At 60.4% G+C, this 57,173-nt stretch carries 52 protein-coding genes (2 of these 52 only partly in view); 30 read left to right on the top strand and 22 right to left on the bottom strand.

The window, feature by feature from the left end; translation table 11 throughout:
• The 3 genes from FS804_RS06630 to ubiA all read left to right on the top strand — a co-directional run.
• Nucleotides 1-162: the 3' end of a cyclopropane-fatty-acyl-phospholipid synthase family protein gene (locus FS804_RS06630; RefSeq protein ID WP_144575741.1), read on the top strand. Its footprint begins 1,095 nt before the window's first position; 162 of the gene's 1,257 nt are visible here — the last part of the coding sequence; its start codon lies off the left edge, out of view; the stop codon is at nt 160-162.
• Nucleotides 163-397: 235 nt separating this feature from the next.
• A complete protein-coding gene (locus FS804_RS06625; protein ID WP_063947806.1) occupies nt 398-1,198 on the top strand; it encodes a MipA/OmpV family protein in 801 nt (266 codons plus the stop codon).
• Between the two features lie 120 nt (nt 1,199-1,318).
• On the top strand, nt 1,319-2,272 hold the full coding sequence (gene ubiA, locus FS804_RS06620) for a 4-hydroxybenzoate octaprenyltransferase (protein ID WP_144575739.1): 954 nt from the start codon (nt 1,319-1,321) through the stop codon (nt 2,270-2,272).
• A 77-nt stretch (nt 2,273-2,349) separates the two neighbouring features.
• Here the strand turns inward: ubiA and FS804_RS06615 are convergent, their stop codons facing one another.
• A complete protein-coding gene (locus FS804_RS06615; protein ID WP_063947678.1) occupies nt 2,350-2,916 on the bottom strand; it encodes a DUF6101 family protein in 567 nt (188 codons plus the stop codon).
• A gap of 366 nt (nt 2,917-3,282) precedes the next feature.
• Here FS804_RS06615 and FS804_RS06610 point away from each other — a divergent pair, with 366 nt between their 5' ends.
• Nucleotides 3,283-5,721 (top strand): DUF1217 domain-containing protein, encoded by a 2,439-nt coding sequence (locus tag FS804_RS06610; RefSeq protein WP_144575737.1) that lies wholly within the window; start codon nt 3,283-3,285, stop codon nt 5,719-5,721.
• Between the two features lie 39 nt (nt 5,722-5,760).
• On the opposite strand, the gene FS804_RS06605 is transcribed toward FS804_RS06610, so the two are convergent.
• Nucleotides 5,761-6,711 (bottom strand): LysR substrate-binding domain-containing protein, encoded by a 951-nt coding sequence (locus FS804_RS06605; protein ID WP_144575735.1) that lies wholly within the window; start codon nt 6,709-6,711, stop codon nt 5,761-5,763.
• Between the two features lie 202 nt (nt 6,712-6,913).
• Between FS804_RS06605 and FS804_RS06600 the strand changes: the two genes are divergently transcribed.
• Nucleotides 6,914-7,207, top strand: coding sequence for a DUF1127 domain-containing protein (locus FS804_RS06600; RefSeq protein ID WP_144575733.1), 294 nt, complete (start codon nt 6,914-6,916; stop codon nt 7,205-7,207).
• A gap of 171 nt (nt 7,208-7,378) precedes the next feature.
• On the opposite strand, the gene FS804_RS06595 is transcribed toward FS804_RS06600, so the two are convergent.
• The 7 genes from FS804_RS06595 to FS804_RS06565 form a co-directional block, all read right to left on the bottom strand.
• Nucleotides 7,379-8,752 (bottom strand): glutamate--cysteine ligase, encoded by a 1,374-nt coding sequence (locus FS804_RS06595; protein ID WP_144575731.1) that lies wholly within the window; start codon nt 8,750-8,752, stop codon nt 7,379-7,381.
• A 118-nt stretch (nt 8,753-8,870) separates the two neighbouring features.
• Nucleotides 8,871-9,608, bottom strand: coding sequence for a 16S rRNA (uracil(1498)-N(3))-methyltransferase (locus FS804_RS06590; RefSeq protein ID WP_186376679.1), 738 nt, complete (start codon nt 9,606-9,608; stop codon nt 8,871-8,873).
• A gap of 14 nt (nt 9,609-9,622) precedes the next feature.
• The gene (locus tag FS804_RS06585; protein WP_144575729.1) at nt 9,623-11,131 is read right to left on the bottom strand and encodes an inorganic phosphate transporter; all 1,509 of its coding nucleotides are present in this window, start codon (nt 11,129-11,131) and stop codon (nt 9,623-9,625) included.
• A gap of 160 nt (nt 11,132-11,291) precedes the next feature.
• Nucleotides 11,292-11,732 (bottom strand): NUDIX hydrolase, encoded by a 441-nt coding sequence (locus FS804_RS06580; protein ID WP_063947685.1) that lies wholly within the window; start codon nt 11,730-11,732, stop codon nt 11,292-11,294.
• A 293-nt stretch (nt 11,733-12,025) separates the two neighbouring features.
• Nucleotides 12,026-12,772 carry an HAD-IIB family hydrolase gene (locus FS804_RS06575; RefSeq protein ID WP_144575727.1) on the bottom strand — a complete coding sequence of 249 codons (747 nt, stop codon included), beginning with the start codon at nt 12,770-12,772 and terminating at the stop codon, nt 12,026-12,028.
• Nucleotides 12,769-14,115, bottom strand: a complete 1,347-nt coding sequence (locus tag FS804_RS06570) for a glycosyltransferase family 1 protein (RefSeq protein ID WP_186376678.1) — start codon at nt 14,113-14,115, stop codon at nt 12,769-12,771. Before FS804_RS06570 ends, FS804_RS06575 begins: the two co-directional genes overlap by 4 nt.
• 103 nt (nt 14,116-14,218) lie before the next feature.
• Nucleotides 14,219-14,992 carry a FadR/GntR family transcriptional regulator gene (locus FS804_RS06565; protein ID WP_144575723.1) on the bottom strand — a complete coding sequence of 258 codons (774 nt, stop codon included), beginning with the start codon at nt 14,990-14,992 and terminating at the stop codon, nt 14,219-14,221.
• A gap of 289 nt (nt 14,993-15,281) precedes the next feature.
• Here FS804_RS06565 and FS804_RS06560 point away from each other — a divergent pair, with 289 nt between their 5' ends.
• A complete protein-coding gene (locus FS804_RS06560) occupies nt 15,282-16,556 on the top strand; it encodes a DUF3422 family protein (protein ID WP_144575721.1) in 1,275 nt (424 codons plus the stop codon).
• Between the two features lie 7 nt (nt 16,557-16,563).
• Here the strand turns inward: FS804_RS06560 and FS804_RS06555 are convergent, their stop codons facing one another.
• The gene (locus FS804_RS06555) at nt 16,564-17,463 is read right to left on the bottom strand and encodes a LysR family transcriptional regulator (protein WP_144575719.1); all 900 of its coding nucleotides are present in this window, start codon (nt 17,461-17,463) and stop codon (nt 16,564-16,566) included.
• Between the two features lie 105 nt (nt 17,464-17,568).
• On the opposite strand from FS804_RS06555, the gene FS804_RS06550 reads away from it, so the two are divergent.
• The 3 genes from FS804_RS06550 (at nt 17,569) to glcF (ending at nt 21,760) form a co-directional block, all read left to right on the top strand.
• Nucleotides 17,569-19,002, top strand: a complete 1,434-nt coding sequence (locus FS804_RS06550; RefSeq protein ID WP_144575717.1) for an FAD-linked oxidase C-terminal domain-containing protein — start codon at nt 17,569-17,571, stop codon at nt 19,000-19,002.
• Nucleotides 19,003-19,237: 235 nt separating this feature from the next.
• On the top strand, nt 19,238-20,452 hold the full coding sequence (locus FS804_RS06540; RefSeq protein WP_144575715.1) for an FAD-binding protein: 1,215 nt from the start codon (nt 19,238-19,240) through the stop codon (nt 20,450-20,452).
• Between the two features lie 3 nt (nt 20,453-20,455).
• On the top strand, nt 20,456-21,760 hold the full coding sequence (gene glcF / locus FS804_RS06535; protein ID WP_144575713.1) for a glycolate oxidase subunit GlcF: 1,305 nt from the start codon (nt 20,456-20,458) through the stop codon (nt 21,758-21,760).
• A gap of 263 nt (nt 21,761-22,023) precedes the next feature.
• Here the strand turns inward: glcF and FS804_RS06530 are convergent, their stop codons facing one another.
• Nucleotides 22,024-22,800 (bottom strand): L,D-transpeptidase, encoded by a 777-nt coding sequence (locus FS804_RS06530; protein WP_063947691.1) that lies wholly within the window; start codon nt 22,798-22,800, stop codon nt 22,024-22,026.
• Nucleotides 22,801-23,034: 234 nt separating this feature from the next.
• Between FS804_RS06530 and FS804_RS06525 the strand changes: the two genes are divergently transcribed.
• Together FS804_RS06525 and FS804_RS06520 are read left to right on the top strand one after the other, a co-directional pair.
• Nucleotides 23,035-23,664, top strand: coding sequence for a DNA-3-methyladenine glycosylase I (locus FS804_RS06525; protein WP_144575711.1), 630 nt, complete (start codon nt 23,035-23,037; stop codon nt 23,662-23,664).
• Nucleotides 23,661-24,104, top strand: coding sequence for a hypothetical protein (locus FS804_RS06520; protein WP_144575709.1), 444 nt, complete (start codon nt 23,661-23,663; stop codon nt 24,102-24,104). Before FS804_RS06525 ends, FS804_RS06520 begins: the two co-directional genes overlap by 4 nt.
• Nucleotides 24,105-24,118: 14 nt before the next feature.
• Here the strand turns inward: FS804_RS06520 and FS804_RS06515 are convergent, their stop codons facing one another.
• Nucleotides 24,119-25,162 carry a YeiH family protein gene (locus FS804_RS06515; RefSeq protein ID WP_144575707.1) on the bottom strand — a complete coding sequence of 348 codons (1,044 nt, stop codon included), beginning with the start codon at nt 25,160-25,162 and terminating at the stop codon, nt 24,119-24,121.
• Nucleotides 25,163-25,243: 81 nt separating this feature from the next.
• Between FS804_RS06515 and FS804_RS06510 the strand changes: the two genes are divergently transcribed.
• Nucleotides 25,244-26,161, top strand: a complete 918-nt coding sequence (locus FS804_RS06510) for a LysR family transcriptional regulator (RefSeq protein ID WP_144575705.1) — start codon at nt 25,244-25,246, stop codon at nt 26,159-26,161.
• 25 nt (nt 26,162-26,186) lie between these two features.
• Here FS804_RS06510 and FS804_RS06505 read toward each other — a convergent pair whose 3' ends face one another.
• Genes FS804_RS06505 through FS804_RS06495 form a run of 3 tightly spaced genes read right to left on the bottom strand, consistent with a single transcriptional unit; the run spans nt 26,187 to nt 27,438 of the window.
• A complete protein-coding gene (locus tag FS804_RS06505; protein WP_063947696.1) occupies nt 26,187-26,951 on the bottom strand; it encodes a hypothetical protein in 765 nt (254 codons plus the stop codon).
• A gap of 6 nt (nt 26,952-26,957) precedes the next feature.
• Entirely contained in the window at nt 26,958-27,227 is a 270-nt protein-coding gene (locus FS804_RS06500; protein ID WP_144575703.1) for a type II toxin-antitoxin system RelE/ParE family toxin, read from the bottom strand.
• Entirely contained in the window at nt 27,211-27,438 is a 228-nt protein-coding gene (locus FS804_RS06495; RefSeq protein ID WP_063947698.1) for a DUF6290 family protein, read from the bottom strand. Before FS804_RS06495 ends, FS804_RS06500 begins: the two co-directional genes overlap by 17 nt.
• Nucleotides 27,439-27,673: 235 nt before the next feature.
• Here FS804_RS06495 and hisS point away from each other — a divergent pair, with 235 nt between their 5' ends.
• The 4 genes from hisS to hisG are packed head-to-tail and all read left to right on the top strand — an operon-like array spanning nt 27,674 to nt 31,400.
• A complete protein-coding gene (gene hisS, locus FS804_RS06490; protein WP_144575701.1) occupies nt 27,674-29,197 on the top strand; it encodes a histidine--tRNA ligase in 1,524 nt (507 codons plus the stop codon).
• A 4-nt stretch (nt 29,198-29,201) separates the two neighbouring features.
• The gene (locus FS804_RS06485; RefSeq protein ID WP_144575699.1) at nt 29,202-29,570 is read left to right on the top strand and encodes a VOC family protein; all 369 of its coding nucleotides are present in this window, start codon (nt 29,202-29,204) and stop codon (nt 29,568-29,570) included.
• 16 nt (nt 29,571-29,586) lie between these two features.
• A complete protein-coding gene (locus FS804_RS06480) occupies nt 29,587-30,711 on the top strand; it encodes an ATP phosphoribosyltransferase regulatory subunit (RefSeq protein WP_144575698.1) in 1,125 nt (374 codons plus the stop codon).
• Entirely contained in the window at nt 30,708-31,400 is a 693-nt protein-coding gene (hisG, locus tag FS804_RS06475; protein ID WP_063947702.1) for an ATP phosphoribosyltransferase, read from the top strand. The genes FS804_RS06480 and hisG overlap by 4 nt, the downstream gene beginning before the upstream one ends.
• A 62-nt stretch (nt 31,401-31,462) precedes the next feature.
• On the opposite strand, the gene FS804_RS06470 is transcribed toward hisG, so the two are convergent.
• From FS804_RS06470 to groES, 3 genes are all read right to left on the bottom strand, one after another.
• Nucleotides 31,463-31,909, bottom strand: a complete 447-nt coding sequence (locus FS804_RS06470) for a DoxX family protein (protein ID WP_063947703.1) — start codon at nt 31,907-31,909, stop codon at nt 31,463-31,465.
• A 519-nt stretch (nt 31,910-32,428) separates the two neighbouring features.
• A complete protein-coding gene (groL, locus tag FS804_RS06465) occupies nt 32,429-34,063 on the bottom strand; it encodes a chaperonin GroEL (RefSeq protein ID WP_063947704.1) in 1,635 nt (544 codons plus the stop codon).
• 73 nt (nt 34,064-34,136) lie between these two features.
• Complete coding sequence (gene groES, locus FS804_RS06460) at nt 34,137-34,433, bottom strand: co-chaperone GroES (RefSeq protein ID WP_063947705.1); 297 nt, start codon at nt 34,431-34,433, stop codon at nt 34,137-34,139.
• Between the two features lie 368 nt (nt 34,434-34,801).
• Here groES and FS804_RS06455 point away from each other — a divergent pair, with 368 nt between their 5' ends.
• The 4 genes from FS804_RS06455 (at nt 34,802) to FS804_RS06440 (ending at nt 40,653) form a co-directional block, all read left to right on the top strand.
• Nucleotides 34,802-35,650 carry a TIGR01459 family HAD-type hydrolase gene (locus FS804_RS06455; protein ID WP_144575696.1) on the top strand — a complete coding sequence of 283 codons (849 nt, stop codon included), beginning with the start codon at nt 34,802-34,804 and terminating at the stop codon, nt 35,648-35,650.
• A gap of 47 nt (nt 35,651-35,697) precedes the next feature.
• Nucleotides 35,698-36,678, top strand: a complete 981-nt coding sequence (locus FS804_RS06450) for a bifunctional riboflavin kinase/FAD synthetase (RefSeq protein ID WP_144575694.1) — start codon at nt 35,698-35,700, stop codon at nt 36,676-36,678.
• A gap of 287 nt (nt 36,679-36,965) precedes the next feature.
• Complete coding sequence (gene ileS, locus FS804_RS06445; protein WP_144575692.1) at nt 36,966-39,869, top strand: isoleucine--tRNA ligase; 2,904 nt, start codon at nt 36,966-36,968, stop codon at nt 39,867-39,869.
• A 142-nt stretch (nt 39,870-40,011) separates the two neighbouring features.
• Nucleotides 40,012-40,653 (top strand): hypothetical protein, encoded by a 642-nt coding sequence (locus FS804_RS06440; protein WP_063947710.1) that lies wholly within the window; start codon nt 40,012-40,014, stop codon nt 40,651-40,653.
• A 44-nt stretch (nt 40,654-40,697) separates the two neighbouring features.
• Here the strand turns inward: FS804_RS06440 and FS804_RS06435 are convergent, their stop codons facing one another.
• Nucleotides 40,698-41,156 (bottom strand): nucleoside deaminase, encoded by a 459-nt coding sequence (locus tag FS804_RS06435; RefSeq protein ID WP_063947711.1) that lies wholly within the window; start codon nt 41,154-41,156, stop codon nt 40,698-40,700.
• 71 nt (nt 41,157-41,227) lie between these two features.
• Here FS804_RS06435 and FS804_RS06430 point away from each other — a divergent pair, with 71 nt between their 5' ends.
• From FS804_RS06430 to FS804_RS06420, 3 genes are all read left to right on the top strand, one after another.
• Complete coding sequence (locus FS804_RS06430) at nt 41,228-43,159, top strand: pseudouridine synthase (RefSeq protein WP_144575690.1); 1,932 nt, start codon at nt 41,228-41,230, stop codon at nt 43,157-43,159.
• Nucleotides 43,140-43,697 carry a 16S rRNA (guanine(966)-N(2))-methyltransferase RsmD gene (rsmD, locus tag FS804_RS06425; protein ID WP_144575688.1) on the top strand — a complete coding sequence of 186 codons (558 nt, stop codon included), beginning with the start codon at nt 43,140-43,142 and terminating at the stop codon, nt 43,695-43,697. The genes FS804_RS06430 and rsmD overlap by 20 nt, the downstream gene beginning before the upstream one ends.
• Nucleotides 43,698-43,782: 85 nt before the next feature.
• A complete protein-coding gene (locus tag FS804_RS06420; protein WP_144575686.1) occupies nt 43,783-44,709 on the top strand; it encodes a patatin-like phospholipase family protein in 927 nt (308 codons plus the stop codon).
• Nucleotides 44,710-44,908: 199 nt separating this feature from the next.
• Here the strand turns inward: FS804_RS06420 and FS804_RS06415 are convergent, their stop codons facing one another.
• Complete coding sequence (locus tag FS804_RS06415; protein ID WP_144575684.1) at nt 44,909-46,738, bottom strand: monovalent cation:proton antiporter-2 (CPA2) family protein; 1,830 nt, start codon at nt 46,736-46,738, stop codon at nt 44,909-44,911.
• A gap of 116 nt (nt 46,739-46,854) precedes the next feature.
• On the opposite strand from FS804_RS06415, the gene FS804_RS06410 reads away from it, so the two are divergent.
• From FS804_RS06410 to lpxK, 6 genes are all read left to right on the top strand, one after another.
• Nucleotides 46,855-48,201 (top strand): TldD/PmbA family protein, encoded by a 1,347-nt coding sequence (locus FS804_RS06410; protein ID WP_144575682.1) that lies wholly within the window; start codon nt 46,855-46,857, stop codon nt 48,199-48,201.
• Between the two features lie 93 nt (nt 48,202-48,294).
• Nucleotides 48,295-49,101 (top strand): 3'(2'),5'-bisphosphate nucleotidase CysQ, encoded by an 807-nt coding sequence (locus FS804_RS06405; protein ID WP_063947716.1) that lies wholly within the window; start codon nt 48,295-48,297, stop codon nt 49,099-49,101.
• Nucleotides 49,102-49,162: 61 nt separating this feature from the next.
• Nucleotides 49,163-49,402 carry a DUF4170 domain-containing protein gene (locus FS804_RS06400; protein WP_006313175.1) on the top strand — a complete coding sequence of 80 codons (240 nt, stop codon included), beginning with the start codon at nt 49,163-49,165 and terminating at the stop codon, nt 49,400-49,402.
• A 214-nt stretch (nt 49,403-49,616) separates the two neighbouring features.
• On the top strand, nt 49,617-50,939 hold the full coding sequence (gene waaA / locus FS804_RS06395) for a lipid IV(A) 3-deoxy-D-manno-octulosonic acid transferase (RefSeq protein ID WP_063947717.1): 1,323 nt from the start codon (nt 49,617-49,619) through the stop codon (nt 50,937-50,939).
• The gene (locus tag FS804_RS06390) at nt 50,933-51,670 is read left to right on the top strand and encodes an HAD family hydrolase (protein ID WP_144575680.1); all 738 of its coding nucleotides are present in this window, start codon (nt 50,933-50,935) and stop codon (nt 51,668-51,670) included. The genes waaA and FS804_RS06390 overlap by 7 nt, the downstream gene beginning before the upstream one ends.
• Nucleotides 51,671-51,904: 234 nt before the next feature.
• Entirely contained in the window at nt 51,905-52,951 is a 1,047-nt protein-coding gene (lpxK, locus tag FS804_RS06385; RefSeq protein WP_144575678.1) for a tetraacyldisaccharide 4'-kinase, read from the top strand.
• A 202-nt stretch (nt 52,952-53,153) separates the two neighbouring features.
• Here lpxK and FS804_RS06380 read toward each other — a convergent pair whose 3' ends face one another.
• A complete protein-coding gene (locus tag FS804_RS06380; protein ID WP_144575676.1) occupies nt 53,154-53,375 on the bottom strand; it encodes a DUF2093 domain-containing protein in 222 nt (73 codons plus the stop codon).
• Between the two features lie 149 nt (nt 53,376-53,524).
• A complete protein-coding gene (gene mutL / locus FS804_RS06375; protein WP_144575674.1) occupies nt 53,525-55,354 on the bottom strand; it encodes a DNA mismatch repair endonuclease MutL in 1,830 nt (609 codons plus the stop codon).
• A gap of 390 nt (nt 55,355-55,744) precedes the next feature.
• Here mutL and FS804_RS06370 point away from each other — a divergent pair, with 390 nt between their 5' ends.
• On the top strand, nt 55,745-57,173 hold the 5' portion of the coding sequence (locus tag FS804_RS06370; RefSeq protein WP_186376736.1) for a response regulator. 191 nt of this gene lie beyond the right edge of the window; the window shows 1,429 of its 1,620 coding nt (coding positions 1-1,429); its start codon is at nt 55,745-55,747; the stop codon falls past the right edge of the window.

Raw genomic sequence — 57,173 nt, 5'->3', positions numbered from 1 at the left:
TCGGAAATGGCCTTCACGCACGAGAACTTCCACATCTTCCAGATCCAGATCGCCAAGGACCGCGATGCCGTACCGCATAATCGCGACTACATCGCGCAGACCGAGGCGAAACTGCTGGAGTTTGAAAAGACCCGCGCGCCGCTGGAAAAGGTGACGTTCTAGAGGCTGGGTATTCTCAATCGTCATGCCGGACCCGATCCGGCATTCAGCCAGTCCAAGTCCTTGGGCTGAAAAGAGTCTTCTGCCGCGCCGACGCGCGTCGGCCGGATGTCGGCTCAAGGCCGGAATGACGGAAGAGGTAATCGCCAGCTTTCTTCCAGGGCTGGTTAATCGAATGGAAAGACAATCCCTCTATTTCTACGGACACCTGTCTGTATTGCGTTTCTGGGGTTCTTTCATGTTCAAGCCATCAGCGGCCGTTGCCGCCTGTGTCGTATCGCTTCTAGCCGTGAGCAATGCCCATGCGGATGGCTGGTTTTCGGGCGACTGGTATCTGAAACTCGGCGGCGCCGGTTTTAGCGCGCCGAAGTACCAAGGCGATAACAAGAACGAATTCCGCTTCGCACCGATCATTTCCATGGGCCGTCAGGGGCAGGGCGCGCGGTTCACCTCGCGCAACGACAGCGCCTCGATTTCGCTTCTGGACAATGGCCCGATCAGCATGGGTCTCGCCGGCAAGCTGGTTTCCCCGCGTGACGAAGGCGATTCCGCCGATCTGAAGGGCATGACGCGTATCAAGCGCGGCGGCGAGCTTGGCGGTTTTGCCGAAGCCTACCCGACCGACTGGTTGCGCATTCGCGGCGAAGCGCGTCAAGGCATCCGCAGCCACAGCGGTGTGGTCGCCGATCTCAATGTCGACGTCTTTACCGATATCGCGCCCGGCATTCAGGTGTCGGCCGGTCCGCGTGCCACGTGGGTCAGCAGCAAATATAACGAGCGCTATTATGGCGTCAGCGCAGCACAGACGGCGGCCGGCGCGCCATCGCCATACAGCCCGGGCGGCGGCCTGCATTCCGCTGGCGTCGGCGCAGCCATCACCTGGAAGGTCACCGACAATGCCGAAGTCGGCTCGTTTGCCGAATATCGCCGTTTGACGGGTGATGCCGCCGACAGTTCGCTGGTGCGCGAGCGCGGTTCCAAGAACCAGTTCATCGTCGGCGTTCAGGCGAGCTACAAGTTCAATTTCTCGCTACCCTGAGTGAACAGCCGATAAGCGCATGAAAAGCGCCGTTGCGAAACCGCAGCGGGGCTTTTTTGCATGCGCGGCGGGGTGCTGAAATCCATTCCGCTTTTTTCCCCGATGCTGTAGAACCAACCCATGGTTCACCACAGCGATTTGTCAGACCGCGTTTCCGACGCGCCATCCAACAACTGGGTCTATCGGATATTGCCGAGGGCTCTCTGGCCCTATGCGCAATTGGCGCGGTGGGACCGCCCCATCGGCTGGCAATTGCTGATGTGGCCGTGTTTCTGGTCGGCGGCCCTGGCCGCCAATGCAGCATTGGCGACGGGCGGCTTTTCCTGGGGTGTGCTGATCTGGCACCTGGTTCTGTTTTTCGTGGGATCGGTGGCGATGCGCGGTGCCGGCTGCACCTATAATGATCTCGCCGACCACAAGATCGACATGGCCGTGGCGCGCACACGCTCGCGGCCTCTGCCTTCCGGCCGCGTGAGCCGCGGACAGGCCAAGCTCTTTATCGTGCTGCAGGCGCTTGCCGGGCTTGTTGTGCTTCTACAGTTCAACAGCTTCGCAATCGCGACGGGCATTTTTTCCCTGGTGTTCGTGGCGGTCTATCCTTTTGCCAAGCGCTTCACGCATTGGCCGCAGTTTTTCCTCGGCCTTGCCTTCTCATGGGGGGCGCTGATGGGCTGGGCCGGGCAATTCGCTTCACTCGCCTGGCCGCCTGTCCTGCTTTATGTCGGCGCGATCGCCTGGACGATCGGTTATGATACAATCTACGCCCATCAGGACAAGGAAGACGACACGGCCGTGGGCATCGGTTCGACTGCGCTCTTGTTCGGAGAAAACACACATCGCTGGCTGGTTTTGCTTTATGGCACAGCCCTTGTCATGATGGTCCTGTCGTTCTGGACGGCGGGCGTTAACATCATAGCCTATGGTGGCCTTGTCGCTGCCGCCCTCATGCTGTTCCGGCAGGTCTGGGTGCTCGATATCGATGACGTCGACCAATGCCTCAGGCTGTTCAAATCCAACAACAGGGTTGGGATTCTGATTTTCGCCGGTCTCATATTGCCGCTCCTGCTGGCGTAAGCGGCGGGAATCTTGAGCATGAAAAAAGCCCGGCTGCGTTTTCCGCGCCGGGCTTTTGTGTTCTTGATCGGTCAAGATCAGTTACGGGCGATGATTTCCTTGCCCTCGATTTTCATGCTCATGCCGAGCGATCCCGTGGAGCGACGCACGAGGAAGCGCGGGCGACGATCCGCGAAATAGGAGTGGCGGCGGCGTGGGCGGCTGTTCTTGGTGCGCACCTTGCCGAGATGTTCTTCCAGCGGACGGGCAACGCCATCGGCTTCCACCATCAGCATGGGAATGCGATAGGCTTCGGACCAGCTGCGCCAATCGGCGGCGATATCGCAGAGATCGTGGGCCACGAGAAGGGGAACGCAGAGATCCGGATCGTCATGGTGCAGTTCCAGCGTCACGGTAACCTGTCCATCGCCATGGTCGATGGCACGGGCGGCAACCCCCTTGAAAGCGCGGGCAGGCAGGGCGAAGGACAGAGGCAGGCCGGAAGAGGACAGAACCTTTCTCAGAACGGCACCGCGTTCATCGAGAGTGACGGCGACATCGGGCGCGCCATTGCCTTTTCCATAGGTGACCTGTTGCGGAAAACGTGCCGGGTCTAACCTGAGTGTGGCAACGGCCCAATCGGGCTTCAGAACGGTCTTGGTCATGTTTAATCTACCCTTGTTTTACCTGAGAGCCGGTTTCCGGTCTTCTCATCGGGACTTTTCGTCCTCTGATGTCAGGAGATTATCCGCCGCATGTTCGAGACTGCTTAAAAATCGCGGTTAAGAAAACTTTGCGTTCCCAGATGGTTAGCAAAACCCACCGTGGCATGGTTTCACTTCGGTAAAGCCAATTGGGACAATGCGATTTTTATCGCTGCCAAAAATGTGCTCTTTCAAGCTACGGGCAAGGCGCGTCATGCATAGTCATGCCAAGGCTTGCCGTGCGCCCGCTTGGGCGCGCAAGCGGTGATTTTCAAAACCGGAGCTTGGCGTCCCAGAAAGGATGCGCAGTGCTCCAGGGGGCTTCGGATGGTATCGACTTTTCTCAGCTACGACCTGATCAACCGCGATATGAAGGCGAGCATTTCGCGCGTGTCGCAGCAGGGGCTCGTGGAGCGCCAGACGAAATATTACAAGGAGAACATCGGCAATGTGAAAAGCGTCGATGAGTTCCTGAATAACTACCAGCTTTATTCCTATGCCATGGATGCCTTCGGTCTTGGTGAGATGACCTATGCAAAGGCCTTCATGAAAAAGGTGCTCGACAGCGATCTCAACGATCAGAACAGCTTCGCCAACAAGCTGACCGATGAGCGTTACCGCAAATTTGCCGCCGCCTTCAATTTCACCTCGTCGACGAAGACCGTGCAGACGGAAGCGCAACTCGACAAGATGATCGGCCTTTATGATGCCTCGATCACCAATCTGAACGATAGTCTCGCCGAAGAGACGCGGTATTACAAGGCGATCATCGGCACGGTCACCAATGTCGATCAGTTGCTGCGCAACGACCGCACGCGCGCCTACATCTTCCAGGTTTTCGGCGTCGATGAGAAGACTTATTCCTACGCCCACATCAAGGGCTTGATGACGAGCGATGTTTCCGATCCGGACAGCTACATCAACCAGAAATACGGTGCGGCTTATAATGAGGCGGTCGAAAAACTGACGACGAAGGGCAATATCGAACTGCATGCGCAGGTCACGGACCGGATCGCCGTGATCGACGCCCAGCTTGCCGGCTCAGGCCTCACCGCCGATGAGCGTTCCAAGCTGGAAGCCGAAAAGGCGACCCGGCAGGATCAGTTGACACAGCTGGAAGCGGTGCTGCCACCAAAAGATGAGTGGGAGGCAAAGCTCGCGGCCATTAAGGCAGAACAGACGACGCTGTCGAACACCGTCAACCAATATAACAAGATGGCGCAGCTGGCCAAAGCTTTCGAATTCAAGAATGACGGCACGGTTGTCGCCGGCGGGGCAATGACGGCCGACAATCTGAAAGCCGTCACGGACTCCTATATCGGCAGCGCCCCGCGCGTGACGCCGACCGTCGCGACGCTGAACCGGGATTATTTTGAATCGAAGATCGGCTCGATCACGACCGTTGACGAACTCATGTCGGATGCACGGTTGCTCAATTACATCAGAACAGCCTTCGACCTCAATGGCCCAACGATCGTGCCAGCAACGATCAAAAACATCCTCACCACCGATCTTAGCGATCCCAACAATTACATCGCTACGGTGGGGAGGAACGACAAGCGTTACCTGGCACTCAAAAATGCGTTCAATTTCCTGCCCGACGGGACGCTTGCGGCCGGCACGACGCCGCAGACCACGGCGCAGACCGCGACCACGACCAGCGGTTACATGACCTATTACAACGATGCCGACGAAGCAGCCGACGCGAAAGCGCTTTCACTCTTCAAGAGCAGCATCGGCAAGGTAACCAGCGTCAAGGATTTCCTCGGAACCAACGCCGTCTATAATTATGCGCTGAAGGCTGTCGGGCTGGACCCGGCGAGTGTCAATATTTCCGATATTCGCAGGGTTCTCACCAGCGACCTTCAGGACAAAAACAGCTTCGTCTACACGCTGAAGGACGATCGCTATGTGAAGCTTGCCGAACTTTTCAATTTCACGAAGGACGGCGCGATTGGTTCACCCACGCTGGCACAGTCGGAAATCGAATTGCAGACGATGTCGGCCGATTACATCAAGAAGAAGTCTGCTTTCGGCACCGAGAAGGATAAGGAAGCCGCAAAGGCTGAGGCAAAATACTTCGCAAGCGAGATGCAGAAGGTCAAGACGCTGAGTGAATTCCTGGCCAACGACCGGCTGACGAAGTTCGCAATGGAATCGCTCGGCATCGACCCCAAGAGCGTCACGAAGGACCAGTTGCAGAAAATATTCACGTCCAAGCTCGACGACAATAACAGCTACGTGAACAAAGACATGGATCCGGTCTTCCGCCGCCTCGTCACGGCGTTCAATTTCGATACGGACGGCAAGCTTTTGCGTGAAGACCGAAGCGTGATCCAGACCCGGCGCGGCCTCTACGAAACGCTGGACAATTATCTGACACAGACGCTGGAGACGCAGGCGGGCGAAGAAAATGCGGGCGTGCGTCTGGCGCTGTATTTCAAGCGTATGGCAGCTGGCACGACATCCTACTATTCGATCCTGGCCGATACGGCGATCCAGAATTTCATCAAGACCACCTTCGGCATCCCCGACGAACTCGGCAACGCGAGCGTCGACACCCAGGTGGGGATGATGAAAAAGTACTTCGACATCAAGGATTTTCAGGATCCGGAGAAGGTCAAGAAGCTGATCGCCCGTTTCACCATCATGTATGATAACCAGCAGAACGTGACGGACCCGATCATGACGCTGTTTAACGGCAGCGGCTCGGCAGGCATCAGCGGCGATACGCTGCTTGCCGTCGCGACGCTACGGGCACGATAGGCTGACACGAAGGCCGGGAAAGTCCGGCCTTCGCCACCCTTACCACCCCGGCAACATATGCCCGGCGCGCAGGCGCGGCATTTTTGGAAATGTCTTCACGTCACTGTCCATTTCGTCCACGACGGTCGTCGGCGAGATGTTGTCGAGGCAGGCGGTGATGTGGTCGGTGATCGCATTTACCAGCGAGGGTGATAGGCCCGGCCGTTTCATCAGACCGATTTGCACCGGCGGAAGGGGCGGAAATCCATCGGCAGCCGTCAGGACTTTCATGCCGGTGCGCAGTGCCGATTCCGGCAGAACCGAGACGGCCATGCCGGCGAGCACAGCGGCGGCGACGACGGTCGATGACCAGCTGGTAAACAGCACCTGATAATCCCGCCCGTCAGCGTCGAGCGCCGAGCAGGCAAGCTGGCGCCAGTGGCAATCCCGTCGCCCGACAGCGAGCGGCACGGGCGCATCATCCTTCAGCGGATGATTGGCGGAGCCGACCCAGCAGAGCGGCTCGGTGCGCACCACATCGGAGGAGCGTGCGCGCGGATTATGAGTGACAAGGGCGATATCCAGTTCGCCGCGCGCCATTTTTTCCGCAAGGCTGACCGACGGTTCACAGACGATATAAAGCTCGACATTCGGATGGGTCTTGGCGAAACGGCCGATGATCTCGGGCATGTAACGGTCGGCATAGTCATCGGGCGTGCCGATGCGCAGCGTGCCTTCCAGCCTGTTATCATCGAAAGCGGCTATTGCCTCGTTGTTGAGGCGGATGATGCGGCGGGCGTAGTTCATCAGCTTTTCACCCTCCGCCGTCAGGCGGTTACCACGCCCATCCTTGGCGAACAGCTGTTTGCCGATGCGCTCTTCCAGCCGCCGCATCTGCATGGAGACGGCCGATTGCGTCTTGAAAACGCGGTCCGCAGCCTTGGTGAAACTACCGGTGTCAACGATCGCGACAAAGGTATGCAGCTGGTCTATGTCGAGAGGTGCGGACATGGAAGTTCATCCATCAGAATGATTGATGCCTCACATTAGAAACATTCGTTGGACTGATCAATAGTCCTGCGACATTTTGACACCAAGCAAATCAGTATCAACCCGGGCCGGCCTGGCGTCAGCCCCCCAACTCAAGGCAGCTTCTCGCGCGTGGTGCGTCGGGGGCGGTGCCGCATCGTGCCGTTACGAAAGGATATGTATCATGCGCACGGCAGAACGGAGAATGGAACTGGAACTCGTAACCGCACGGCCGGGAGACGTTTGGCGTCGCGCCGCTGTGTTCGGTGTTTCCGGCGTTAAAACCGTCGCCAAGCGCATCTACAACCGTATCGTGGCGAATGGTCTCACGGACCTTGATGACCGTCTTCTTGCCGATATCGGGCTTGTGCGGTCGGATGTCAGCGATGCTCTCAATACCGGCCTGTTGGAAGATCCGACAACCCATCTCACCCGGGCCGCGCGCGACCGCGCCGTCACGCGTTTCAAGACGCTTTGAAATTCCGCCTCCGGCAGACCTCCAGCTGCCGGACCCGGCCTCCAGCCGCAAGGTTTTCCCCGCAGGGTGATTTGCCAATAGCCCTGCCTTTGCCCGGTGTCAGGCCCCTCGGCCGCACCGGGCTTTTTTATCGCCTGGCCTGAACTGACTGCCCGTTTTTCCGGCAAAACCTCAATATTGATACTCTTCGAACACCGGCAGCACCGAACCGCCCCAGCGGCCGTGATAAAGCGCCAGCAGGTCTTCGGCGAGCGTGGTCTTCTTGGCCAGAACCTCGTCGAGCGAAGACAGGAACACGGTCTCGTCCTGGCCTTCGCCATTCAGCCGTTTGCGGTTTTTCAGGCCGGTGCGGGAAATGTCGAGAACCTCGCGGGCGATACCAAGAAGCGACTTGCCGGCAATCTCTGCATTGAGCCCCTTGGCCGGTACGGCGTTGCGAAGCGCGATCACCTCGTCGAAACTCCAATCGGCGGTCAGCGCATCGGCAGCGTCCAGCGCTTGCCTGTCATAGAGAAGGCCGACCCAGAAAGCGGGCAGGGCGCAGATGCGCCTCCACGGCCCACCGTCGGCACCGCGCATCTCAAGGAAACGCTTCAGGCGCACATCGGGGAACAGCGTCGAGAGATGGTTCGTCCAGTCACCCATGGTCGGTTCCCATGCGGGGATTTCGCCCTTCAGCGCACCGTTCATGAACTGGCGGAAGGTGACATGGGTGCAATCGTGATATTTGCCGTCGCGCACGATGAAATACATCGGCACGTCGAGCGCCCATTCGACATAATCCTTGAAGCCGAAATCGTCGTTGAAGGTGAAGGGCAGCACGCCCGAGCGGCGATTGTCGGTATCGCGCCAGATATCGCCGCGCCAGGAGAGAAGACCGTTCGGCTTGCCCTCGGTGAAGGGCGAGGAGGCGAAGAGCGCCGTCGCCAGCGACTGCAGCTTCATCGAAACCCGCATCTTCTGGCGCATGTCGGCTTCGGATGAGAAGTCGAGATTAACCTGGATGGTACAGGTGCGGTACATCATGTCGAGACCCTTGGTCCCGACCTTGGGCATGTAGCGCGTCATGATCGCGTAGCGCGATTTCGGCATGCGCGGCGTCTCGTCATAGGTCCACAGCGGGCTGCCGCCGATGCCGAGGAAACGAATGCCCATCGGCTCTGCCACTTCACGCAACGTCGCAAGATGCTGGTTGGATTCCTTGCAGGTCTGGTGCAGGTTTTCGAGCGGTGCGCCCGATAGTTCGAACTGGCCGCCCGGTTCGATGGAGATGGCGCCCATGCCGTGCTGTTCGCCAAGGCCGATGATGTTTTCACCGTCCATGATCGGCTCCCAGCCGAGCTTTTCCTGCATGCCCTTCAAAAGGGCTGAAATGCTGGCCTCGCCGAAATAGGGAACCGGGCTGTTATCCTCGCGGAAAAAGGCGAATTTTTCGTGCTCGGTGCCGATGCGGAAATCGGCTTCAGCTTTGTTACCGCCCGCCAGATAATCTGTAAGCTCCGTCACGGAGGAGAGGGGGGTCTGGTCGGTCGTGTCGCGTGCCATGGCTTACCTTGTTATGACGTCTCTGTTGCGGCGAGGCATATGATTGGCAGATAGGGCCGGATCATATCCGCTGGCAAATGAATTTCTTTTAAAGATGCATGAAGCGCAATGGCTTCCCTCAGTTCCAGTCCCCGATGCAGGCCTGAATGACGGCAAGGGCGGCGACGGCGGCGGTATCGGCGCGCAGAATGCGTGGCCCGAGCGGTATAGGGGTCACAAAGGCAAGGCTGCGCAGAAGCGCGCGTTCCTCCTCGGAAAAGCCGCCTTCCGGCCCAACCAGCAGCGCAAGTTTACGTTCCTTCACGGCTTGCAGGACCGGTAGCGGATTTTGCCCCGCATCCCCTTCGTCGCAATAGATGATGCGCCGGTCCTCCGGCCAGGTCTCCAGCATCTCTTTCAGCTTCACCGGCTCTGCCACTTCGGGAAGAGACAGGATGCCGCATTGTTCGGCGGCCTCGATGGCATTGGCGCGCAGCTTCTCTGTGCTGTGGATTTTGCCCTGAACGTGCTGCGTCATCACCGGTTGCAGCACGCCCGCTCCCATTTCGACCGCCTTCTGGATGAGATAGTCCATCCGGCCGACCTTGAGCGGAGCAAAGAGATAGTGCAGGTCAGGCGCCTCTGGCTGCCGACGTGTCTGTTCGACAGGAATGAGCACGATCTTCTTGCGGCTGGGGAAGGAAAGCCGGGCCTTCCACTCGCCATCGCGGCCGTTGAACAAGAGGATTTCCGCGCCATCGGCCAGGCGCAGAACATTGGCGAGATAGTTGAATTGCTCGGCTGTCGCTTCCTGCCCGACCCCTTCGGCAAGAGTGTTTTCGATATAGAGACGTTGCATCCGGAAATTGGCGCGCATGGGATTTTCTGTATTCAGAGGAAGAGGAAGGACATGAGCCAATAGAGCAGCGCCGCAAGCGTTGCACTTGCCGGCACAGTGACCAGCCAGGCAGCAATGATCGTCATGAAGTGCGAGCGGCGGACAAGATAGCGCCGGCGCACTTCGGATGGATTGTCCGCATATTTATGAGCCCGGCGGGTTGGCTGGCTGGCTCCCGTCTGGACCAGCTCCTGCCGCCGCCGTGACGATTGCGTGTACCACTCGCGGAAGAAGCCGACACCGAACACCGCGCCGATCGCCGTATGGGTGGTACTGACAGGCAGGCCGAAGCGCGATGCAACGAGGACGGTCAGCGCGGTCGCAACCGAAACACAGAAAGCGCGCATCGGATTGAGCTTGGTGATCTGCTCGCCGACGAGGCGGATGAGACGTGGGCCATAAAGAAGAATACCGCAGGATAGCCCGAAGGCGCCGACCAGCATCACCCACAGTGGTGCGCGGGCCGATGTGCTGACAGCTTCATCATGCAGCGCCCGCACGATGGCGACCACGGGGCCGATGGCGTTCGAGACGTCGTTTGCGCCATGTGCGAAAGACATGAGCGCGGCGGCGAGAACCAGCGGCCACTGGAACAATATCCTGAGCGACTGGTTGCGGTTTTCCAGTCCCTGCGACTGCTTGCGGATGATCGGCACGCAGAGCCGCCAGGCAAGAATGCCTGTCACCAGTCCTATGAGGCTTGCGTGACCAAGGGACACATGCGTAAGCTGCCGCAATCCGACCCAGATAAGGTAGGCCATGAAAACACCTGCCATCAGGCCGATGAGAACGGGAACCCACAGCCGCGCCGAGCCAATCTTGTCCTCGCGGTAGATGATGAATTCCTTGATGAAGGCAAGGATGGCAATTGCGATCACGGCACTGATAAAGGGGGCGAGCACCCAGGCAAACGCGATGCTGGCCAGTGAATACCACTCGACCGCCTTTGCGCCATAGGCTGCCATGCCGGCGCCTGCAACGCCGCCGACGACCGTGTGGGTGGTCGAGATTGGTGCTCTGGTCCAGGTCGAAATGTTAACGAGCAGACCGGCGGCGAGAAGCGCCGATAGCATGGCCCAGGAAAAGGCGGTCCTGTCGGGGATGGTCCCGACATTGATGATGCCGCTTGAAATGGTCTCGACGACGTTGCCGCCCGTGATCAACGCGCCGGCAATCTCGCAGATAGCGGCAACGATGAGGGCGACGGCAAGCGGCATGGCCTTGGCGCCGACCGCAGGGCCGACATTGTTCGTCACATCGTTCGCACCGATGTTGATCGCCATATAAGCGCCGATGGCCGCAGCAACGATGATGATGATCGAACCGGCTGTGCCCGTCACGAAAGCGCCGGCAAAGAGCGCCGCAAGAACGACAAACATGAAGCCTGCGCCAATGCCGGCAAGCTGCTGTGTGACATGCAGCGTCGCCTCTTCGACACGGGTCAGCTTGTCGAGATCCTTGTCGAGCGTCGGCTTCATGTTCGATGGCGGCTTCGTTGCCATTCACACCTCGTTTGCCAGCATTCCCTTTCGTCCGGCAGCGTCGCAGGTTGAAGGCAATTTACAGAAAGACTGTTACATCTCGCACATCTTTCCAAAAGGAAAGACGGTAAGTGCGATGTCGGAGATCAAACTCCATCATGGCACTGCTTCGCTCGAAACGCTATTTCGAATGCGCCATCCGTTTGTCGAAAGCGAGCATGAGTGCTTTCAGTTCCGGCTCGTTCACCCGTTTGCCAGCTTCCCGGGGGCTGACCCATTCCAGCCGTCGGGATTCCTTTTCGGGAAAGCTGTCCTGCATCTCGGAAACCTTGAGCAGATGCACCTGAACCCTGCACGGCACGTTGATGCCGCTGTTCAGCTTTTTCTCGTAGCCGTAATAGCCGAAGGGGGCCTTCTCGACCGTGCCCTTGACGCCGGCTTCCTCATAGGCTTCCTGCTCGGCCACCGCATGCGCCTTCTTGTGGGCCATCGGCCATCCCTTGGGAATGACCCACCGCCCGGTGTCGCGACTGGTCAGCAGCAGGACTTCGGGCTCCGCATTGGTCTCGGACAATCGATAACATAGCGCCGCATATTGCTGTCGCGGCGGTCTGCGCAACATCAAGCCAACGTCTGTCGCCAATCGATTCAAGATTTTCAACCCGAATAGGTCCTCTCTGTCGTGCGGTGATAACAGATAATATAGGGAGGCCTTAGATTCGGCCAATCCCCTTTCCCCATAACCCACTGCTGTCTTCATGCTAATGGAGCTTTTTGGCAGATTGTCAGGGTCAATTGGCGAACAAAGTTTCGACCGGGTGGTTCCCGGTCGATCAATCGGAGCAGTAAGGTGCTTCTGGCCCACATTCATGCCACGCGACTGCAACCCTGTGATGACGCTTTGCAGGCGTTGTTTCAGGCGGGGTTGAGGCCCCAGTGCCTCAGGCCCTCGATCACGCCGTCTGCTTCTGTCGCGGCAGCGCGGAAAAATCTGTCGTCGTGATCGGCGAGGGAAGCGAGTTCCGGCAGGGCATTGCCGACAATCACGCCGCGCACGGTCGGCAAGTCGAACATCGCCTTGTCGTTGCCCGTATCGCCCGCAACGACCGCTTCATCGACGCCGATTCCGAGTTGCCCGCACAGCCAGGCAAGGGCAGCGCCCTTGTCGGCCGCTTTCGGGAGAATATCGAGGTCGCGTCCGCTGGAATAGACAATGCGGGCGTCGATCTCGGCCTCCGCGAGTGCCGTCTCGATCTCACTCAGGGCCGTTTCATCGGCGTCATGCAGGAACCAGCTGGATTTCAAGCCATGCTGGTAGCGCTCTTCCTGCATCGTCACGCCCGGAATTACAGCTATCACCTCAGCTATTCGGCCAGGATCGAACCCGTTGCCGAGAGACCTGGTGTAGGCAGTTTCAAGCGCTTCGTGTTGTCTTGCATGCAGCATCGTGCCGACGCCGCCGATGATGTAATCGGGCTGCGGCAGCGGCACCTCTTCCAGAAGGGCACGCTGGTCGTCGACCAATCGTCCGCTGTTGAAGACAAGAAGCGGACGATCGTCTTGGGGCAGCGCGTGCCAGAAGTCGCGGAACCGCCGCGTGGCGTCGTTATCGCCAACGACGGTTCCGTCCAGATCGGTGGAGAAAAGGCGAACCTGTTTCAATCGCCGTCATTCCATGGTTCGGCCCAGTCCGCTTCTTCCAGAACCGGCATCATCGTTCTGCCTTCCACGACGGCCAGAAGCTGCTGGGCAATTCCCGTCCAGGTGAACAGGCTGCGTGCCTTATGCGCCCCCATGCGGGAAAGACGCCCGTAAAGCCGCTCGTGCTTGAACGGCTTCATCATGGTGATGCCGAGATCTTCCTTGTCGAAAGGATCGGCAAACAGCGCATGACGACCATAACTGACAGCGCGGAACAGCCCGCCATGGATAGTCACGACGGTCGGCGTACCACTCGCCATCGCCTCGATGGCCGTCATGCCGAAAGGCTCGTAGCGGCTGGAAAGCACGAACAGATCGGCGGCGCGATAGATATCCGGCAAATCCTCATCGGCGACATAACCTGAAAAGGCCACCTTATCTTCCAGCCCGAGCGATTTTACCCGCTCCTTCAGCTGATTGAGGATCGTGGTTTCCTGCTCATCCATATTCTCACCGCCGACGGCGAGGTGCAAGCGGGCTTCCGGCTCGCGTTCGGCCAGAACCGAAAAACCGTCGATCAGTAGATCGTAGCCTTTGTTGGTGGCCAGTCGCCCAAGCGCCAGCACCACCTTGCCCTCGAAGCCGAAACGCTGGCGGATCATCTGGCGTGTCGCATCCGAAACCGGGAAGAAACGGTTGTCGTCATATCCCGGTGGGATCATGTGGATATGCTTGCGCTTCTGGCCGTAATCCTCGATCAGCACGTCGAGCTGCACCGGCGTGGTAGCGATGACCATGTCGCAGCTGCGGTAGATGATGAGTTCGTGCTGGATCCGCTCCTTGAAGTTGAACTCGAGTTCGAACGTATCGGACTTCTCGGGATAGTCCGTTTCCATCTGGCGTTTTTTCCAGATCCCCAGCGAATGCGGCGTATGCAGATGCGGGATTTTCAGCGCTTCCGAAAGCCGCTGACCGGCAACGCCGGCGTCCCAGTAGTGGCTGTTGATGAAGGAGTAGTTGAGGTCGTTTTTCTTGATGAAACGCAGTGCGTTTTCACACCATTCCATCAGGTGGCGGTGCAGATATTCCTTGGGAATGAAGTCACGTCCGCCGCAGGGGATGCGCACCACACGGACGCGCTCATCAACCTCGTCGAATTCCGGCTGGTCTTCGAAGCGGCGGGTATAAAGATCGACGGTGTAACCGAGTTGGCCGAGTTTGCGTGCAAGCTCAAGCACATAAACCACCTGCCCCCCGGTATCAGCCGCGCCCAGTGGCGGATGCGCGGCGACATAGCCATGCGTCGATATGAGAGCTATCCGCGGATAGCGTTCAGTTTCGCTCGTGGTTGTCATGGGTCCCATCTTGGTAAATTTTTCCAATTAACCCGGTAAAAAGTCCAAAGGGCACAAAAGGTTCCATCAAAAACGGAACAAAATGGATCGCGCGTTTCGCCGTGAAGCGGTTTCAGCCGCTGCGCTGCTGCTGTCGGAGGCGGGAAATCCGGTCCCATTCGCGGGCCTGATGGGCCTTCGCCGTCGTTTCCACAATGAAGTCGATATGCCCTTCCGCCGCCATCCTTGCCGCGACCGGATCAGCCGCGGCGATGGCATCATGAATGGCGACATGTTGCCGTAAAACCTCGTCATGCGCACCGGCGATGGAAAAGATGAGGTGACGGTTGTAGAAAATGTCGTCGCTGAGGAGCCGGTAGCAGGAGCGCAACGTATGCATCAGCACGATGTTATGCGCGGCTTCCCCAACCGCATTATGGAACTCGACGTCGCCGGAGAGCTCGTCGTCAAAGCGACCCTCCTCATGGGCTTCGCGCATCCTGTTAACAATCGCGGCAAGGTTGCGCCTGTCCGGTTCTGTTGCCCGCTGTGCGGCAAGTTCGGCGGCCATGCCTTCGATGGTGCGTCGGTATTCGAGAAAATCCCGCGTCGCCCGGCTATGGCGGGTGATCAGCGCACTCAATGGATCGGAGAATACCGGGCCAACGATATCGGCCACATAGGTGCCGCCGCCATGCCGACTCACAAGAAGGCCCCGGCTTTCGAGTTCCTTTAACGCTTCCCGCAGGATGGGCCGCGAGACGTCGAGGCGTTGCGCCAGTTCGCGCTCGCCGGGCAGTCGGTCGCCATCGCGCAAAATCCCGTCGAGGATCAGTTCTTCGACACGTAAGATCACCTCCTGCGATGTGCGGCTGTGCTCGATGCGCGCAAAAAGCATTTCGTCCATCGCAGAAGTCCCCGGCGAAATCCGCCCGTGTTTGATATCGTGTAAGGTATCAGGCAAATCTCGCACTGGTCAAATATTCTGTCCAGTTCTGTCTCGCGCTGTATCAATGCCTGCGGCAACACAGCATCTGCCTTTTTGAACTGGCTTTTGTTAAAGCGGTCGCCGACTGGGTCATGGCGGCGGATTTTTCCGTCAGGTGGATCAAAACAGTGACATCGGTGCCGATCGTGGTGTTGTCATCACAATCGATGCCTTAGACATCAGCCATAAAAGCGGGGACGGTATCGCAATGGCAAAGGGTAGATTTGCATTCGCAAGCGCGCCGGAACGGTCGCTGGCATTGGGCGAGGTGCATGCGCGGCCGACGGTGCTGCTTGCCCCGTCGCGCATCATCATCCAGCTTGCCTTCATGATGGATGGCGGCTCGTCCGTGCACCATTCGGTTATCGCGGAAATGTCGCGCAGCCGCGGTGTTGCCCCGCCGGAACGCGATGCGCGTCACCACGCCATGCCGTGGGGGCAGGGAACATTGCGCTGGGAGCGACATACCGAATTCTCGACCTGGTTCTGGGACGGTCCAGCGCCGGAAAAGTTCGGCGGCGAGATTGCCGGCGATCCTTTCGGCGACGGCTTTTCGCCGCCCGGTTCGCTGATCTCGGGCGTGCGGCTGGAAATTCGCCCGGAGAATGGTTCTACCTCGCAGGCGGAAGCAATCTTCGAGCCCACCAGCCTCTGTCATAGCGACGTGCGCGACGGTCAGGCGGCGATCCTCACCGATTTCCGCCAGGATCGCGACGGGCTGACGCAGATATTGGTGATCGACCGAGGCCTCAGCGATTACAGCCGCGGCGCGCTGGTGCAGCGCCTGCTCGACATCGAGACCTATCGCACGCTCGCCATGCTCGGACTGCCGATGGCGCAGACGCTGTCGCCGGAAATCCGCCGTATCGAAGATGGCTTGACCGGCATCACCCAGCGCATGAAGAGCGACGCCCGCGACGAGGCTGATGCATTGCTGGCCGAAATGACCCGGCTGGCTGCGGAACTGGAGGCCAATGCAGCGCTCAGCCTTTACCGTTTCGGCGCCAGTCGCGCCTATGACGGCATCGTGCGCGAACGCATCCGGGCGCTCGCGGAAACGCCGGTGCAGGGCCATGAAACCATGGGCAGCTTTCTGGAACGGCGCATGGCGCCAGCCATGCGCACCTGCCAGTCGGTGGAAGAAAGACAGGCCAACCTGTCGCGCAAGCTCTATCGCGCCACGGCTCTGGTTCGAAGCTGGATCGATGTGGAACTGGAACGGCAGAACACCGTGCTGCTCAATACCATGAACAAGCGCGCCGCCATGCAGCTTCGCCTGCAACAGACGGTGGAAGGTCTGTCCGTCGCCGCGATCTCCTATTATGTCGTCGGGCTCATCGGCTATCTTACCAAGGCGATCAGCCATGACGTGCTGCCGGTCGATCCCGCCGTCGTCACCGGTATTTCCGTTCCCTTCGCGGTGCTGGGCGTCTGGTGGGTCGTGCGCCGCATCCGCCGCTCCCATGCCGAGGGCGGCCATTAGGACGGTATCAACCCTGCTCCCAATAGGGTGAAGGCCCGTAGAGTCCGGCGAGATAATCGATGAACAGCCGCACCTTTGCCGGCAGAAACTGCCGGCTGGGGTAGACCGCAGACAGCGTCACGTTGCGCGAGCCCTCATATTCAGGCAGAACCTGCACCAGCTTTCCGCTGCGCAACTCATGGCCGATATCCCATGTCGAACGCAGCGCGATGCCAAGCCCTGATATAACGGCTTCGCGGATCACCTCGCTCGAATTGGTGACCAGCATGCCCTCCGGGCGAATGCTGAGCGCGCCGCCCGGCCCCTCCAGCCGCCAGACGTCGTTATTATGCGCGGGCAGGCAGCGGTGTTTCTTCAGATCCTCGATTGTCAGGGGCATGCCGTGCGCGGCAACATAATCAGCCGAGGCACAGAGCACACGTCGCACTGGCGCCAGCCTGCGAGCGACAAGGCTCGAGGAATTGAGATCGGCAATGCGGATCGCCAGATCGTAACCGCCTTCGATGATATCGATGAACTCGTCGCTGAGCACCAGATTGACCGAGAGATCAGGATGCCGCTCCATGAAGCCCTTCAAATGTGGCGCGATATGCATGCGCCCGAAGGAGGTAGGGGCGGAAACCTTCAGCGTGCCGTTGACGGTATTGGCCCGGCCGGACACAAAATCCTCGGCCTCTTCAAGGCCTTCGAGAACAGCCAGCACCCGCTCGTAAAAGCCTTGTCCCGCTTCAGTCAGAGAGATTTGTCGGGTGGTGCGCTGGAACAGTCGGGCGCCGAGCTTTTCCTCCAGCCGTTTAACGCGTTTGGAAATGACGGCGGGCGAATAGCCCAGTTCCTTGGCGGCGAGCGACATGCTGCCGGAGGCGGCGACGCTTGCGAAGACTTCCAGGTCACCCAGATTTGTCATAGTTGCCCCCGATTGTTTCCAGAATAGAAAAAATCCATACCATTTGATTGCGCGGCCTCAAAGTGGTAAAGAAACAATACCAGTTATCGGCACGGAGGAGCGGCGGTGACGCAGCCTATTAAGTTTCTGGAGCCGCGCGCTCAGGTCGTCGCGCAACGCGACCGCATCATTGCCGACCTCAAGGCCATCCTGCTAGACGACTGTCTTGTGCATGAGGCCCGCGAACTCGTGCCTTTCGAAACCGATGCTTTCGTTTCCTATCGCCGTCTGCCGCTCGCCGTCGCTTTGCCGAGAACGACGGAGGAGGTGGCGGCGGTCATGACATATTGCTATCGCTCGGGCATTCCGGTGGTGCCGCGCGGCGCCGGCACCTCGCTTTCCGGCGGCGCAATCCCGCAAGAAGACGCCGTGGTGATCGGGCTTTCAAAGATGAGCGCGATCCTTGAGCTTGATTTTTATAACCGCACGGCGCGGATGCAGGCGGGCGTCACCAATCTCTCCATCTCCGATGCCGCCGGCGCGGAGGGGTTCTTTTATGCACCCGACCCCAGCTCGCAGCTTGCCTGCACCATCGGCGGCAATATCGGCATGAATTCCGGTGGCGCGCATTGCCTGAAATACGGTGTCACCACCAATAATCTGCTTGGCGTCAAGATGGTGCTGGTGGATGGCACGGTGCTGGAGCTGGGCGGCAAGCATCTGGATGCTGCAGGTTACGACCTGCTCGCGCTTGTCTGCGGCTCGGAAGGCCAGCTCGGTATCGTGACGGAGGCGACGGTGCGCCTTATCGCCAAGCCGGAGGGCGCACGCCCGGTGCTGTTTGGCTTCGAAACCTCCGAGGAAGCGGGCTCCTGCGTTGCGGATATCATTGGTGCAGGCATCATCCCTGTTGCCATCGAGTTCATGGACAAACCGGCGATCGAAATCTGCGAGGCCTTCGCCAAGGCAGGCTACCCGCTTGACGTCGGCGCGCTTCTGATCGTCGAAGTCGAAGGCTCCGAGGCGGAAATGGACGCCATGCTCTCCGATATCGTCACTATCGCCAGAAAACACGGCGTGAAGACGGTGAAGGAGTGCCAGTCGGCCATGGAGGCGGCGGCGATCTGGAAAGGCCGGAAATCCGCTTTCGGAGCAACGGGCCGCATTGCGGATTACATCTGCATGGACGGAACGGTGCCGCTTTCCCAGCTTTCTTACGTCTTGAAAAAGACGAGTGAAATCACCGATCGCCTCGGCCTGCGCGTCGCCAATGTCTTCCATGCCGGGGACGGCAACATGCACCCGCTGATCCTGTTCAACGCCAACGACCCTGACGATGCGGCCCGTGCGGAAGAAGCAGGCAACGAGATTTTGAAGCTCTGCGTCGATGCGGGCGGCTGTCTCACCGGTGAGCATGGTGTCGGCATCGAAAAACGGGATTTGATGCGCCACCAATATGGCGAGACCGATCTTGCCCAACAGATGGCTGTGCGCGCGGCTTTTGACGAGGGCTGGCTGATGAACCCATCCAAGGTGTTTCCGCTGGAGGGGAGGGGATGATGGGTGTGAGTTTTGTGACGATGGTGGGTGTGGCTTACCGCCCTCTGCCCTGTCGGGCATCTCCCCCACAAGGAGGGAAATCGGCAAGATGCGCTCGCGTCGCTCTATCTCGACCGCAGAGAAACGCGCGGCGTCGCCGCGAGTCGATCTCCCCACCTGTGGGGGAGATGCCCGGCAGGGCAGAGGGGGGTATCGCTTGCGCAAACCTCGCTATCTCTTGCTCGGAGCGCACCCCATGCTGACCCCCTATGCAGAAACCCAGGTCGCGGACATCGTCCGCGATCATGCCGTCCGCAAGACCCCGCTGAAAATTTTCGGCGGCAACACTCGCTCCGGTTTCGGCAATACGGTGGCGGCGGAGACCGCGCTGACCTCCCGTGCTATGAACGGTATCGTTTCCTATGTACCAGCCGAAATGGTCATGACCGTCAGGGCCGGCACCCCGCTCGCAACGGTCGAAGCGGCCCTGGCGGAAAACCGCCAGATGATGGCCTTCGAGCCGATGGACCATCGCCCGATCATGGGCACCCATGGCGAACCGACCATCGGCGGCGTCTTCGCCGCCAATGTTTCCGGTCCGCGCCGGTATGTGGCGGGCGCGGCGCGCGACAGCCTTTTGGGCGTCCGTTTCGTCAATGGTAACGGCGAGATCATCAAGGCCGGCGGCCGGGTGATGAAGAATGTCACCGGTCTCGATCTGTCGAAGTTTCTCGCGGGCTCTTTCGGCACGCTGGGTTTCCTCATCGAAGTCACGTTCCGCATATTGCCGAAACCGCCCGTCGAAAAAACCGTTGTCGTATCCGGTCTTGATGACGAGGCGGCGACACGCATCATGGCGGCGGCAATGGCCATGAGCGTCGAGGTCTCCGGTGCCGCGCATCTGCCTGAAAGCGTGCGTTCCCGCTTTATCGATGGCGCCTTGCCGGAAGGGCCGGCTACCATTCTGCGTCTGGAAGGCCTTGCCGCTTCGGTGGAGGCCCGCACGGCGAAACTCCTGTCGGTCATGGATCGTGTCGGACCCTGGGCGCTGCTGGAGGGCGAGGAAAGCGGCCTTTTGTGGCGGCAGGTCCGGGACGTCGCGCCCTATGCCGGTCAAGCCGCCAAGCCGCTGTGGAAAGTCTCGGTAGCGCCTTCGATGGGTCACCAGCTTGTTGCTGCGCTGCGCCTGGAGGCGGGCATCGACGCCTTCTATGACTGGCAGGGCGGCCTGGTCTGGATGCAGATGGAGGCGGATCCCGAAGCCGATCTGCTGCGCGGCGCCATCCGTGCGCTCGGCGGCGGCCATGCCACGCTGGTTAGGGCGAGCGATGCTGTGCGCGCCAAAGTCGCGGCCTTCGAACCGCGCCCGGCGGCGGAGGCGCTGCTTTCCGCGCGTATCAAGGAGAAGCTCGATCCCGTGAGCATCTTCAATCCCGGCAAGATGGCCGTGACGACGGAAAGGGCCGTCTGAACCATGCAAACATCCTTCACGCCTGAGCAACTGGCCGATCCGCATGTGGCGGAATCCGAAAAAATCCTGCGCAAATGTGTGCATTGCGGCTTCTGCACCGCCACCTGTCCCACCTATGTCACGCTTGGCAACGAGCTGGACAGCCCGCGCGGCCGCATCTACCTCATCAAGGACATGCTGGAAAACAGCCGTCCGGCTGACCGGGAGGTCGTCACCCATATCGACCGCTGTCTTTCCTGCCTTGCCTGCACCACCACCTGTCCCTCCGGCGTGGACTACATGCATCTGATCGATCATGCCCGCACCCATATCGAACAGACATACAAGCGCCCCTTTTGGGATCGGTTGATCCGGAATCTGCTGGTTGCCATCCTGCCGCACCCCACCCGTTTCCGCCTTGCCCTGCATCTCGCTCGCATGGCGCGGCCTTTTGCCGGATTGTTCGCCAAAGCACCGGCGCTAAAGCCTCTGCAATCCATGCTCGCCCTTGCACCTGCCTCCATTCCGGCGACTTCCGCATCCGCAAGCCCGGGCGTGAGACCAGCCGACGGTGAAAAGCGCGGGCGCGTCGCCATACTCACCGGTTGCGCCCAGCCCGTGCTCGACCCCGGCATCAACGAGGCGACCCTGCGCCTGCTCGCGCGGCTTGGTGTTGAGGTCGTAGTGCCGAAGGGTGAGGGCTGCTGCGGCTCGCTGGTGCACCACATGGGCCGGGAGGAGCAGGCGCTGGCTTCGGCGCGGCGCAATGTGGATGTCTGGACACGGGAGATGGAGCATGGCGGCTTGGACGCCATCATCATCACCGCTTCCGGCTGCGGCACCACCATCAAGGATTACGGCCACATGCTGCGGCTCGATCCGGCCTATGCCGAAAAGGCCGCACGAGTCTCCGCGCTTGCGAAGGACGTTACCGAATACCTCGCCTCGCTTGATCTGCCCCAAAGGCAGAACCAGGGCCTGACGATCGCCTATCACTCCGCCTGTTCCATGCAGCATGGCCAGAAAATCACGATGGCGCCGAAGCAATTGCTGAAGGCTGCGGGTTTCACCGTGCGTGATCCGGCGGAAGGGCACCTGTGCTGCGGCTCGGCTGGAACTTACAACATCCTGCAGCCGGAGATTTCGGCAAAGCTGAAGGCGCGCAAGGTGAAAAATATTGAGGCCACGCGGGCGGATGTCATCGCGACAGGGAATATCGGCTGCATCACGCAGATCGGAACCGGCACGGATATGCCCATCTTGCACACGGTAGAGCTGCTGGACTGGGCCTATGGCGGTCCGAAGCCGGCGAGGCTTTCGGCCCTTTAGCCCTGCGTTTCCCTTTGTCTCTTCTGCGAGCCGGGCTTCGCTATCTACTGGAAAACTTTGGCCTAAAACGAAAAACGGGCGGTCAGTTGACCACCCGTTTCAAGGCCGTTCCATCATCCCTTAAGAGAGGTCCGGCGCCTGGCGTCCCCCGCCAAGTCTCGCAAAATCAATCTAGTAGCGATTGTATCGCTCCGGGACGACAATTCAAGCGTGACGCGCTGCCATGGCGGCTGCAGGCAGGCATATTAACGCCACCGTTGCCATCATATCACTATGACGGTGGTTCCGACGTTCACGCGCTCGTAAAGATCGGTGACATCCTCATTGCGCATGCGGATGCAACCGGAAGAATTGTTGCTGCCGATTGTCCAGGGCTGGTTTGTGCCGTGGATGCGGTAAAGCGTCGAGCCGAGATACATGGCGCGCGCGCCCATCGGGTTGGCCGGGCCGCCCTCCATGAACGCCGGCAGGTAATGGCCCTTGGCGGCCTCGCGGGTGATCATTTCCTTCGGCGGTGTCCAGCTCGGCCATTCCGCCTTGCGGGTCACCTTGTGTGTTCCGGCCCATTCGAAACCGGGCTTGCCGACGCCGACGCCGTAACGCCGAGCCTTGCCATCGGCAAGCACGAGATAAAGGAAGCGGTTCGGCGTATCGATGACAATGGTGCCGGGCTTTTGTGTGGTCTGGTAGGTCACGATCTGCGGCAGGAATTGCGGCGCGATCTGGGTGCGCACCGGTGCATTGGGACGGACCGCTGCATTCTGCACCCGCGCCGGGCGTTGTGATGTGACGCCGGAACTGGGGCGCTGCGGCATGGCCGTTTGACGCTGCTGGAAGAACGGCTGGCGTGCGGCAGGTGCGCGCGGATAGACGACGGGGCGAACGTTGCCGCGGCCACCGAGCTGAGTGACCCAGGGCGCGGAGAGGTCCGGGCTGACGACGACCGGCGGACGCTCGCGATACCGTTCATTGGCGATCGCCGCCGGTACGGCGAGGGTGGAAACGAGGCTCAGCGCCAGAAAAACGGACTTCATCGTCATCGGGTGGACTCTCTCTGCGGGATTTCGCAACTATGCACCTGCGGGAATTCTCCCGCTTTGCCGGACACGTTCGCACCTTGACGCCAGCGAATCGTAAATGGCTGTTCATTAAAAAGCGCTTGATTAAAGAAAGCTGATTCTAGGGTTAGCAGGCGGTTTTGAAACGTGGTGAATGAGTGGTAAGTGAGCTCGTTGCGCGCCTGCGGACGGTGGTGAAAAAGGGTGGTTTCAGGAATGGTTGAAGCGGGACTTGAAACGGGGGCTGACGGCCTTGTCCGGTGCTTCTGGCAACAGGGGCTGGACGATTACAGCCGTTATCACGACGAGGAATGGGGCTATCCCGTCACCGATGATCGCCGCCTGTTCGAGAAGATTTGCCTCGAAGGGTTTCAATCCGGCCTTTCCTGGCTGACGGTCCTGCGCAAGCGCGAGGCCTTTCGTCGTGCCTTCGCCAATTTCGAGTTCGAAAAAGTGGCGGAGTTCAAGGAGGCCGATATCGAGCGTTGCCTTGCTGACAAGGGCATCATCCGCCATCGCGGCAAGATCGTTTCGACCATCAACAATGCCCGCCGCGCCGTGCTATTGCGCGATGAGTTCGGCTCGCTCGCCCGATATTTCTGGGGCTTCGAACCCTCCGCCGCAGAAAGGCCGCAAAGGCTGGACTATGCGACGTTAAGGGCCAACCCCACCAGCGCCGCATCCATCCGTCTTTCCAAGGATCTGAAAAAGCGGGGCTGGACCTTCGTCGGCCCGACAACCGTCTATGCATTCATGCAGGCCATGGGTATGGTCAACGATCATATCGAAGGCTGTCATTGCCGCCAGCCGATAGAGGTCATGCGGCGGGAGTTTGTACGTCCATGAAGGTAACCGCCCTTCTCCTGGCGCTCACGATGTCTGTCGCCGTGCTGCCACATCCATCCTTTGCCGAAGCACGCAATGTCGACGGCATCTGGCTCGACGATGGCGAAAGGCTGAAAGAAGTGGCGCTGCCGCCTGCCGGACCGCTGAAGCTCGATGGCTGGACCCGGCGCGGACGCGGCGATGTCTATCGCCTGAAGGTGAAGGCGGGTGAGACGGTGAAGATCGAGCTTGCCGCCTCCAGCGAATTCGTTCTGATGGCGATATTCGATTTTTCGACGCCGGATGAGGATGCGATCTTCTTCAGCGATTCCCAGGGCAAGATTGCGACTTTGACGCCGAAAGCTGACACGGAGTGGCTCATCCGCCCGACGCTCATTCTGGGTTCGCCGCGCCGCGGGCTGGGGGCGCATTACACTCTAACGGTCAGCGCGGGGAAATAACGGTCGACCTCAAGTCAGGCCGTCTGGGTCAACACGATCAGACCGAAGCTCAGAATTCCCAGCAGCAGCAGCGACAGGCTTGCCGCGATGATGACCTTGCCGCCGGCATGGCGCAGGCTACGAATATCGACCGACAGACCCAGAGCTGCCATCGACATGATGGTGAGGATGTTGGAGACCGAGGCGATAGGAGAGAGCAGGACCCCGGGGATAAGGCCGAAGGAGCGGGCCATGATCATCAGAATGAAACCGACGATGAACCACGGAACCATCTGCTGAAGCTTGAGGCCTCCCGTGTCCGACCGGCCGTGGATAACGGAAAGGGCGGCAATCACAGGTCCCAGCATCAGCACGCGGATGAGCTTGACGATGGTGCCCGTCTGCACGGCCACGGCTCCAAGCGGTGCGGTCGCGGCCAGCACCTGCGGCACGGCATAAACCGTGAGCCCGGCGAAAATGCCGTATTGGGTGGCATCAAGCCCGAGCAGCTGTGGCAGGAACGGCATCAAAAGCACGGCGACGACACCGAGAACGGCAGTGAAGGCGATCGAGGCGGCGACGTCTTCTGGTTTCGCGCCGATGGCGGGCGCCGCAGCTGCTATGGCGGAATTGCCGCAGATGGAATTACCGCAGGCAATCAGCGTCGCGAGCCTGGGCGGCAGGCCCAGCATCCGCCCGGCGGCATAGCTGACGACAAGCGACAGCGCCACGATCAGCGCAATGCCGCCAATCAGCAGACCGCCGGCGCCCTTGAGGATGGAGAGGCTGAGAGACGCGCCAAGAAGCGCCACCGCGATTTCAAGCAGTGTCTTTGCGCTGAATTTAATGCCGGCCGAAGCGACTGAAGGCAGCGACACCAGTGAACGCACAAGCGTGCCGATCAGAATGGCAAGCACCAGATCGCCAAGCCATGCGTGGCCCGCAAGCTGCACCTGAAAGCGCTCTGCCAGAATGGCGGCACAGCTGACCGCTCCGCAGATGACAATTCCCGGCAAAAGCGGGGTTAGCCAGCGAAGCGAAAATTGGACGGGATGGGCGAGGGTGCGATGGTGTGCCATGGGCAAACCATGCCGCAGCTGCCTGTTTTATTCCATCAAATAATATGGCATATATCGTTCGATAAAATCGAATGAATGACGATGACCTTTGAACAACTCCGCATCTTCATCGCTGTTGCCGAACGCGAGCATCTGACAAGGGCCGCCGAAGCCATCGGTTTGACAGCCTCCGCCGTCAGCTCCGCCATCAAAAATCTTGAAGCCTTTTATAATGTCGAGTTGTTCCACCGCGTCGGCCGCAATATCGAGCTGACCGAAAGTGGCCGTGCGTTTCTAGGCGAAGCCAGGGCCACGCTGGCGCGTGTGCGCAATGCCGAATTGATCCTCTCGGAAATGGGCGGGCTGACGCGGGGCGAAATCACCGTCTGCGCCAGCCAGACCATCGCGAGCTACTGGCTGCCGCCGATCCTGATGCAGTTCAAAAAACTCTATCCCGGCGTCACGGTCCGGCTGGATATCGGCAATACCAGGACGGTAACGCAGGCCGTGCTGGAGGGGCTGGCGGAGGTCGGTTTCATCGAAGGGAAGATCGACGAGCCCGCTCTGATGGTGCAGCCCGTTGTGTCGGACAAACTGCTGGTCGTCACCGGTTCGGCCCATCCCTTTGCCGACGGTCGGTATCTCACCGCGCTGGACATGCTCCATGGCACGTCATGGGTGTTGCGTGAGCAGGGCTCCGGCACGCGCTCCGCCTTTGAGGCGGCGGTGCGGCAGATGGGGGTGGACCCCGCGGAGTTGTCCGTCATGCTGGAATTGCCATCCAATGAGGCGGTGGTGATGGCGGCGCGTTCCGGCGGTGCGGCAACCGCCGTCTCGTCCTCCGTCGCATCCCTGTTCCTGCGGCAGGGACTGCTGGTCCGCTCAGGTATCGATCTACCCGCCCGCAATTTCGCTTTGTTGCGCCACAAGGAACGCCACACCAGCCGGGCGGCGATGGAATTGGAGCGCCTCAGCCGGGCGGCGTCGGAGGACTACAAGGCCGGTCTTGCGGGGTTGTAGAACGCAGAGGCAAGGCGGGTGACGATCATGTCATTTCCCGCGCAATGACATGATGCACGATGCGATAATCCCGACTTTCCTCCCCGAAGGGCGCGAGCGGCCAGTCCCACGCGACAGCAGGTGCGTTAATCTCGACGCCATGCATCAAATCTTCGTGCTGCTGAACGCTTTCATCCTTGCCGATGACGTCGAAGGCCGTGTCCGTCACCAGACAGACCTTGCAGGGCAGACCGGCCAGCGCATCGAGATGCGTGTGAATGAGCCTTGGCATGAGATCATCAGGCGCGTTCGTAAATGTCTCCCGCTCCAGCCGGTGCCGCGCACCGGTGCCGATCTGCGACAGCAGGTTGGCCGAGACGACAAAATCGAGATAGGGCACGCGCCGCAGGAAATCGAGCGGTTCCGCCGGTCGTCCGGCCATGAGATCATCGAATCCGGAGAGATCGCGATTGGCGATTCGGACGTTTTTCTTGGCATTGAAACGTAGCTTCGCCTGCACGCTGGCCAGATGCACCAGATCGACCAGAACGACGGTATCGAACATCGCTACCAGCGCATCATAGGGCACATCCCGCAGCAGGCCGGACCCCAGCACCACGGCCGTCCGCCTCTGCTTCAGCCTTCGCGCCGATTGCAGCAGGAATTGCCGGCTGTTGTTTTCATGCTCCGCCCAGGCGGCGGCGCAGCGGTTGGCGCGTGCCCAGAGATTGACGGAATAGCGGATATGCGGCCGGAATTCTTTCGGCGTAACCGCGCGGGTGGCGGCATATTGCAGGGCTTCGAGGATCATGAATGCCTAACGGTAAATTTCGCGACGATGGCCGATTTCGACCACCAGCACGACCAGCTTGTGGTCCTGTATATCGCAGATGATGCGGTAGTCTCCCACCCGGTAGCGCCAGAAATTCCCGAGTTCGGAACCCTGAAGGGCCGCGCCGGTTTGGCGCGGGTCGTCCAGCGCCGCCAGCCTTTCATGGAGAAAGCTGCGGATACGCCGGCGCACTTCCGGATTTATCTTACGCATCTCTTTCTGGACAAGCGTGTGATATTCAATTGTCCAGATCACGCCAGAACTCCTCGGCGCTTATAACCTTCGATTCTCCGCGCTGGATGCGCCGCGTTGCCTCTTCGGCAAGATAGAGGTCTTCCATATCCTCAATATGTTTCTCGATCGCCTCGCGGATATAATAGGCGGATGTGCGGCCGGTGCGCTCAGACAGCGCTTTCAGCCGCTCATAGGTCTCGTCCGGCAGGCGGATGGCCGTCTGTTTGCTCATTGCTCGCGTCCTTTCCGACTGAAGCGGGATACACGCATCCCACATAGCATCGCTTGCTTTCAGAAGCCAGTAAAACCGGAGCCTTTGCGGCTTGCCGCACCGGGCTTCATCCTCTAAAGCATTTCTCCCAAAAGTGCGCAGCGGTTTTGGGACAAAGACATGCGTAAAAAACAGAATTTAAAGCGCGGCGCGCTTTAACACCGGCATAATTCCAGGAAAATATCGGATCGGCATCATGAGCGAAAAAGCAAAAAAGCCTCAGAAACTGAAAGCCCGCCTGCCGCGTGGCTTCGTGGACCGCTCGGCTGCCGATATCCATGCCACCAACGAGATGATCGACAAGATCCGCAGGGTTTATGAGCTCTATGGCTTCGACCCGATTGAAACGCCGCAGTTCGAATATACCGATGCGCTCGGCAAGTTCCTGCCCGATAGCGACCGCCCGAACGAAGGTGTGTTTTCGCTGCAGGATGACGACGACCAGTGGATGAGCCTGCGCTACGATCTGACCGCACCGCTCGCCCGTCATGTCGCTGAGAACTTCAACGAAATCCAGCTGCCATACCGCACCTATCGCGCCGGTTACGTCTTCCGCAACGAAAAGCCCGGCCCTGGCCGCTTCCGGCAGTTCATGCAGTTCGATGCTGATACGGTGGGTGCAGCCGGCGTGCAGGCCGATGCCGAAATGTGCATGATGATGTCAGATACGCTGGAAGCGCTTGGCATCAAGCGCGGCGACTATGTCATCCGAGTCAACAACCGCAAAGTGCTCGACGGCGTCATGGAAGCCATCGGTCTCGGCGGCGAGGAGAATGCCGGTCGTCGTCTGAACGTGCTGCGCGCCATCGACAAGCTCGACAAGTTCGGCCCGGAAGGCGTGAAGCTGCTGCTCGGTCCCGGCCGCAAGGACGAGTCCGGTGACTTTACCAAGGGTGCCGGTCTCGGTGACGAGCAGATCGAAAAGGTCCTGTTTTTCGTTGGCATCAAGGATTATACGGCGAGCGCCGATGATCTTGCGAAACTGGTTGCGGGCACCTCGAAAGGTGAGGAAGGCGTTGATGAGCTGAACACCATCGGCGCTCTGGTCACCAGTGCCGGATACGGCGCTGATCGCATCAAGATCGACCCCTCAGTCGTGCGCGGCCTCGAATATTACACCGGCCCGGTCTATGAGGCCGAGCTCACCTTCGACGTCACCAATGAAAAGGGCGAAAAGGTCGTGTTCGGATCCGTCGGCGGCGGCGGTCGTTACGACGGCCTCGTTTCGCGCTTCATGGGCCAGCCGGTTCCGGCCACGGGCTTCTCCATTGGCGTTTCTCGGCTGATGACGGCGCTCAAGAACCTCGGCAAGCTCGGACAGGTCAAGCCGCTCGCTCCTGTTCTCATCACCGTCATGGATGGTGATGTGGAGAGCATGGGCCGTTACCAGCGCTTCACGCAGGCGTTGCGCGCTGAAGGCATCCGCGCCGAAATGTACCAGGGCAACTGGAAGAAATTCGGCAACCAGCTGAAATATGCCGACCGCCTCGGCTCCCCCATCGCCATTATTCAGGGCGGTGACGAGCGCGCCGAAGGCGTGGTGCAGATCAAGGACCTGATCGAGGGCAAGCGCCTCTCCGGCGAGATCGAGGACAATGCCAGCTGGCGCGAGGCGCGTGTGGCCCAGGTCAGCGTGCCGGAGGCCGAGCTGGTGGCAAAGGTCCGCGAGATTCTGGAGCATCAGGCAGAGGACGTTCGCCGCGCCACCGAAGGGCGCTGAAGCCATGGGAATCCTTGCGCTCGACCATGTTCAACTGGCGATGCCAGCCGGCCGCGAAGAAGAGGCGCGGGCTTTTTACGGCAGCCTGCTCGGCTTTGCGGAGCAGGCAAAACCTGTCAATCTGGGTGCGCGCGGCGGCTGTTGGTTCAGCCGGGGTTCGACAAAACTGCACCTGGGCGTCGAGCAGGATTTCCGACCGGCGAAAAAAGCCCATCCGGCGTTTCTGGTCGATGATCTCGCAACCTTGCGAAAAACACTTGAAACAGCGGGCTGCCATGTGGTTGAGGATGAGCCGCTGGAAGGGTATCACCGGTTTTATGTCCATGATCCCTTCGGAAACCGCATCGAAATGATGCAGCCGCTCGAACCGTGACGAAAAGTACCGTTCCATGCCCCTGATCGACATGCCGGAATTTGCCGGAGAGCTACTGGAAGAATTCGCTGCGCGCCGTACGAGCCGCGTGAACACGCCTGTGATCCAGCCCGCTGAACCGTTTCTGGATATGGCAGGCGAGGATCTGCGCCGCCGTATCTTCATGACCGAGAGCGAGACGGGGACAAGCCTCTGCCTGCGACCCGAATTCACCATCCCCGTCTGTCTGCGCCATATCGAGACCGCCACCGGCACGCCGAAGCGTTATTCCTATCTCGGTGAAGTCTTCCGTCAGCGCCGTGAGGGCGCGAATGAGTTTTATCAGGCTGGTATCGAGGATCTCGGTGACACCGATATCGCCGCCGCCGATGCGCGTGCGGTCATCGATGCCACCGGGATACTGCGGCGTCTGCTGCCGGGTCGGGCGCTTGCCGTCACGCTGGGCGACCAGCAGGTGTTCGAGGCGGTGGTGGCGGCCCTCGGCCTGCCGCTCGGCTGGCAGAAGCGGCTGGTGCAGGCCTTCGGCGATATGGCGCAGCTCGATGCGCTGCTGGAAAGCCTTGTGCATCCGAAGCCGATGACCGGGCTGGACGCCCGCGTCGCCGGACTATTGGCGACCGGGGATGAGGCGGTGCTGGTCGATTATCTCGACACGGTGATGCAGGAGACCGGCTATTCCACCAATGCAAGCCGCTCGCCACAGGAAATCGCCCGCCGCCTCAGGGAAAAACTGGCCCTTGCGGCGACACGTCTGCCGGATGACAGTTTTGCGCTGCTGAAGCAGTTCCTCGCTCTGAAGGCGCCTCTACCGCAGGCCTCGCAGGTTCTGGCGGATTTTGCCACAAAGGCGAAGCTGAAACTGGATGGGGCGCTTTCCGCTTTCGACAAACGTGTCGCGGCTCTTTCGAACGCTGGCGTTGACCTCGAAACCGTCACCTATGGCGCGGCCTTCGGTCGCCCGCTGGACTATTATACCGGCCTTGTTTTCGAGGTGATGGAAGCGGGTGGAGACAGTGTTCTCGCGGGTGGCGGCCGTTTCGACCGGCTGTTGACGCTGCTCGGCGCACAGGAAAAAATACCGGCCGTGGGCTTCTCGCTCTGGCTGGATCGCATCGAAACGGTGCGCGGGAGTAAGCCATGATCACCATCGCATTGCCCTCCAAGGGCCGGATGAAGGAAGACTCCTCCGCTGTTCTCGAACGCGCCGGGCTGAAAGTCGCGGCCGTCGGCAATGATCGTTCCTATCGCGGCCGCGTCGAAGGTCGCGACGATATCGAGATCGCCTACCTGTCGGCCTCCGAGATCGCCCGCGAGATCGGTGCCGGCACGGTGGATTTCGGCGTGACCGGGGAAGATCTGGTGCGTGAGGGCCTGACCAATGCCGATGCGCAGGTGGAATTTTGCGCCCGTCTCGGTTTCGGCCATGCCGATGTCGTGGTCGCTGTGCCGGAAATCTGGCTGGATGTAGACAGCATGGCCGATCTCGGTGATGTCGCTTCGGAATTCCGCGCCCGCCATGGCAGAAGGCTGGCCATCGCAACCAAATACTGGCGGCTGACGCAGCAGTTCTTTTCGCGCCAGCATGGCATTCAGCTTTACAGGATCGTCGAAAGCCTCGGCGCCACCGAAGGCGCGCCGGCGGCGGGGCAGGCGGATATCATCGTCGATATCACCTCTACGGGTTCGACCCTGAAAGCTAATCACCTGAAAATTCTCTCCGACGGCATCATCGTTCGTTCGGAAGCCTGTTTTGTCCGCGCCCGCAAGCCGGAGCATGAAGGTAATGCGGCGGTGCAAGAGATCGCGTCCCGCATCAAAGCGGCGGTCTGAGAACTAAACAAAAAAAGCCGCCGGATCGCTCCGGCGGCCTTTTTGTTGATGGTCTATTCGGATCAGGCGTGGGCCAGAGCAACACCGCGCTTCGCATCGACGGAATAGGCGCCGGGGCCGAAGGCAGCGAGCAGGATGTAAGCGCCGGCGAGGGTAATGTTCTTCATCAGCATGATGCCGTTCAGCGCATTGATCCAGCCGAGAGCCGGGTCAGGCCAGCCGGGAACGGCAACGGTGCCGCTGTGGAAGACGAGGCCGGTGAAGACGCAGAAGACGGCCAGAGCCCAGGCGGCGATCTTCGTCTGGAAACCGGCGAGAATGGCAAGACCGGTCACGAGTTCGAAAAGACCTGCCAGATAGGCGAGCGCGGTTGCGGCAGGCATGCCGGCGCCGGCGATCATGCCAGCCGTACCGGCCGGATCAGTCAGCTTGCCAAAGCCGGAATAGATGAAGATGAAGGAAAGCAGGATACGGGCAATAAGAACGAGAACGTTCTGGCTGCTGGACATGGAAATCTCCGGTAATTGATCGGCGTGTCGCCGGTTTGGGGCAATGTCTGGAGATATCAATGACGGAAAATCATTCGCCCAGAAAGATGAACAATAGGAGACAATTTGTCTTCATTTTGTGAACGGTCAAGTCCTCCGCGTTGGACGGGCTCAAGAATAGAAGCAACGTCGCTCCAGGCGCGGAAACAGGAAAAGCCCGGTGACCCGACCTTGCTCCTGATCCTGAAAGCCGGAAGGCGCAAGTTTTTCCGCCAGCCGCAGGCGAACGTGCCTGCCGGACATCAAACCCGAAGCGGCCGGTCGGTGCAACTAGACAACGGCCCTCAGAAAGGTGGAAACCGCTTGCGCGGACGTTCGATAAATAGTCATCCCGCCCGCATAACCGTCAGTAATCTTCCAATTTGCGGCTGATTGCAGCGCGCCATTGGGTCTGTCTCAAAAGCGACCAATATCCACCGGCAGCAAACGAAAAAGGGCGATCCGAAGACCGCCCTTTCCTTATTCCGGTGACAGGACTGATTAGAAGTCCATGCCGCCCATGCCGCCGCCCGGCATTGCCGGCATCGGAGCGTCCTTCTTCGGAAGCTCGGCGATCATGGCTTCGGTGGTGATCAGCAGGGAAGCAACCGAAGCTGCGTTCTGCAGAGCCGTGCGAACAACCTTGACCGGGTCGACGATGCCGAGCTGGATCAGGTCGCCATATTCGCCGGTCTGGGCGTTGTAGCCGTAGTTGTCTTCGTTCTTCTCGAGGATCTTGCCGACAACGATGGAAGCTTCGTCACCTGCATTGTCTGCAATCTGGCGAACCAGAGCCTGCAGCGCGCGGCGGATGATGTTGATACCGGCTTCCTGATCGTCGTTTTCACCCTTGGCGGTGATCTTCGTGGACGAACGCAGCAGAGCCACGCCACCACCAGGCACGATGCCTTCCTGAACGGCAGCGCGCGTCGCGTTGAGAGCGTCGTCGATGCGGTCCTTCTTTTCCTTCACTTCGACTTCCGTCGAACCGCCGACGCGGATGACGGCAACGCCGCCAGCGAGCTTGGCAAGACGTTCCTGCAGCTTTTCGCGGTCGTAGTCGGAGGTGGTTTCTTCGATCTGGGCCTTGATCTGGGCAACACGACCTTCGATGTCGGACTTCTGGCCGGCGCCGTCAACGATCGTGGTGTTTTCCTTGGAGATCGAAACCTTCTTCGACTTGCCGAGCATGTCGAGGGTAACGTTTTCGAGCTTGATGCCGAGGTCTTCGGAAATGACGGTACCACCGGTCAGGATGGCGATGTCTTCCAGCATGGCCTTGCGGCGGTCGCCGAAGCCAGGAGCCTTGACGGCAGCGATCTTGAGGCCGCCACGCAGCTTGTTGACGACGAGCGTTGCAAGGGCTTCGCCTTCGACGTCTTCAGCGATGATGACGAGCGGCTTGCCGGTCTGAACGACAGCTTCGAGAACCGGGAGCATGGCCTGGAGGTTCGAGAGCTTCTTTTCGTGCAGAAGAATGTAGGCGTCTTCGAGGTCCGCAACCATCTTTTCAGGGTTGGTCACGAAGTAGGGCGACAGGTAGCCGCGGTCGAACTGCATGCCTTCAACGACTTCGAGTTCGGTTTCAGCGGTCTTGGCTTCTTCAACGGTGATGACGCCTTCGTTGCCAACCTTCTGCATTGCTTCAGCAATGTCGAGACCGATCTGACGCTCGCCGTTTGCAGAGATCGTGCCGACCTGTGCAACTTCTTCAGACGTGTTGATCTTCTTGGCCTTGGCCTGAAGGTCCTTGACGACTTCAGCAACGGCCAGATCGATACCGCGCTTCAGGTCCATCGGGTTCATGCCGGCAGCAACTGCCTTGGAACCTTCGCGAACGATGGCCTGGGCCAGAACGGTCGCGGTGGTGGTGCCGTCACCGGCGATATCGTTGGTCTTGGACGCAACTTCGCGAACGAGCTGTGCGCCCATGTTCTCGAACTTGTCTTCCAGTTCGATTTCCTTGGCGACCGAAACGCCGTCCTTGGTGATGCGCGGAGCGCCGAAGGACTTGTCGATAACGACGTTACGACCCTTCGGGCCGAGGGTTACCTTCACTGCATCAGCAAGAACGTCGACGCCCTTGAGCATCTTTTCGCGCGCTGTGCGGCCGAATTTTACTTCTTTGGCTGCCATGTTCAAAACTCCTGGTTTCGAATGGCCGGACCGGGTCCGGCTTGAAATTTAAGGAAGGATGGGTTGGCCGAAATCAGCCGATGATGCCCATGATGTCGGCTTCCTTCATGATCAGAAGGTCTTCGCCGTTGATCTTGACTTCGGTGCCGGACCACTTGCCGAACAGAACGCGGTCACCAGCCTTGACGTCGAGAGCGACGACCTTGCCGGACTCATCGCGCGCGCCGGAACCGACGGCGACGATTTCGCCTTCCTGCGGCTTTTCCTTGGCGGTATCGGGAATGATGATGCCACCCTTGGTCTTTTCTTCGGACTCAACGCGACGAACGACGACGCGATCGTGAAGCGGGCGGAAATTGGTGCTTGTCATTGTCTAATCCCTCGATCAAATGACTGCGCGAGCTTTTGCAGCTCGCCTGATGGGTGTTAGCACTCTCGTTTGTCGAGTGCCAGCGCAACCGAGATAAGGAGGGCTTCTCCCGGAGTCAAGAACGCCCTGCCTGAAAAATTTTACGGCCTATGGTTATCAGCGTTCCGCGACGGAATTTTTCCCTTCCCGAGCGAAGGCTGTGGCGGCATTCCTTCGGCCTGTTGCGAAGGTTTGGAAGCCACGCGACATTTGTGTCCGGACTGTGCCAGCCGGCTGCTAGCCCGGCGCGCCGGCGCTTTTTTCCTTGCCATCGGCCTTCCGCTTTGCGATGTGACGCACACCCTCTTCTCGCATCCGGAAAGCATCTCATGGCCCACCGCATTCATACTCTCGGCGACATCACTGATGGGTTCGATGTCATTCTTTCGGATGTCTGGGGCGTATTGCACAATGGTGTCAGCGCTTTTCCGGATGCGGCGATTGCGCTGCGGACCGCGCGCGAGGCCGGCAAGACGGTCGTGCTCATCACCAATTCTCCGCGTCCTGCCCCCGGCGTCATCGCGCAGCTTCGTGTGCTCGGCGTGCCCGACGAGGCCTATGACCGCATCATCACCTCAGGCGACGTCACGCGCGGCCTGATAGCGGAAGGCCCCAGAAAGGTCTTCCTGCTTGGTCCCGAGCGAGACATGCCGCTGCTCGAAGGCCTCGATGTCGAGGTGGTTGGCGAAGCGGAGGCTGACTCTGTCGTCTGCACCGGCTTTTTCGACGACGAGACCGAAACGCCGGAAGATTATACCGACATGCTCAAGAGCTTCGTCGCCCGCAAGGTCCCGATGATTTGCGCCAACCCGGATCTGGTGGTCGAGCGCGGCGAGCGCATCATTCCCTGTGCCGGCGCCATGGCCGCTTATTACGAACAGCTCGGCGGCGAAGTCCGCATCGCCGGGAAGCCGCATGCACCGATCTATGAGGCCTGCCTGGCTGCGGCCAAGGAGGTGCGCGGTGCTTTCGCCAAGGATCGCGTTCTCGCCATCGGCGATGGCATGCCGACGGATGTGAAGGGTGCGATTGCGAGCGGCCTCAACCTTCTTTATATCAGCGGCGGTATTCACGTCGCCGAATATACGCTGAACGGCCAGACGGACGAGGCGCTTCTGAATGCCTATCTCAAGGGGCAAGGTGCTTCTCCCGGCTGGTGGATGCCTAGACTGGCCTGAGGGCGTCTCGCCTCATCAACAGCTGGCGCTGGAATGGATCGACTGTCATGACCGTCTTTCACCGCAATGAACAAAAGGAGCCGCTGCCCGAAGCTCTTCGTGGCGGCGTCGTCGCCATCGGCAATTTCGATGGCGTGCATCGCGGCCACCGGGCCGTGCTCGATCGTGCGCTTGAACTGGCGGAAGCCCGCGGCGTCCCCGCGCTGGTGCTGACCTTCGAGCCGCATCCCCGTTCCGTGTTCAGGCCCGACACGCCCGTGTTCCGCCTCACACCCGCCCCTTTGAAAGCGCGCATCCTCGAAGCTATCGGTTTCCGCTCCGTCATCGAATATCCGTTCGACCGCGAGTTTTCGCAGCGCTCGGCGGAAGAATTCGTCCAGTCCATCCTGATTGACTGGCTGCATGCCAACGCCGTCGTCACAGGCTTCGATTTCCATTTCGGCAAGGGTCGGGAAGGTGGGCCGGCATTCCTGATGGAAGCAGGCAAACGCCATGGTTTCGACGTGACTCTGGTGGATGCCTTCCGCGACGAGGGCGCGGATGTCGTCTCTTCCAGTCGGATACGTTCGCTTCTGCGCGAGGGCGATGTGGCGGGCGCCGCGGGCCTGCTCGGTTACCGTTTCACGGTGGAAAGCGAAGTCATCGGCGGCCAGAAGCTCGGCCGCACGCTCGGTTACCCCACCGCCAACATGGCCCTGGCGCCGGAAACGGAGCTGAAGGCCGGCATCTATGCCGTCCGCTTCCGACGGCCTGATGGCTCGATCCGCGACGGCGTGGCGAGCTTCGGTTATCGCCCGACCGTCACTGACAACGGCGCAGCGCTGCTCGAAACATTCGTTTTTGATTTTTCGGGCGATCTCTATGGCGAGGTCTGCTCGGTCTCCTTCTTCGGCCACCTGCGCGATGAATTGAAGTTCGACGGGCTCGATCCGCTGGTTGCCCAGATCAGGCGCGATGAAGAGGAGGCGAGGGCGATACTTTCGGGCGTGCGTCCGCTCAGCGAACTGGATGCGAAGATCGCATTCTGACCCTCAGTCGTCGCCTCTCCCATTACCGTCGCTTTTCACTTCCTTTTTGCCGGGAAACCGCATAAACAACCGTCCATGTCCCAATACCGGTTGAAATTTGCAGTTCAGATTGGCCGAATTATTGGCCCGGCCTTCCGCCCGCTCTGAGAGAGCCGGAAGGTCCGGGATTTTGGCGCTTCCATCACATGTGGTTTTTAGGACATGTGGAATGACATGGCGCTTTCCGAATTTGCCCTCTTTGCAATTGAGATCGCGCGACCGATACGGCGCGCAACAACGGTACGATTATGAGCGACACCGCAGAAAAACTGGACTACTCCACCACCCTCTATCTGCCGCAGACGGATTTTCCGATGCGCGCCGGCTTGCCGCAGAAGGAACCGGAAACGGTAAAACGCTGGCAGGAGATGGGCCTTTACAAGAAGCTGCGCGCCTCGGCCGCCGGCCGCGAGAAATTCGTGCTGCATGACGGCCCGCCCTATGCCAACGGCAACATCCATATCGGCCATGCGCTGAACAAGATCCTGAAGGACGTCATCACCCGCTCGTTCCAGATGCGCGGTTACGATGCCAATTACGTGCCGGGCTGGGATTGCCACGGCCTGCCGATCGAATGGAAGATCGAGGAAGCCTACCGCGCCAAGGGCAAGAACAAGGACGAGGTTCCGGTCAACGAATTCCGCAAGGAGTGCCGTGAGTTCGCGGCCGGCTGGATCAAGGTCCAGTCGGAAGAGTTCAAGCGCCTCGGCATCGAGGGCGACTTCGAAAACCCCTACACGACGATGAACTTCCACGCCGAAGCCCGTATCGCCGGCGAACTTTTGAAGATCGCCAAGAGCGGCCAACTCTACCGCGGTTCCAAGCCGATCATGTGGTCGGTCGTGGAACGTACGGCGCTGGCGGAAGCGGAAGTCGAATATCATGACGTCGAGAGCGACACGATCTGGGTGAAGTTCCCGGTCGTTGAGGGCTCTGCCGAGCTCAATGGCGCTTCGATCGTCATCTGGACGACCACGCCTTGGACGATCCCGGGCAACCGCGCCGTCTCGTTTTCCTCGCGCATCGCCTATGGCCTTTACGAGGTCACGGCAGCGACGAATGATTTCGGGCCGCAGCCGGGCGAAAAACTCGTTTTCGCAGACAAGCTGGCTGCCGAGTGCTTTGCCAAGGCAAAGCTCGAATTCACACGCCTGCGCGATGTGAAAGCGGAAGAACTCGCGGCTGTCACCTGCGCCCACCCGCTGGCTTCGCTGGGTTACACCTTCCCTGTTCCGGTTCTCGATGGCGATCACGTCACCGACGATGCCGGTACCGGCTTTGTGCACACGGCCCCCGGCCATGGCCGCGAGGACTTTGACGCGTGGATGGCGCAGGCGCGCGATCTGGAAGCGCGCGGCATCTCCTCCAAGATACCGTTCACGGTCGGCGACGACGGTTTCTACACCGAAGACGCCCCCGGTTTCGGCCCGTCGGCCGAAGGCGGTGCTGCCCGCGTCATGGACGATAACGGCAAGAAGGGTGACGCCAATGATCGCGTCATCAAGGCGCTGATCACGGAAAACAACCTGTTTGCCCGCGGCCGTCTGAAGCACAGCTATCCGCATAGCTGGCGCTCCAAGAAGCCTGTCATCTTCCGCAACACGCCGCAATGGTTCGTCTATATGGACAAGGAACTGGGCGACGGCACAACGCTGCGCTCCCGTTCGCTTTCCGCCATCGACCAGACCCGCTTCGTGCCGGCTTCCGGCCAGAACCGCCTGCGCGCCATGATCGAAGGCCGTCCAGACTGGGTTCTATCGCGCCAGCGCAGCTGGGGCGTGCCGATCGCCGTATTCGCCGACGAGAAAGGTGAAGTTCTGGTCGACGAAGCCGTCAACGCCCGCATCCTCGAGGCCTTCGAGGCCGAAGGCGCGGACGCCTGGTTCGCCGAAGGCGCCAAGGAACGCTTCCTCGGCAATGACCACGACCACGCCAAGTGGCAGCAGGTCATGGATATCCTCGACGTCTGGTTCGACAGCGGCTGCACCCACACCTTCACGCTGGAAGACCGGCCAGATTTGAAATGGCCGGCGGATGTCTATCTGGAAGGCTCCGACCAGCATCGCGGCTGGTTCCATTCGTCCCTGCTGGAAAGCTGCGCGACGCGTGGCCGTGCGCCCTACAATGCCGTTGTGACCCACGGTTTCACCATGGACGAGCAGGGGCGCAAGCAGTCGAAGTCGCTCGGCAACGTGGTCGCCCCGCAGGAAGTCATGAGCCAGTCGGGTGCCGATATCCTGCGCCTCTGGGTGATGACAACGGATTACTGGGAAGACCAGCGCCTCGGCAAGGCCATCATCCAGACCAATGTCGATGCCTATCGCAAGCTGCGCAACACCATCCGCTGGATGCTCGGCACACTCGCCCATTACAAGGGCGAGGAGATCGCCTATGACGATCTGCCAGAGCTGGAAAAGCTGGTGCTGCACCGCCTGTCCGAACTGGATGGCGTTGTTCGCGAAGGTTATGACGGCTTCGAGTTCAAGAAGATCACCCGCGCGCTGATCGACTTTGCCAATGTCGAGCTTTCGGCCTTCTATTTCGACGTCCGCAAGGACACGCTTTATTGCGACGCGCCCTCGTCACTGAAGCGTCGCGCAGCCCTGTCGGTCATCGCCAAGCTGTTCGATTGCCTGGTGACGTGGCTTGCCCCCATGCTGCCCTTCACCACGGAAGAAGCGTGGCTGTCGCGCTACCCGGATGCGGAGTCGGTGCATCTCGCCCAGTTCCCGGAAATCCCGGCAAACTGGAAGAATGATGCGCTGGAAGCGAAGTGGGAGAAAATCCGCAAGGTCCGCACCGTCGTGACGGGTGCGCTTGAAGTCGAGCGCCGTGAAAAGCGCATCGGCTCCTCGCTGGAGGCAGCACCTGTCGTCCACATCGCCGACGCCGATCTGCTGGCCGCGCTGAAGGATCAGGACTTTGCCGAAATCTGCATCACCTCAGCCATCACGGTTGTGGGTGACGAAGGCCCTGCTGACGGTTTCCGCCTGCCGGAAGTGCCGAAGGTTGTGGTCGAGCAGAAGCTGGCGGAGGGCGTGAAATGCGCCCGTTCGTGGCGCATCACCACCGATGTCGGGTCCGATCCGGATTATCCTGACGTTTCTGCCCGCGATGCGGCGGCCCTGCGTGAGCTTGCCGCACTCTCGTAATGAAAATGACCGGATGAATTGCGCTTTGCCTCTTCATCCGGTACACCTGCCTGAAAATGGCCGGATTTGCACGGCAATGCGGGCTGCCGCCTGCCGAAAGACGATGTCTGGCGAAGTGGGACGGACGGCTGGAAGGGTTTCAATGAAGACGATGCAGGGTAATGCGCAGGGTTTGGGCATGTTTCGCACGGTTGTTGGCGTCACGACGATAGGCGTGCTGCTGGGCGCCTGCACCAGCCCGACCTACGGAACGGGCAAGACGGCGGCCGAACAGCTCGTCGACGACCTGGGCAACGCAACCTCGATCACCGGCGACCAGAGCAAGCGCAACCTGAAATATGGCCCGCGCCCCGGGCTCGTTGTTCCCGCCCAGGCCCGCGCCGAACAGCTGACCACACCGCAGCAGAACATGGCCAACCGCGAAAACAACCCGCAGTGGGTCGAATCGCCGGAAGAAACCCGCGAACGTCTGCGCGACGAGGCGGATGCCAACAAGAACAACCCGCATTACCGCTCGCCGCTGCTCGCAGGTAACGGTACGGCCGGTCAGATGACCGAAAGCCAGAAGTGGGAAGCCTTCCGCAAGGCCAAGGCCGAAGCACAGGGCGGTTCCGTCGTCAACGCACAGCGCAAGTTCCTGACCGATCCGCCGGCTGAATATCGCAGCGTTCCGCAGGATCAGCTGACCGATCTCGGCGAACCCGAGCAGAAGAAGGAAAAGCGCCGCAAGAAAGAAGCGGCTGTTGCGGGCACCGGCAAGAGCTGGTGGAACCCCTTCCAATAAAGACAATGGCGGCCTGCGGGAGATTTGATCCTCCCGGAGGCTGCTTAGTCGTCGAGACGTTTCTCGCGAAAAAACTGCCGCAGGATGTCTGCGCTTTCGCTTTCCGCCATTCCTGAATAGACATCGGGCGCATGGTGGCAGGTGGGTTGGCTGAAGAAGCGAACGCCGCTCTCCACGGCGCCGCCCTTCGGGTCCCGTGCGCCGTAATAAAGTCTGCGGATACGGGCAAACGAGATCGCCGCCGCGCACATGGTGCAGGGCTCCAGCGTCACGTAGAGATCGGCATCGGTCAGGCGTTCCTGTCCCAATGCCTCGCAGGCCATGCGGATCGCGGCGATTTCGGCGTGCGCCGTCACATCATGCAATTCCCGGGTACGATTGCCGGATTTGGCGATGACGCGCCCGTTCAGAACCACGACCGCGCCGATCGGAACCTCATTCCGCTCAGCCGCGGCACGGGCTTCCGCCAGCGCCAGTTCCATGAAATGCGTCCTTTCGGCCATTGCGTTTCAATTTCCTCTTAACCCTTGTGCTTGGACCTGATAGGACAGCCCAAACAACAGGCAAACAGCAAATGACATTTAAAGACAAGCCGAAGCGTGACGGCGGCAAGACATTTAGCCGCGACAAGAAGCCCAAAGGCCCAGGCAAGCCGGCCGCACAGCGCGACGCCAAGCCCGCCGAGGCAAAGGCAGCGCCGCTGCCGGAAACCGTTGGTGGCTCCAAACCCGAGCGTATCTCCAAAATCATGGCGCGCGCCGGCGTAGCCTCGCGCCGCGACGTCGAGCGCATGATCATGGAAGGCCGTGTGTCGCTGAACGGCGTTAAGCTGGACACGCCCGTCGTCAACGCCACGCTGTCGGACAAGATCGAAGTGGACGGCATGCCTATCCGTGGTGCCGAGCGCACGCGGCTGTGGCTCTACCACAAGCCCGCCGGTCTGGTGACCACCAATTCCGACCCGGAAGGCCGCCCGACCGTCTTCGATAATCTTCCCGCAGAGCTGCCGCGCGTCCTCTCCATCGGCCGCCTCGATATCAACACCGAAGGCCTGCTGCTGCTGACCAATGATGGCGGTCTTTCCCGCGTGCTGGAACTGCCGACCACCGGCTGGTTGCGCCGGTACCGCGTGCGGGCCCATGGCGAAGTGGATCAGGCAGCGCTCGACAAGCTGAAGGAAGGCATTGCCGTCGATGGCGTGCTCTACGGCGCAATCGATGCCACGCTCGATCGCACGCAGGGTCACAATGTGTGGATCAGCATGGGCCTGCGCGAAGGCAAGAACCGCGAGATCAAGAACGTGCTCGGCGCGCTTGGTCTTGAGGTGAACCGCCTGATCCGCGTATCCTACGGCCCGTTCCAGCTCGGCGATCTGCCCGAAGGCAAGGTGCTCGAAGTGCGCGGCCGCATGCTGCGCGACCAGCTGGGCCCACGCCTGATAGAACAGGCTGGCGCCAATTTCGACGCGCCGATCTACAATAATGTCACCGAAGATGAGGACGACAGTGCGCCGAAGCGGCCCGTGAAGTCCGAATGGGCAAAGAGCGACGCGCCTGCTGGCAGGGAGCGGTCCGACAAGGGCGGCAAGTCCGAGGATCGTCGCGAAAAGGCGCTCGGCCGCCTCGATACCAAGCGCGGCGACAAGCCCGCCGGAAAATTTGCCGCGAAACCTGCGGGTAAGTTCGGCGCGAAGGGCCGCAGCGAGGATGAGGGTGACGACCGCCGCCCACGCCAGCCCGCTGGCACGAGCCGCACGGCGAATGTCTGGATGGCGCCCGGTGCAAGGCCGACGCGTGATGGCAAGGAGCGCAAGTCTTCCGCCCGCGCGGAGGCCGAAAGCCTGTTCAAGAAACCATCTGCGCAGGATGAAGCCCGCCGCAACGTCGTGCGACATGCGGATGCCGAAGGCGAGTGGATCCGCTCCGACTCCCCGCGCGAAGAAGAAGGTGGCCGTGGACGCGGCGACCGTCCGCGCGGCGAAAAGAGTTTTGGTGATCGTGGTGGACGCGGCGGAAAGTCTTTTGGCGACCGTCCCTTCCGTGACCGGCCACGCGAGGATGGCGACCGCCCGCGCGGTCAAAAGAGCTTCGGCGACCGTCCGGCTCGCGGTGACAAGCCCTTTGGCGACCGGCCGTTCCGTGACCGCCCGCGTGAGGACGGCGACCGTGATCGCCCCCGTGGCGAAAAGAGCTTTGGTGACCGCACCGCCCGTGGTGAAAGACCTGCCGGTGACCGCCCCTTCCGCGACAGGCCCCGTGAAGACGGCGATCGCCCGCGCGGCGCGCGCCCGGCCGGCGACAAGCCCCGCGGTGGCAAGCCGGGGGGCAAGCCAGGCTTCGGCAAGCCGTCTTTCGCCAAGTCGGGCGAGCGTGGCGAGCGTTCTGTTTTCTCAGGCAAGAGCAAAGGCCCCGGTGGTCCCGGTGGCGGCAAGCCGGGCGGCAAAGGCCCGGGTGGCAAACCTTCTGGAGGCAGGGGAATGACACGTAATGCGGATCGTAGGCGGTGAGTTTCGCGGCCGCACATTGGCCGCGCCGAAATCGAATTCCATTCGTCCGACTATCGACAGGACAAGGGAAAGCCTCTTCAACATTCTGAGCCACGCCTATCCGGAAAGTCTTGACGGCACGCGCGTTCTGGACGTTTTCGCCGGAACGGGTGCGGTTGGGCTGGAGGCGCTGTCGCGCGGCTGTCGCGTGGCGCTGTTCGTCGAGAACGGCGTCGAGGGCAGGGGCCTTCTGTGGGAAAACATCGATGCGCTCGGCCTGCATGGTCGCGCCCGTATCTTGCGGCGTGACGCCACCAAGCTCGGCGGCGTCAACAACATCGAGCCCTTCGATCTTCTTTTCGCCGATCCGCCCTATGGTCACGGCCACGGCGAAAAGGCGTTTGCGGCGGCCCATACCGGCGGTTGGCTGAACCCCGGCGCGCTTGCCATCCTGGAAGAGCGCGGCGATGTGGCAGTCAATGTCGATCCGGCGTTCAGGCTGCTCGAAAGCCGCATCTTCGGCGACACGAAAATGCATTTCTACCGCTACGAGCCCTGACGGGACACGTCCCGTCAGTCACGGTCTTGTCTTGTTTGCGCAATAGGCAGAACCCTTACCGTGGTAAACTTCTGGGGTGTTTTGCATGGAGCAGGCTGGCAACGAGGGGATCACGATCGTCAGCGCCGGAGAAGAGGTTCCCGGGCGCGACGGTCAAAAAGGCCATGAGCCGACATTCGGACTGGCGCTCGGCGGCGGCGGCGCGCGCGGCATCTGCCATATCAATGTCGTCGAGGCGCTTGACGAACTCGGCATCCGGCCGGTCGCAATCTCCGGTTCTTCCATCGGGTCCATCATCGGCGCGGGCATGGCTGCCGGCATGTCAGGCCGCGGCATCCGCGAGTACACGCTCGAACTCATGGGACGCAAGGGCTCCGTCGCCAACCGGCTCTGGAGCCTGGGTCCCGCTTCGATGCGCCACGCAGCCCATGGCTTTCGCTTCGGACAGTTCAATCTCGAACTTATTCTTCACGCCTTGATGCCACAGGCGTTGCCGAAGGAGTTCTCCGAACTCGCCATTCCGCTGAAAGTCATAACAACCGATTATTACGCCCAGACCGAAGTGGTGGTCGAAAGCGGTGAGATCATTGAGGCGCTGGCGGCCTCAGCCGCCATTCCGGCGCTGTTCATGCCGGTTCGTATCGACGGTCGCATCATGATCGATGGCGGCATCTTCAATCCGGTCCCCTATGAGCATCTGCTTGACCACGCCGATATCGTGATCGGCGTTGATGTCGTCGGTGGCCCGGAAGGGGATGGAACCACCATGCCCAGCCGATTGGAAAGCCTGTTCGGCGCCAGCCAGTTGATGATGCAGGCGGCGATTGCGCTGAAACTCAGGCTGCGCCCGCCGCACATCTTCCTGCGCCCGCCGGTGCACCGTTTCGGCGTGCTGGATTTCTTGAAGTCGGAAGAGGTGCTGAATGCGTCGTCCAGCATCAAGGATGATCTGAAGCGGCAGATTGAAATACAGGTAGAGCTATTTCATCGCGGGCAGGGTGTGGAGGCCTAAGCAGCAATCCCTGAGTATTTGCTAGGAACAAGCGGTTGCCACTGGTTTCTTCTCCCCGCCGGGGAGAAGGTGGCCCGAAGGGTCGGATGAGGGGGCAACGCCAGCAATTGACAGCACCCTTGCCCCCTCATCCCGATGCCGCGGACTTCTCCCCCGGGGGGAGAAGAAACAAGCCGCTTGATCCCTGCATCCCTTAAAATTACACCGAAACTTCCGTCTCGTTGTCTTCCATATCCTCTTCCTCCTCCCGCTTTTCCGCCTTGTTCTTCGGCTTCATCAGCGGCTCCGGCTTCACCTCGCGAACCGGCTTGTTGTGCAGCATCTGCCGGCCGGCGGCGAGGCCTTCGACGGCTTGCAGTTCCAGCCGCTGTTCATCGCGTTCGCGAATGTCATCGGAGATGGCGAGCGCCCTTTCACCATCCATATCCAGCCCCTCCAGAATGCGCCTGCCGAACAGCAGGCCGGATTCCAGCGTCTCGCGAATTTCATATTCCACACCCTTTTTCCTGAGGTCGATGGAATGAATGCGATCATAGGAGCGGACATAGATGCGCACGCTTGGAAATTCCGACTGGATCATGTCGATGATACGGTCGGTCACGTCCTTTTTATGGGTGCAGACCGCCACGAGATCGGCCCGTTCGATCCCCGCGGCGATCAACACGTCCTTGCGGGTGCCATCGCCGAAAAAGATACGGAAGCCGAACCGCGAGGCCTGACGTACGCGGTCGGCCGAACTGTCGATGACGGTCACGTCGCGACCGCCGGCAAGCAGGATCTGTGAAGCAATCTGGCCGAAACGGGAAAAGCCGATCATCAGCACATCCGCGCCCGCGCCATCGAAATCCTCCTCAAGCTTGTCTTCCTCCGCGTCCTCCGCCGTCAGACGCCTGGAAATCACCGCCAGAAGCGGTGTTAGGGCCATGGAAAGCGTGACCACGGCGACAAGGATCGAGGCGGTTGCCTGCGGGAATAAACCCGACGCGGCAGCCGTCGTGAAAAGCACGAAACCGAACTCGCCGCCCTGCGCAAGCAGCAGGGCAATGCGGCTCGACGCATAGCGCGACGAGCCGGCGATCCGACATACCCCATAGATCAGCGCGCCCTTGACCGCCATCATGGCAGGCACGGCGATCAGGATGAGGACCAGATGCTCCCAGACGATATGGATATGCAGCGACATGCCGACAGCCATGAAGAACAGCGCCAGAAACAGGCCACGAAATGGCTCGATATCCGCTTCCAACTCGTGGCGATAGGATGATTCTGACAGCATCAGCCCCGCCAACAGCGCGCCCATGCCCATCGACAGGCCGACCATTTCCATGATGGCCGCTGCACCGATGACGACAAAAAGGGCCGCCGCAATCATGACCTCGCGTGCGCCGGTGCGGGCGATGATCTGGAACATGGGGGTGAGAAGATACCGCCCGGCAAGGATCATCCCGGCCACCGCGACGACGGAGGCAATGAGATCGGACACCATCGAATCCGTCGGCACATCGGGCCGGTTGGAAAGAATGGTGACGAGCGCCAGCAGCGGCACGATGGCAAGATCCTGAAACAGCAGGATCGAAAAGGAGCGGTTGCCGTGCCGCGTGTTCATGTCGCCGTCATCTTCGAGAATCTGCAGCGCAAAGGCCGTGGAGGAAAGCGCAAGACCGAACCCGGCCACCACGCTTCCGCGCCAGTCGATCAGCCCTGCCCACCACGCGATTGCCGCCAGCGCGCTGCCGGTCACCAGCACCTGCGCCAGCCCCAGCCCCAGAATGTCGCGCCGCATCTGCCAGATGCGCGATGGCTTGAGTTCCAGCCCGATGATGAAGAGCAGGAAAACCACGCCGAGTTCGGAGACGTTGAAGATGTCCTTCGCATCCGTGACCAGATGCAGGAACGGTCCGATGATGATGCCGGCCACGAGATAGCCGAGCACAGTCCCAAGGCCCAGCTTGCGGAAAACAGACGCCGCAATGACCGCACCGGCCAGAAGCAGCAGGGGTTCGGAAAAGAGAGCGTCGTGCTCGGTCATGGTGGCGGACTTTCGAATAAGGCGGCGACAACGCGGTGCTGAAGGAGAAAGCGGCGTTTCGCCCTTGATGCGGGGTTGCTGGCACAATAAATGGAACAGGAATGAAAGGCCAACTCATGTCCTCAGAAATAGATTCTTCCAAACTTCTCGATCGCGCCAGCGAACTTGTAGACCTCGCCCGCGCCGCCGGCGCCGATGAGGCCGATGCAGTTGTCGTCCGCTCCCGCTCGCAATCGGTCGGCGTGCGGCTGGGCAAGGTGGAAAGCACCGAATCCTCCGAAAGCGACGATTTTTCGCTGCGTGTTTTCGTTGGGCGCCGGGTGGCCAGCGTTTCGGCCAATCCGGGCTTTGACCTGAAAACGCTGGCCGAGCGGGCTGTCGCCATGGCGAAGGTTTCGCCGGAAGACCCCTTTGCCTGCCTTGCGGACAAGGAACGGCTGGCGACATCCTATGACGATCTCCAGCTTTTCGACGCGACGGACGTTTCGGCGGATCAGCTTCGGGAAGCGGCCCTTGCTGCGGAAGAGGCGGCCCTCTCGGTCAAGGGCGTCAGCAATTCTTCGGGCGCGGGTGCATCGAGCGGTATGGGCGGTCTCGTACTCGTCACCTCGCATGGCTTTGCCGGCAGCTACATGGGCAGCCGCTTCAGCCGTTCGGTCAGCGTCATCGCTGGCGAAGGCACAAAGATGGAGCGCGACTACGATTTCGACAGTCGCCTTTATTATGCCGATCTCGATGCAGCCGAAGAGATCGGCCGCCGCGCCGGTGAAAAAGTCGTGCGTCGCGTCGGCCCGCGGCAGGTCGATACCGGCAGCAACATCACGGTGGTCTTCGATCCGCGGATCGCGCGCGGTTTTGTCGGCGCAATCGCCGGTGCCATCAACGGCGCTTCGGTTGCCCGCAAGACCAGCTTCCTGCGCGACAAGATGGGCCAGCAGGTGCTGAAAAAAGGTCTTTATCTCACCGACGATCCTCAGATCGTACGTGGTCCTTCATCCCGTCCTTTCGACGGCGAAGGTGTGCGCGGCGAAAAAATGACGATGATCGAGGACGGCGTTTTGAAGCACTGGTTCCTCTCCACCTCGACCGCGCGCGAACTCGGCCTTGAAACAAACGGTCGCGGCGTGCGCGGCGGCACATCGGTCTCGCCCGCCTCGACCAATCTCGCGCTCGAACCGGGCGACTTGTCGCCGGAGGATTTGCTGAGCCAGGTCGGATCAGGCTTTTACGTCACAGAACTCATTGGCCACGGCGCCAATATGATCACCGGCGAATATAGCTGCGGCGCAAGCGGCTTCTGGATCGAGAATGGCGAAAAGACCTTCCCGGTCTCCGAAGTCACCATCGCCTCGAACCTGAAAGACATGTTCATGCGGGTCACGCCGGCCAATGATATCGACCGCAAATATGGCGTAGCGGCCCCGACGCTTGCCATTGAAGGCATGACGATCGCGGGCAAGTGACGCGGCCTGCGGGTTGTTTTCGCCGGCACTTTATGTGCAAGTGCGAAGGGAAAAACGGGCGCGCCGTTTGAGGCGCGCGGAAAAGACGGCAAGATGAACACTATGGCTGAGGCCCGCTGGGCCTCCGATCTGAGATTGGTGCTTGAAGCCGCCCGCAAGGCGGGCGAGACGGCGCTGGGTTTTTTCCGCAAGGACCCCGAGGTTTGGTGGAAGAATGGCGGGCTTTCGCCCGTCAGCGCGGCGGACTATGCCGCCAATGAGATTCTCGAAACCATTCTGCGCGCCGCCCGGCCTGATTACGGCTGGCTTTCCGAAGAGACGGATGACGATACGGACAGGCTGGCGCGTACGACGGTCTTCGTCGTCGATCCCATTGATGGCACGCGCGCCTTCATTAACGGCAGGGATACGTGGTGCATCAGCGTTGCCGTGGTGCATGAAGGGCGACCGGTGGTGGGCGTGCTCGTCGCACCGGCGCTGTCGGAGGAGTTCGCCGCGATAGAAGGCGGTTTGGCGATGAAAAACGGCAGCCCCATCACCGCGAGCCTTGGCAATGCCGGCCCGTTTCACCTCGCCGCCGCCGCAGAAACGATCACGCGGCTGCCGGAAGCGATGCGCAACAACGTCGAGCGCGTCCCGCATGTGCCTTCACTGGCCTACCGACTGGCCATGGTGGCGGATGGCCGCATCGACGGAACGCTGGTCCTGCCGAACTCGCACGAGTGGGATCTGGCCGCCGCCGATCTGATCCTCGAACGCGCCGGCGGCCAGCTTGCGGGGCTCGATGGCAAACCTCTGATGTATAATCGCCGCCAGGTGAACCACCCCGCCTTGTGCGCCGCAGCAAATTATGCGCTGCCAGCACTTTTGAAAGCGTTTTCACATCCGTCTGACGGTTGACGTTTGGCGGGAAATCCCGCAGATGAAGGCCTCTCTCAGAATTCAAGAAAGAGATAAAGATATGACGGAAACTGGCAAACCGAAACAGCTGCTGCACCTCGTTTTCGGCGGCGAACTGGAAAACCTTCAGGATGTTCAGTTCCGGGATTTGAATGCGCTCGACATCGTCGGCATCTATCCGGATTACGCTTCGGCGCTGACCGCCTGGAAGTCCAAGGCGCAGATGACCGTCGATAACGCCCATATGCGTTATTTTATCGTGCATATGCACCGTCTTCTCAATCCCGACGATAAAATTTGAGTCCTTTTGCCCTTGCGTTGTAATACTATTGGGTGAAGGCGGGCCTACCTGTGATTCCTGCTTGAGACGGCAGGACACGGTATTGCGACACGAGAAAATGTGATCGCGCTTTCCTTTCCGATGACAAAAAATGACGCAATTTGAGAAGAAGTAGGCGGCGATAACAACAGCACAGGGGCAGGGCATTGCGCGGAATGATCAAGGACAGAATGTCATGAGCAGCCGTATCGCACGTTTTGCTCTCTCCGGTTACCGTATTGCCGGTATCGCCGCTTACCCATTCGCCAAACCCTATCTTTCCTACCGTGCCGCCAAGGGCAAGGAAGACAAGCGCCGCCGGCTTGAGCGTTTCGGTTACGCCAGCGCCGAGCGCCCGCGCGGACCGCTCGTCTGGTTCCACGCCGCAAGTGTCGGCGAAACGCTCGCCCTCATCCCGCTGATCCGCGAAATCCGCAAGCGCGATATTTTCGTTCTCCTCACCACGGGCACGGTGACGTCGGCGGAACTTACACGGACCCGGCTGGGGGACGATGTGATCCACCAATATGTGCCGCTCGATATCAAGATTGCCGTCAACCGTTTCCTGACCTACTGGGCACCCGATGCTGCCATCACGGCTGAGTCCGAAATCTGGCCGGTGACGATGATGGAACTGGAGCGTCGCCACATTCCGCAGATCCGAGTGAACGCGCGTCTCTCGGACCGGTCCTTCGACCGCTGGAACAACCGTCACGATATTGCTGAATCGCTGTTTTCCAAGTTGGCGCTCGTGGTGGCGCAATCCGATCTCGATGCCGAACGTTTCCGCGATCTCGGCTCCTGGCCGGTGGTGATTTCGGGAAACCTTAAGGGCGACACGGACCCGCCGCCCTGCGATGACGCGCTTCTGGAGACCTATCGAAAACAGATCGGTAGTCGCAAGACATGGGCGGCGATCTCGACCTTTGACGGCGAGGAGAAGGCGGCGGCCACCGTGCATGCGGCTATCAAGTCCCGAAACGGCCAATTGACCATCATCGTGCCACGCCATCCCGAGCGTGGCGATGAGGTGGAAGCGATGTTGAAGGCGATGAACCTGTCGGTCGCCCGCCGCAGCCGGAATGACGCCATCACCCCTGAAACCGATGTTTTCCTTGGCGATTCCATCGGCGAAATGGGGCTTTACCTGCGTTTGACCGAACTTGCCTTTGTCGGCCGCTCCCTGACGGCGGAGGGCGGGCAGAACCCGCTGGAGCCAGCCATGCTCGGCTGTGCCGTTCTTTCCGGCGCGCATGTTCAGAATTTCCGCGAGGCCTATCAGAAGCTCATCCGGGCCGGTGGCGCGCGCATCATCCGGGATGTCGAAATGCTGGCCAAGGCGGTGCATTACCTGCTGGTCAACGACAATGAGCGTTACAAGATGATCGATGCTGGCAACCGCGTCATTCAGGATATGCGCGGTGCGCTTTCCCTGACCGTCAAGGCTCTTGAGCCCTATATCAATCCGCTGACGGTCTCGGCCAAGTTGCAGCCACGGAGTGCCATCGGTTCATGGTAGCGGATATCCAACTTGACCCGGCACAATCGATTGCCGCTGTGCTCTTCGACAAGGACGGCACGCTTCTAGGTTATGATGCGAGCTGGGGTCCGGTGAACCGGGAACTGGCGGCGATTGCAGCCAGGGGCGATCCCGCGTTAGCCGACAGGCTTCTTGTCGCCTGCGGCATGGACCCCGTGACTGGCCATGTCGTGCCTGACAGCCTCCTCGCCGCCGGCAATACCGCCGAAATCGCCGCCGGTCTCGTTGCCGCCGGCTCGCCTTGCGATGTCGTGGAACTGACGGCTCGTCTCGACCGGTTGTTCACGGAGGCGGCGGATAAATCGGTGCCCGTCACCGATCTCAAGGCGTTTTTTGCACGGCTGAAGGCGCGAGGTTACAAGCTCGGCATCGCCTCCAGCGACAATGAAAATTCCATTCGACAGACCGCCATTCGCTTTGGTTTTGAAAGCGATATCGATTTCGTGGCGGGTTATGACAGCGGTTACGGCACCAAGCCGCAGCCCGGCATGGTCCTCGGCTTCTGTAAGGCGATCGGTATCGCTCCCGACCGCGTGGCCGTTGTCGGCGACAATAACCACGATCTCCATATGGCAAAAAACGCCGGCGCGGGTCTCAGGGTCGCCGTTCTCACCGGCACCGGCTCGCGCGAAAGCCTGGGGGCGGATGCCCATTATTGTTTCGATGACATCACCGGGCTTGAAGCGCTGCTGCCTGAACGGGCTGTTTAAGACGGGAACCGCCCGTCTCTTCCGTCATTCCGGCCTTCAGCCGGAACCCAGCGAGATTAAGTCCTTGGGCTGAAAAGACTCTTCCCGCCGCGCAGACGCGCCCGGATGGATTGCGGCTCAGGGGCGGAGTGACGGAGAGCTTTTTGCAATTTACGGTTTTTTCTGGCAAACAACCTCCCAGACGTGGAATGGCGAACGGAATGCCGTGGGCGATGCGGCCGGGAGCGGGAATAGATGGTTTCTGAAGCGCCGCCCTTCTGGTGGCAGAAAGCAGGCTGGCAGGCATGGCTCCTGTCACCTTTTTCGCTTCTTTATGGCAAGGTCGCCGGCCGGCGCATGCGGACGGCAAAACGGGCAAGCGTTCCCGTCCCGGTCATCTGCATCGGCAATTTCACGGTTGGCGGGGCGGGGAAAACGCCGACGGCGATCGCCGTGGCGCGGGCCGCGCTCGCGAGGGGAATGAAGCCTGGTTTCCTGAGCCGCGGTTATGGCGGCACGCTTGATGTGACCACGCTTGTCGATGCGCAGCACCACCGCGCCGCCGATGTCGGCGATGAGCCGCTTCTTCTGGCGCGCGAGGCGGTGACGGTCATTTCACGCAGACGCGTGGAAGGTGCCCGCAGGCTTGTGAAGGAAGGCGTCGATCTTATCATCATGGACGATGGTTTCCAAAGTGCACGGCTCACGCTCGATTATGCGCTTGTGGTGATCGATACGGTGCGCGGCATAGGCAATGGCCATCTTGTGCCGGGCGGTCCGGTGAGAGCGCCGCTTGCCGAGCAGATGCGGCAGATGACCGGACTGCTCAAAGTGGGCAAGGGCCATGCCGCCGATCCGCTGGTGCGGCAGGCGGCAAAGGCCGCCAAACCCGTTTTTGTGGCCGCAATTACGCCGCAGGAGCCGGAAGATTTCCGGGGCAAGCGCGTGTTGGCTTTTGCCGGTATTGCCGATCCCGGCAAATTCTATCGCACGGTCGAGGCGCTCGGCGGGGAGATCGTGCAGAGCCGCTCCTTCCCCGATCATCATCATTTCAGCGATGATGAAATTGACGATCTTCTGAAGGATTCCGAAAAACAGCATTTGCAACTGGTCACGACCGCAAAGGACGCGGTGCGGCTGCGCGGACACCACGGCCGGGCCGAGGAGCTTCTGTGGAACAGCCAGGTGATCGAAATCGACATGGTGTTCGATGATCCCCATGCGGCTGGCACGATCATCGAAACGGCGGTGGCACACTGTCGCGCCCGGCTGCTGCGGGAAAATGCGCGGACGTCGTTTTAAGAGATTGTCGAAGGTCCGGAAACCGCTTCTGCGTCGTGCTCGGGCCTGTCCCGAGCATCTGCACCCTATCGATTTATACGACATCGGCAGCTCTTCGGCACACGGCCGGGGATGACATCAAGTGAGGGTGCCGGCCGCCTTTGAAACTGCACCTGAGAACGCCGCTTTAAAGACGGAAACGCGTCAGCACGCCGGTTTCGACCTATGCCGGAAGACCCCGGTCTTTCTTTTCAGCCTCCAGCGAAGCCGCCGCATCCAGATATGCCTCCTGCCGGGCGACGCTCCAGTAGCGCAGCTCGTCGAGCGGGATGGTTTTGCCTGTCACGGCGCAGATGACATGCGAGCCGGTCTGGACGATGCGGAAGTCACCGTCGAGATATTCGATGACGGCAGGGCGGTTTCCGCCTCCTTCAAATCTATTCATCCGTTTTCGTCTCCTGCTCTGTCCTGTCAGGGCACCCAGTCCGAAACGGCGCAGCGTTCTCCTGAACAATCCGGATGCTCCAATATCTGAATTTATATAGGCCGGGGCGGCTCAAGGCCAGCCCTGACGCCCTTGCATTTGAGAAGGCGTCAGCTTCGACCGAAGAGCCGTTCTATATCGGAAAGTTTCAATTCGATATAGGTCGGCCGGCCATGATTGCACTGGCCGGAACCTGGCGTGTTTTCCATTTGCCGCAGCAGGGCGTTCATCTCCTCCGGCCGCATGCGCCGGCCGGAGCGGACGGAGCCGTGGCAGGCCATGGTGGCCGCGACATATTCCAGCTTGTTCGCAAGCGTGGAAGCGGCATCCCATTCGGCGATCTCATCGGCAAGCTGGCGCACCAGCCCTTGCACATTGACCTCTCCCAGCATGGCGGGCGTTTCCCTGACAGCAACAGCGCCCGGGCCGAAACGATCGATGACGAGGCCCAGTGCATCGAAACCGGCCGCATGCTCCATCAGCCGGTCGCAATCTTCCTCGGGCAGGTCGATGATTTCTGGAATGAGCAACACCTGGGAAGCCGGTCGTTTCGCGTGCAGCGCCGTGCGCATCTGCTCGAACACAAGCCGCTCGTGGGCGGCGTGCTGATCGACGATGACAAGGCCGCTCTCCGTCTGCGCGATGATGTAGTTTTCGTGCAGCTGCGCCCGCGCGGCCCCAAGCGGGAAGCGCGCCGGCTCAGGAGCTGTGGCCGCAGCCTCGTACATTTCCTGTGGCTCCGCCCGCGCGGTGGGCATGGTCATGTCGTAAAAGCGCGACTTGCCCGCTTCCGCAAACTGCATGTTGCCGGAAACGGGAAGCGGCCTTGAGGGCGATGTGGTCGCGGACCATGATGCGGTTGCGGCCATGGCGGGGGAGGGTCGCAGGCCCGAGGGACTGTAGCCCGGGCGGAAGGCATTCATCATCTGGCTCGCCCCCGTCGTTGCAGCCCTGTCGCCATCGCGCGTCAGCGCCTGGCGGATCGCGCCGACGATCAGCCCCCGTATGAGGCCTGGATCGCGAAACCGCACGTCAGATTTCGCCGGATGCACGTTCACATCCACAAAAGCGGGATCGAGCGTGATCGACAGCACCGCGACCGGGTAGCGCCCATGCGGCACGGTTTCGGCGTAGGCGCCGCGAATGGCGGATAAAAGCAGCTTGTCCTGAACCGGGCGTCCGTTGACAAAGACATATTGATGCGCGGAGTTGCCGCGGTTGAACGTGGGAACGCCGGCATAACCGGTCAACGTCACATCCTCACGGCCCGCATCGATTTCAATCGCATTATCCTTGAAGTCGGCACCGAGAATCTGCGCCATGCGGGCGAGGTGGTCGTCTCCCGTCGAGGGGATTTCGAGCGTCGACCGATCCGTACCTGACAGCACGAAACGAATATGCGGGAAGGCGATCGCCATGCGCTTGACGACTTCCGTGATGGCCGCGGCCTCGGCGCGTTCGGTCTTTAGGAATTTCAGCCGGGCAGGGGTGGCGAAAAACAGATCGCGCACCTCAACGATGGTGCCTGCATTGGAGGCGGCCGGCCGTACATCCGAAACCTTGCCGCCGGTAACCGAAATCACCGAGCCCTGCTGCGCGCCCTGCTGCCGGCTCGTGATCGTCAGCTTGGCGACCGAACCGATGGAGGGCAGGGCCTCGCCACGAAAACCGAGGGTGCGGATATCGTCGAGATTGTCGGATATTTTCGAGGTGCAGTGCCGCCTGACCGCAAGCTCCAGATCGGCCGGCGACATGCCACAGCCATTGTCGGTGATCCGCACGAGGCCCTTGCCGCCGCCAGCCGTTGCAATCTCGATGCGGGTGGCGCCCGCGTCAATAGCGTTTTCGACAAGTTCCTTCGTGGCGCTGGACGGTCGTTCGATGACCTCTCCGGCGGCGATCTGGTTGATGAGAGTTTCTGAGAGCTGCTTGATGGCCATGATCATCATTTTCGCGGATTCGCCACAGCTTCGAAAGGGGAAAACCGGACCGGGACAGGTTTTCACCTGTTTTGCGGCATCTCATTCTTATAGTCGGGAGGGCTTAAGCGTTAATCCGCCTTTAATCGGCCTCGATTATGGTGAGCCGGCTTGAAATGACCGCAGGAACGGGGCCGCCTTCATCTGGCGGTGTGTGACGTCGACTTTGGGTGAGCGTCATCTTCCCCTCAAGACTGCTTCAAGTGGCAAACCCTGATGTCCTCTTTTTCGGTTCATCCCGGCAATCGCTCCTGGCGATTCCTCCAGAAACATAGGCCTGACCCCTGAAAAACAGGCGGGAGTTTGCAGTTGAGTGATTTGGCGTCCTCTGGCGCGGGCGTTCATACGTTGATGCTTGATGCCCTTTGCGACGCGCTTGGCGCGGCGGTCGTCGTTTGCGACCGCAATGATCACATCCTGTTTGCCAGCCGGAAGCTTCTCAGTTTCTTTCCGCTCGAAGAGGCCGTCATCGGTCCGGGCGCACGTCTGCGCGACTATCTGAACGCCCTTTACGATTGTTATCTTGTCGAGGCCGACAGCCTCCATGCCAATGCCCGCCAGCTGGGACGTGAGGAGTGGATCGGCGAACGACTGGCGCTGCACTGGAAAGAACGGTCGGAAAAGACGGAACGGCTGAAGGGGGAGCGGTTCTTACGCTTCGTCATGAACCGCCTGCCATCCGGCCTTGGCATCAGCGTTATCGCCGATATTTCCGAGCAGAAGAAGCGGGAGGAGCAGTGGCGCATCGATCTCGAGCGCGTCCAGCTGATCGAAGACATCCTCGACAACCTCCCTTTTCCCGTCTTCGTCAAGGATCGTAATCTCGCCTATGCCGCCGTTAACAAATCCGCCTGTGCGCTGGTGGAGACGAGCGCGGAAAGCATTCTCGGCCGCACGGTTTTCGATCTTCACTCGCGCAAGGTTGCCCGCCGGATCGACGCAGCGGATCGCAAGGTGCTGGATAGCGGCATCCCGGCGCTGATCCCGGAAAGGGTGCGGCGCCTGAACGGCGAAGAAGTCCTGGCCATCACCCGCAAGCACCGTGTGGGCCGGGCCGGCCGGTATTTCCTCGTCACGACCATGGAGGATGTGACCGCTCTCGCGACGGTCGATGAGACCGGTACACCCATCATCCCATCGCTGGAACATGTCCCCTTTGTGTCGTCCGTTTACGGCAAGGACGGCGATGTCGACAGCCGAAGCGAGCTTTTAAAGAGCAAGGCTGTCCTGATCGTCTCTGAAAGCGTGGGCTTTGCCGAAGAGGCCGGACGGCAGCTCGCTGCGGGCGGCATGGATCACGCGGCGGTGAGAAGCGAGGATGAGCAACGCGCCTTTATCGATGTTGCGGCCTCTGCCGGTGTCACCATCGATGTGGTCGTCGTTGACGCTCAAATGAGTGTCGCGTGCCTCGATATTGCTGAAGCGCATGGTCTGTCCGTCGTCACGATCGAGCAGGAAGACATCGACGGGTCTCTCCTGCGTGACCTCGCCGCCGCTTTCAAGGCCCTGCCGAAAACGAAGGACGCCGAACAGGATTGGGAGATCACGACCGACGACCTTCCCGACTTTGCAGGCGCAGGTCGGGTGGGCGACGTTCTTCTCGTTGAGGACAACAGGGTCAACCAGATCGTTTTTTCCCAGATCCTGGAAGGTCTCGGGCTCTCCTGGCGGCTGGCGACCACGGGCGAAGAGGCCCTGCGGCTTTTTGCAGAACAACCGCCATCCATCGTGCTGCTGGACACGACGCTTGCCGATATCGACGGCTTTGAAGCTGCCCGGC

Source organism: Agrobacterium sp. DE0009 (assembly GCF_007680755.1).
Taxonomy (GTDB): domain Bacteria; phylum Pseudomonadota; class Alphaproteobacteria; order Rhizobiales; family Rhizobiaceae; genus Agrobacterium; species Agrobacterium tumefaciens_B.
The sequence above is the reverse complement of the archived record's forward strand: the minus strand, read 5'-3'. Positions and strand labels throughout refer to the sequence as shown.

Coding starts and splice junctions, on each gene's coding strand:
- FS804_RS06625 (WP_063947806.1), top strand. CDS start 398: ATGTTCAAGCCATCAGCGGCCGTTGCCGCCTGTGTCGTATCGCTTCTA.
- ubiA (WP_144575739.1), top strand. CDS start 1,319: ATGGTTCACCACAGCGATTTGTCAGACCGCGTTTCCGACGCGCCATCC.
- FS804_RS06615 (WP_063947678.1), bottom strand. CDS start 2,916: ATGACCAAGACCGTTCTGAAGCCCGATTGGGCCGTTGCCACACTCAGG.
- FS804_RS06610 (WP_144575737.1), top strand. CDS start 3,283: ATGGTATCGACTTTTCTCAGCTACGACCTGATCAACCGCGATATGAAG.
- FS804_RS06605 (WP_144575735.1), bottom strand. CDS start 6,711: ATGTCCGCACCTCTCGACATAGACCAGCTGCATACCTTTGTCGCGATC.
- FS804_RS06600 (WP_144575733.1), top strand. CDS start 6,914: ATGCGCACGGCAGAACGGAGAATGGAACTGGAACTCGTAACCGCACGG.
- FS804_RS06595 (WP_144575731.1), bottom strand. CDS start 8,752: ATGGCACGCGACACGACCGACCAGACCCCCCTCTCCTCCGTGACGGAG.
- FS804_RS06590 (WP_186376679.1), bottom strand. CDS start 9,608: ATGCGCGCCAATTTCCGGATGCAACGTCTCTATATCGAAAACACTCTT.
- FS804_RS06585 (WP_144575729.1), bottom strand. CDS start 11,131: ATGGCAACGAAGCCGCCATCGAACATGAAGCCGACGCTCGACAAGGAT.
- FS804_RS06580 (WP_063947685.1), bottom strand. CDS start 11,732: ATGTTGCGCAGACCGCCGCGACAGCAATATGCGGCGCTATGTTATCGA.
- FS804_RS06570 (WP_186376678.1), bottom strand. CDS start 14,115: ATGGGACCCATGACAACCACGAGCGAAACTGAACGCTATCCGCGGATA.
- FS804_RS06565 (WP_144575723.1), bottom strand. CDS start 14,992: ATGGACGAAATGCTTTTTGCGCGCATCGAGCACAGCCGCACATCGCAG.
- FS804_RS06560 (WP_144575721.1), top strand. CDS start 15,282: ATGGCAAAGGGTAGATTTGCATTCGCAAGCGCGCCGGAACGGTCGCTG.
- FS804_RS06555 (WP_144575719.1), bottom strand. CDS start 17,463: ATGACAAATCTGGGTGACCTGGAAGTCTTCGCAAGCGTCGCCGCCTCC.
- FS804_RS06540 (WP_144575715.1), top strand. CDS start 19,238: ATGCTGACCCCCTATGCAGAAACCCAGGTCGCGGACATCGTCCGCGAT.
- glcF (WP_144575713.1), top strand. CDS start 20,456: ATGCAAACATCCTTCACGCCTGAGCAACTGGCCGATCCGCATGTGGCG.
- FS804_RS06530 (WP_063947691.1), bottom strand. CDS start 22,800: ATGACGATGAAGTCCGTTTTTCTGGCGCTGAGCCTCGTTTCCACCCTC.
- FS804_RS06525 (WP_144575711.1), top strand. CDS start 23,035: ATGGTTGAAGCGGGACTTGAAACGGGGGCTGACGGCCTTGTCCGGTGC.
- FS804_RS06520 (WP_144575709.1), top strand. CDS start 23,661: ATGAAGGTAACCGCCCTTCTCCTGGCGCTCACGATGTCTGTCGCCGTG.
- FS804_RS06515 (WP_144575707.1), bottom strand. CDS start 25,162: ATGGCACACCATCGCACCCTCGCCCATCCCGTCCAATTTTCGCTTCGC.
- FS804_RS06510 (WP_144575705.1), top strand. CDS start 25,244: ATGACCTTTGAACAACTCCGCATCTTCATCGCTGTTGCCGAACGCGAG.
- FS804_RS06505 (WP_063947696.1), bottom strand. CDS start 26,951: ATGATCCTCGAAGCCCTGCAATATGCCGCCACCCGCGCGGTTACGCCG.
- FS804_RS06495 (WP_063947698.1), bottom strand. CDS start 27,438: ATGAGCAAACAGACGGCCATCCGCCTGCCGGACGAGACCTATGAGCGG.
- hisS (WP_144575701.1), top strand. CDS start 27,674: ATGAGCGAAAAAGCAAAAAAGCCTCAGAAACTGAAAGCCCGCCTGCCG.
- FS804_RS06485 (WP_144575699.1), top strand. CDS start 29,202: ATGGGAATCCTTGCGCTCGACCATGTTCAACTGGCGATGCCAGCCGGC.
- FS804_RS06480 (WP_144575698.1), top strand. CDS start 29,587: ATGCCCCTGATCGACATGCCGGAATTTGCCGGAGAGCTACTGGAAGAA.
- hisG (WP_063947702.1), top strand. CDS start 30,708: ATGATCACCATCGCATTGCCCTCCAAGGGCCGGATGAAGGAAGACTCC.
- FS804_RS06470 (WP_063947703.1), bottom strand. CDS start 31,909: ATGTCCAGCAGCCAGAACGTTCTCGTTCTTATTGCCCGTATCCTGCTT.
- groL (WP_063947704.1), bottom strand. CDS start 34,063: ATGGCAGCCAAAGAAGTAAAATTCGGCCGCACAGCGCGCGAAAAGATG.
- groES (WP_063947705.1), bottom strand. CDS start 34,433: ATGACAAGCACCAATTTCCGCCCGCTTCACGATCGCGTCGTCGTTCGT.
- FS804_RS06455 (WP_144575696.1), top strand. CDS start 34,802: ATGGCCCACCGCATTCATACTCTCGGCGACATCACTGATGGGTTCGAT.
- FS804_RS06450 (WP_144575694.1), top strand. CDS start 35,698: ATGACCGTCTTTCACCGCAATGAACAAAAGGAGCCGCTGCCCGAAGCT.
- ileS (WP_144575692.1), top strand. CDS start 36,966: ATGAGCGACACCGCAGAAAAACTGGACTACTCCACCACCCTCTATCTG.
- FS804_RS06440 (WP_063947710.1), top strand. CDS start 40,012: ATGAAGACGATGCAGGGTAATGCGCAGGGTTTGGGCATGTTTCGCACG.
- FS804_RS06435 (WP_063947711.1), bottom strand. CDS start 41,156: ATGGCCGAAAGGACGCATTTCATGGAACTGGCGCTGGCGGAAGCCCGT.
- FS804_RS06430 (WP_144575690.1), top strand. CDS start 41,228: ATGACATTTAAAGACAAGCCGAAGCGTGACGGCGGCAAGACATTTAGC.
- rsmD (WP_144575688.1), top strand. CDS start 43,140: ATGCGGATCGTAGGCGGTGAGTTTCGCGGCCGCACATTGGCCGCGCCG.
- FS804_RS06420 (WP_144575686.1), top strand. CDS start 43,783: ATGGAGCAGGCTGGCAACGAGGGGATCACGATCGTCAGCGCCGGAGAA.
- FS804_RS06415 (WP_144575684.1), bottom strand. CDS start 46,738: ATGACCGAGCACGACGCTCTCTTTTCCGAACCCCTGCTGCTTCTGGCC.
- FS804_RS06410 (WP_144575682.1), top strand. CDS start 46,855: ATGTCCTCAGAAATAGATTCTTCCAAACTTCTCGATCGCGCCAGCGAA.
- FS804_RS06405 (WP_063947716.1), top strand. CDS start 48,295: ATGAACACTATGGCTGAGGCCCGCTGGGCCTCCGATCTGAGATTGGTG.
- FS804_RS06400 (WP_006313175.1), top strand. CDS start 49,163: ATGACGGAAACTGGCAAACCGAAACAGCTGCTGCACCTCGTTTTCGGC.
- waaA (WP_063947717.1), top strand. CDS start 49,617: ATGAGCAGCCGTATCGCACGTTTTGCTCTCTCCGGTTACCGTATTGCC.
- FS804_RS06390 (WP_144575680.1), top strand. CDS start 50,933: ATGGTAGCGGATATCCAACTTGACCCGGCACAATCGATTGCCGCTGTG.
- lpxK (WP_144575678.1), top strand. CDS start 51,905: ATGGTTTCTGAAGCGCCGCCCTTCTGGTGGCAGAAAGCAGGCTGGCAG.
- FS804_RS06380 (WP_144575676.1), bottom strand. CDS start 53,375: ATGAATAGATTTGAAGGAGGCGGAAACCGCCCTGCCGTCATCGAATAT.
- mutL (WP_144575674.1), bottom strand. CDS start 55,354: ATGGCCATCAAGCAGCTCTCAGAAACTCTCATCAACCAGATCGCCGCC.